The sequence below is a fragment of the Pseudomonas sp. B21-053 genome, assembly GCF_026016365.1.
Classification (GTDB): Bacteria; Pseudomonadota; Gammaproteobacteria; order Pseudomonadales; family Pseudomonadaceae; genus Aquipseudomonas; species Aquipseudomonas nunensis.
In genome coordinates this window covers 4,019,345-4,076,100 of record NZ_CP087205.1, presented here as the reverse complement: position 1 = coordinate 4,076,100, position 56,756 = coordinate 4,019,345, and the positions used below count along the sequence as shown (strand labels likewise).

Here is a 56,756-nt window from a genome sequence, read left to right as displayed (position 1 = left end):
GGGATGAGCTGACAGTACGCGAATATTTTTATAACGATAAATACTGATTTTGTATTTATTAATTCTTTTTGGTTCTTATAGGTACAGCGACAAGACTCAAGTGTTGGTGGGGCAACAGGGATTCGGCAGGCTGTGCTTCGGCGATACAAGGGGCTAAACCGGTGGCATGGACTAACTGATTGATAGTTAAGCATTTATTGACTGGCACGGAGGCTGCAATGGCTGTTTGCAGTCAGCCCCCGAAGAGATCGCCCCATGACCCAGACACTGCCCCAGGCCTTGTTGCTGCAAGCCGCCACCCGAGGTTCGGCGATTGCCCTGCGTTACAAACAGTTAGGGATCTGGCAGGTCCGGCGCTGGAGCGATGTAGCGCAGGACGTCAGTCGTCTCGCTGCGGGCTTGCAGCAACGCGGGTTCAGTCGCTGCGATGACTTGCTCATCATTAGCCAGGCCAGGGCCGAAGCCTTGTTGCTGGCACTGGCGGCGCAATGGCTGGGCGGCAGTGTCACGCTGTTGGACCCGGACCTCGATCACCGGCATCTATTGGCCACGCTGAATCCAGCGTTTGTCCTGGCCGAAACCCTCGATGCCGTGCAGCAGGTTCGCAGCGCCGATCACGCGCCTCGGGTTCTGATGTACCTCGACGGACGCGGCCTGAATGCCGCCACCGATACCGGGTTGAGCGCGTATGCCGAATTGACGGCAGGCATTACCGCCGAGCCCCCGGCCCCCGCCACGGAATCAGCGTCCATGGCGTTTGTTTTTCATCGCGTTAATGACAGTCAACCCCAGCGTTTAAGCCACGGCCAGTTGCTGGAGGGCGCGCGCAAATTGATCGCACGGGAAAACCTCAGCGCCAATGAAGAAGCGCTGGCCGCCCGAGTGTTCGCCGCCAGCGGACAGGCCCGTTATCTGCTGGCGCCCTGGCTGAGTGCCGGGTTCTGCCTGAACTTTCCCGAAGCCCTGGCCACCCGCGACACCGACCGCCGCGAACTCGGGCCGACGCTGGTGCTGGGCACCCGCGAATCCTATGCACGCCTCGAACACTGGGCCCGGGAACGTTTGCCGTTGCCGGGCACGCTCAGCCATCACCTGTATCGCTGGGCGATGGTCGCGGATTCGCATGGGTTGCGGCGCTGGCTCGGCCATTGGTTGATCCGCCGACCCTTGCTCGATGTGCTGGGCATGAGCCGTTTGCGCGTGCCGTTGCTGGTGGGGCCGGCCCTGACCGAGGACAGCGCGGCGTTCTTCGCGGCGTTGGGGATTCGCCCCGGCCACTGGCAAGAGCCTTCCACACCGCGTGAACCGGCCGAAGTCCCGGCCCACCTGATTCCTCACTCCGTCTGACGAGCCCCCATGCGCGCGACCACTGAATCCATTTTATTGCGGCTCGATGACATCTCCCTGTCGTTCAAGGGTGTCAAGGCCATTACTTCCATCAGCTTCGCGGTGAAGACCGGGGAAATCTGCGCCCTGATCGGTCCGAATGGCGCCGGCAAAAGTTCTTTGTTGAACGTGATCAACGGCGTCTACCAGGCCCAGAGCGGCAGCGTCAGCTATGCCGGCCAGACCCGACGCCGTATGCGTCCGCACCAGGCTGCCGAGGGCGGGATTGCCCGCACGTTCCAGAACATCGCGCTGTTCAAAGGCATGAGCGTGCTCGACAACGTGCTGACCGGGCGCAACCTCAAGCGCCGCAGCAGCTGGATCGAGCAAATGTTGCGCATTGGCCGCGCCCCTCGCGAAGACGACGAGCAACGCCGCCACGCCGAAAAAATTATCGAGTTCCTGCGCATCCATCCTTGGCGCCACGTGCTGGTGGGCAAGCTGTCTTACGGTTTGCAAAAACGCGTAGAGCTGGCCCGGGCGCTGGCCGCTGAACCGAAGTTGCTGCTGCTCGACGAGCCCATGGCCGGCATGAACGCGGAAGAGAAGGGCGAGATGAGCCAATTCATCCGCGACATCAACCGTGAGTTCGGCACCACCGTCGTGCTGATCGAACATGACATCAGCGTGGTCATGGGTCTTTCCGACCACGTGGTGGTGCTCGACTACGGCCGCAAAATCGGCGACGGCACCCCCGAACAAGTGCGCGCCAATCCAGAAGTGATCGCGGCCTACCTGGGTACCCGACGTTCCCGCGCGGAGGCTCGCTGAGCATGGAATTTTTCTTTGAAGTGCTGATCGGCGGTTTGCTGGCCGGTGTTATGTACGCCCTGGTGGCGATCGGGTTTGTGCTGATCTACAAGGCGTCCGGGGTTTTCAACTTTGCCCAGGGCGCGATGGTGCTGTTTGCCGCGCTGACTTTCGTCAGTCTGCTGGAGCGCGGTTTGCCATTCTTCTGGGCGTTTCTCGCCACGCTGGCGAGCATGGTGGTGCTGGCGTTGCTGATCGAAAAAATGGTGCTGCGGCCCTTAGTCAATCGCCCGCCGATCATCCTGTTCATGGCCACCCTCGGGCTGTCTTACATGATCGAAGGCCTGGCGCAATTCCTTTGGGGCGCGCAGGTACATGGCCTGGAATTGGGCATCCCCGATGAGCCGCTGGAAATTCGCGGGATGCTGCTTTCGCAGTTCGACCTGTTCGCCGCCGGCACCGCCGCGACGTTGGTGATCGCCTTGTCACTGCTGTTCAACAAAACCCGGGTTGGTTTGTCCTTGCGCGCAGTCGCCGATGATCCGCTCGCGTCCTTGGCAGTAGGCATTCGCCTGCCACGGATCTGGGCTTTGGTGTGGGCAGTGGCGGGTTTCGTGGGGCTGGTGGCGGGGCTGCTGTGGGGCGCGCGTCTGGGAGTGCAGTTCTCGTTGTCGCTGGTGGTGCTGAAGGCGTTGCCGGTGTTGATCATCGGCGGTTTCTCTTCGATTGGTGGCGCGATTGTCGGCGGCTTGATCATCGGCGCGGCGGAAAAAATCGCCGAGATCTACCTCGGCCCGATCATCGGCAGCGGCATCGAAAACTGGGTGCCTTACGTCCTCGCGTTGCTGTTCCTGCTGGTGCGGCCTGCCGGGTTATTCGGCGAGCGCGCGATCGAGCGAGTCTGACATTTTTTCAAGGAATGCCTCCATGCTTTATCAAGAAGCCGGTCAACTGAACAGCACCTATGCGGCCGAGCGGCGCACGTTTCGCTTGCGCCAGGATCGCCTCGGCTTGTGGCTGCTGTTGGCTTTTGCCTTCGTCGCCGTGCCTTGGCTGGGCAATGACTATTGGTTCAGCGCGATTCTGGTGCCGCTGCTGGTTTTGTCCCTGGCGGGGCTCGGTTTGAACCTGCTGACCGGCTATGCCGGACAACTCTCGCTGGGCTCGGCGGCGTTCATGGCGGTGGGGGCGTTTGCTGCCTACAACCTGCAACTGCGCGTGCCCGGTCTGCCGTTGCTGGTGAGCTTTGCCCTCGGTGGCGTGATCGCCGCGCTGGTGGCGGTGCTGTTCGGTTTGCCGAGCCTGCGAATCAAGGGCTTTTACCTGCTGGTGGCAACCCTGGCCGCGCAGTTTGTCGTGGAATGGGTGCTGACCCGCTTCAGTTGGTTCACCAACGACAACGCGTCCGGGGTTATCACCTCGCCGCCGCTGTTGATCGCCGGACTGGATTTCAGTTCGCCGCGAGGGCGTTACCTGCTGACCCTGGCGGTGGTGGTCGTGCTGTTCTGGCTCGGCAAAAACCTGGTGCGCAGTGAGTTGGGCCGCAACTGGATGGCGGTGCGCGACATGGACACCGCCGCTGCAGTAATCGGCATCCGCTTGTTCAAGGCCAAGCTGCTGGCGTTTGCCATCAGCGGTTTTTACCTCGGGGTTGCCGGGTCGCTGTGGGCCTTCGCGTACCTGGGCACGGTGGAACCCCACGGCTTCGACCTCAGCCGTTCATTCCAGGTGTTGTTCATCATCATTATCGGCGGCCTGGGCAGCGTGCTCGGCAACGTTCTCGGCGCCGCGTTCATCGTGCTGTTTCCGATTCTGCTGGCCAATGTCTGCGGGTTATTACCGGCGGGGCTGATCGATTCCGGCCAGTTGGAAAACATCCAGAAAATGCTGTTCGGCGCACTGATCATCGCCTTTCTGATCAAGGAACCCGAAGGCCTGGCCCGACTGTGGCAGCGCTTTCGGCAACGGGCCAGGGTCTGGCCGCTGCGGTACTGATTGCTTTCATCCCTGACAAAAACACCATCGATCTCCCACGAGGAATTGCCTTCATGACTCACCGCACAACGCTGCGCCGCCTGGCACTGGGCCTGGCTTTACTGACTGCCGGGCTGAGTGCCGGGGTCCAGGCTGCCAACGAACAGTATTTCCCGTTGCAGAGCTATCGGGTCGGGCCTTATGCCGCTGGCGGCACCGGTTTCTTCGGCGGGTTTATCGACTACCTGCAATACATCAACGCCAAGGGTGGGGTGAACGGGGTCAAGTTGACCTGGAGCGAATGCGAAACCGAGTACGTGGTGGAGAAGGGCGTCGAGTGCTATGAACGCCTCAAGGGTGGCTTGAACGGTGCACCGGCCGCCGCCACCAACCCGCTGTCGGTGGGTATTGCGTACGCGACCCTGGATCGTTCGACCGCCGACAAACTGCCGCTGATCACCATCAACCACGGGCGCACGGATTCCACCGACGGCAGCGTGTTCCCGTATGTGTTCCCGTTGCAGCTCAACCCGTATTCCGAAGTGTCGGCGATCATCAATTACATCGGCGAGCGTGAAGGCGGCGCGGACAAACTCAAAGGCAAGAAAATCGCCGTGCTCTACCACGGTTCGCCGTATGGCAAGGAAACCAACGGCGTGCTGGAAACCCTGGCGAAAAACGCCGGTTTCGAACTGACCCTGCTGGAAGTGCCGCACCCCGGCAACGAGCAGCAATCGCAATGGCTGAACATCCGTCGTCTCAAGCCGGACTGGGTGATCCTGCGCGGCTGGGGCGTGATGAATCCCGTGGCGTTGAAGTCGGCACAAAAAGTCGGTTACCCGGCGGATCACATCATCGGCAATATCTGGAGCAATTCGGAAGAAGACGTGGTGCCGGCAGGTGCGGCGGCCAAAGGTTTCATTGCGATTACCACGCACCCGTCGGGCACCGACTTCCCGGTGCTGCAAGGCATCAAGCAAAGCGTGGTGGACGCCGGCAAAGGCAACCTCGCCGATCCGAAACGCTTTGGCACCGTGTACTACAACCTCGGTGTGGTGAACGGCATTCTCAACGTCGAAGCCGTGCGCCTGGCCCAGGAAAAGTACGGCAATAAACCTCTGACCGGTGAGCAGGTGCGCTGGGGCTTCGAACACCTGAACCTTGACGATGCGCGCTTGCAGGCCTTGGGCGCGAAAGGGTTGGTGCAGCCGCTGAAGCTGTCTTGCGCCGATCATGAAGGCGGCGGTGCGGTGCGCTTCCAGCAATGGGACGGCCAGCGCTGGAACCTGATCAGTGATTGGGTCCAGGCCGACCGCGCCTTGTTGCGGCCGATCATCGAAGCCTCCGCCGCGCAATACGCGAAGGAAAAAGGCATCACCCCGCGCAATTGCAGCCAGGAGCAATAAAGTCCGATGAGCCAGAGCCCGATAGCCGACCCGCTGCTGAGCGTGGAGCAGGTTGAAGTTTTCTACGAGCAGTCGATTCTCGCCTTGCGCGGCGTCTCGTTGCAGGTCGGCAAAGGGCAGATGGTGGCGTTGCTCGGGGCCAATGGCGCCGGTAAAAGCACCACGCTCAAGGCGATTTCCAGCCTGGTGCGCGCCGAACGCGGCGAAGTGACCACGGGGCGGGTTGTCTATCAAGGGCAAGAGATCACCGAGGCCGATCCTGCCAGTTTGGTGCTGGCGGGTTTGGCGCAGGTGCTTGAAGGGCGGCACTGTTTTACGCACCTGAGCGTCGAGCAGAACCTGTTGATCGGCGGCTTTGCCGGGCGGCCTTCACGCAAGGTGCTGAGTCAGCGGCTGGAGCGCATCTACGGTTACTTCCCGAGGTTGCGGCTGTTGCGCAAACGCCTCACGGGCTACACCTCCGGCGGCGAGCAGCAAATGGTCGCCATCGGGCGTGCGCTGATGTCCGAGCCGCGCCTGTTGCTGCTGGATGAACCGTCCATGGGGTTGGCGCCCCAGGTGGTCGAGGAGATCTTCGATATTCTCGCCCGGCTTAATCGCGAGGAAGGTTTGAGCCTGCTGGTGGCCGAGCAGAACATCAACATCGCACTGGATTACGCCCAGTACGCGTTTGTGCTGGAAAACGGCCGGGTGGTGGACGAAGGTTCAGCGGCCGAACTGGCCGCGCGGGAGGACTTGCACACTTACTACCTGGGGGCTGTGGGGTAGCCTGGTACACCGCATCATCCACAACCGATTCTCTGTAGGAGCGAAGCTTGCTCGCGAAAGCGGTCGTTCATTCAACATTGACGTTGCCTGACACGCCGCCTTCGCGGGCAAGCCTCGCTCCTAGAGCGAAGGCGTCAGGTGTTGCTGATCGGTGTGCTGGGCTTTGCCCTTGATGCATTGGCCAGAGGACTGCATCGGCGTTGGGGTCACACGAATCTGGCCTAGATATCTATCGAGGCTGATGGGCAGTCTTGTATATGCGTTTATTGAATAACCAAAGCTTTAAATATTCCTTTTAGTGTTGTTACGGGCAGTGCACTTTGAGCGCCTGCGCATCCGTGCGGATTTTGCTTTCCCTTTCTTGCAATGACTTTGAGGTATTCATGGCAACTCCTTTCAAGCGTTCAGCGTTGACACTATTGGCAGCCTCCCTGGCGACGGCGAGCCTGTTGCTGAGTCCCGGCGTTCAGGCCGAAGGCAAGATCAGCATCGCCCAACAATTCGGCATTGGTTATCTGATTCTGGATGTGGTGCGCGATCAGCAACTCATCGAGAAACAGGGCAAGGCGCAAGGCCTCGATATCAAGGTCGACTGGAACAGCATCTCGGGTGCCACGGCGATGAACGAGTCGCTGCTTGCCGGCGCGCTGGACGTGGTGTCGGCCGGGGTGCCGCCGATGCTCACGATCTGGGACCGCACCAAGGGCAAGCAGAACGTCAAGGCCATCGCATCGCTGGGCTCGATGCCCAATTACTTGCTGACCAACAATCCGAACGTGAAGAGCCTCAAGGACTTCACTGAAAAGGACCGCATCGCCGTACCGGCGGCGGGTGTGGGTTTCCAGTCGCGCACGTTGCAGATCGAAACGGCGAAACAGTTTGGCCCAGAGCATTACAAGAAGTTTGACGATATCTCGATCAGCCTTGCCCACCCGGATGCAACAGCGGCGCTGATTGCGGGCGGCTCGGAAATCAACGCGCATTTTTCCAGCCCGCCGTTCCAGTATCAGGAACTGCAGAATCCCAACGTGCACAAGGTGCTGAGTTCCTACGACGTACTCGGCGGCCAGGCCACATTCAACGTGCTGTACACCACTGAAAAATTCCACGACGAAAACCCGAAGACCTACAAGGCCTTCTACGACGCGCTGGTTGAAGCCGAGAAAATCATCAAGGCCGACAAGCCCGCAGCGGCCCAGACCTACATTCGCGTAGAGCAATCGAAACTGGCCCTGCCGCTGGTTGAGAAAATCGTCGCCGACCCGGAAATCGATTTCACCGTCGTGCCACAGCGCACCTTCATCTATGCCGAGAAATTGCAGGAGTTGGGTGTGTTGAAAAACAAGGCCGCGAGCTGGAAGGATTATTTCTTTGAAGAAGCCCATGGCGGGGCGGGTAGTTGAAGCCGGGTTAGCGCTAACGTTGCCAGAAGCGGCGCGAAGGGGCCGGTACATCCGACACATCCTCTGTGCCTGGAGTACCGCTTTCGCGAGCAAGCCCGCTCCCACAGTTGATCGAGGGTGAATCAGATATTTGCGTACCACCACACTCCCCTGTGGGAGCGGGCTTGCTCGCGAAGGGGCCGGTGCATCTGACACATCCTCTGTGCCTGAAACACCGCTTTCGCGAGCAGGCTCGCTCCCACAGTTGAGCGGGGGTGGATCAGGTATTTGCGTACCACCGCAATCCCCTGTGGGAGCGAGCTTGCTCGCGATGAGGCCATTACAGCCAACATTGATGTTGACTGAACCACCGCCATCGCGAGCAAGCTAGCTCCCACAATTTGATCGTGGTGAGTCAGTGTCTGCTCTCAATCACAAAAAACTGGCACCTAGGGCTTCCAGATGTTGACGTCTTTGGCATCCACCGCTTTAGGCAGTAACCCCTCGGCAAAAAACGCATCGGCGATTTTCTGTTGTTCGCCCAACTGGTCAGCCTTCACCGGTTGTACCTGGTAACTGCGATGGGCATTCGCCGCCTCGACGGTTTCCACATCCAGATTGCCCCACAGCGGCCCGAGTACTTGTGCGGCATCTCGCGGGTTGTGTTTGATCCAGTCGCCGGCCTTGTGCAGTTGTTCGTAAACCAGTTTCAGGACTTCCGGGTGTTCCTTGGCGTAGGCATTGCTGGTCAGGTAATAGCGTTTGTAGCTGGCCAGCCCGGCGCCGTCTGCCAGGGTGCGGGTCGGCAGTTGGCGTTGCACGCCAGTGAGGAACGGTTCCCAGGTGACCCACGCATCGACCTTGTTGTTCTCGAAAGCTGCCCGGCCATCAGCCGGGGACAGGTACGCCGGCTCAATGTCGGAAAACTTCAAGCCAGCCTTGTTCAGAGCCGCGATCAGCAAGTAGTGGGAGCCCGCCGCTTTGGTCACCGCGATTTTCTTGCCTTTCAAATCTGTCAGTTGCTGCAACGGCGAATCCTTGCGCACCACAATCGCCTGGGCCGAAGGCGAGGGCGCTTCCTCGGCAAAGTAGGTCAATTTGGCCTGCGCGGCCTGGGCGAAAATCGGCACGGTATCGGCCACGTCGGCGCTGATATCGACGTTGCCGACGTTCAACGCTTCCAGCAGCGGCAAGCCACTGGAGAACTCATGCCAGGTCACGTCGATGTTGTTTTGCGCGAGGGTCTTTTCCAGGGTGCCCTGGGTTTTCAGCAGGGTGATCAGGGTCGATGACTTCTGGTAACCGATGCGTACCGTTTCCCGGGCTTGGGCCGGCAGTGCGAAGGACAAGGCCAGTGCGACAACCAGACCGGACAGGACAGCATTCTTGAGGGGTTTTGACATGGCGAACTCGACAGTTGGCAATGGAGAAGGTGGCGAACTGTCGTGAGCATAGGGTTCTAAGAATTATTCTTTAAATAATTTTTAGATATTAGCTTAGGGGTTTTGCATATGCGATTCAGGAATAAATAAATCGTTATTTATTCCTTTTGTAATCTGCCGAAGCAGTGCATTTTGAAGGCCTGCACCTCAGTGCGGTTTCGCCCCACATCAGACAGGAAGCCTCAACATGACCATTAAAGCGATCAACGTTCGTAACCAGTTCAAAGGTGTAATCAAAGAAATCCTGGAAGGCGAAGTGGTCTCGGAAATCGACGTGCAAACCGCCTCCGGCATCGTCACCTCGGTGATCACCACCCGTTCCGTGCGCGATCTGGAATTGAAAATCGGCAGCGAAGTGATTGCGTTCGTGAAGTCCACCGAAGTGTCGATTGCCAAGCTCTGAAACCGAGCGAAACATCCTCTCCATAATAGCTGCCGAGGTCGTTCGCTCGTAGCAGCTGTCGAGGCACGAGGCTGCGTTCGGCTGCGAAGCAGTCGTGAAATCAGGCTACGCGGAGTTTCAGGAAGACCGCATGCTCCGGTTTTACGACTGCTGCGCAGCCGAACGCAGCCTCGTGCCTCGGCAGCTGCTACGAGCGAACGCAGCCTCGCAGGCTCGACAGCTGCTACGAGCGAACGCAGAGCTGCTACGGGGGGATGGCTTAGCGAGAAATCAATCCACGCTCAATCGCGTAGTTGAGCAGCGCCGCCGGTTTGTCGATGTTGAGTTTGCGGCGAATGCTCAGGCGATGGGTTTCCACGGTGCGCACGCTGATGTCGAGCTCGCGGGCCATTTCCTTGTTGTTCATGCCCAACACCATTTTGCACAGCACCTCGCTTTCACGCGGGGTCAGTTCGTTGTCGGCAGGGCGCTCGGCCGCCAGTTTCTGGGCGATTTCCGCGCTGTAGAACGTGCCGCCACTGGCGATCGCTTCGATCGCGGCGATGATTTCGCGCGAAGGCGAGTTCTTCAGCACATAGCCGCTGGCCCCCGAGCGCACCGACTCGCTCACGTACTCGTTGTTGTCGTACATGCTCAGGATCAGAATCTTGATCTCCGGGTGTTCGCGGCGCAGTTGCCTAGTCAGTTCCAGGCCATTCATGTCCTTGAGGCCGATATCCACCAGCAGCAAATCCGGCTGTGTCTCGCGGACCATTTCAATCGCGCTCGCGCCACTGTCGGCTTCACCGACGATGGCCAGGAAATCCACCACCGTCAGTAACGCGCGGATGCCGTCACGCACCAGTGAATGATCGTCGACCAAAGCGACGCGGATCGGGAAGGGCAGGCTCATCAATGCAGCTCTCTTATTGTTGTGAGAGGATGATCGGCTTCAAGCGGCCGTCATGCTCATCGGGATAAGGACGTTCAGTTCACTTCGGCCCGGCGTTGAATGCAGGTCGAGTCGGCCACCAAAGTGCTCGACCCGTTCACGGATATTGCGCAGACCAATTCCGGCGTTCAGGCGATCGACGCGGTTGACGTTAAAGCCGACGCCGTTATCCACGACCACCAGTCGCAACGCCTCTTTGGACCCCTGTAACGTGATCGACACCGAGCTGGCCTGGGCGTGCCGTTCAATGTTGGTCAGGCCTTCCTGGGCGATGCGGAACACGGCCACGGCGGCGCCATCCACCAGATCACAGTCGAACAGATCGCTTTCGTAGTTCACCTGCAAGCCACTGCGCTGCTGGAATTCGGCGGCCAATTGGCCGATGGCGGCGGGCAGGCCGAGGGTGTCGAGCAGCGATGAACGCAAGTCATGGGAAATGCTCCGCACCTCGCCGATGGCACTGCCCAGACGCTCGGTGGCTTCGCGCAGAATACTCAGGCCATTGTCGCGTCCGGCCTCGATCAGATGGCTGGCCAGTTCGAACTGAAACTTGATCGACACCAACAATTGGCTGATGCCGTCATGCAGTTCCCGGGAAACCCGCGAGCGTTCCTCTTCCTGCAAGCTGACGATGCGCTGGTTGAGGCGCTGGAGTTTTTTGTCGGCCAGACGATGTTCACTGACGTTCAACGTCATGCCGCTGACGAACACCAGCAGCACCGCAATCAGTGCGACCGCGGTAATCGCCAGCATGGTGCCGTGGATGCCATTGGCGACTTCATCCCGGGCTTGTTGCGTGGCCTGCTCGACGTCTTCGAGATAGATGCCAGTGCCGAGCATCCAGCCCCAGCGGTCGAGCATCACTACGTAGGCGAGTTTGTCGGTGACCGCGCCGGTCGAGGGTTTTTTCCAGGCGTAGCGTTGGAAACCGGCGCCGGACTCCGCGCTTTTCAGCAAGGCTTGAATCACTGGCAGACCGTGCGGGTCGGTCATGTTCCACAGGTATTTGCCCACCAGGTCCGACTGCCGTGCATGCATCAGGCTGCGGCCCTGGCGGTCGTAGACGAAGAAGTAACCGTCGATGCCGAAGCTCAGTTTGCGCAACTCTTCGAGCACTCGCTGCTGCGCGACTTCGTCGCCCTTGCCGTCGGCATACAGCGGCTCGATCAGGCTCTTGGCCATTTCTACGTAGTTTTTCAGTTCCGCGCGTTTGCTGGCGAGGATGCTGTCCTCGATCAACTGCGCCTGCTGCTCGCCGAGCTGGCGATTCTGGAACATGACCAGGGCGCAAATCACTGCAATCGCCAGGATCAGCGGCAGGATGCCCAAGGCAACGATTTTGTGTTTGAGCTGCATATCTACTCCTGTCCAGACCGGGCGACGGTGCGGCAGGGCCGTTGGTGGGTGGCGTGGTTGGCGCATCATAGGCCAAAAAGATCTTCACTTCCCCAGCGTAAAGCGCCGTCGGACTAATGGATAAATCCGCTCTGCGTAGTACTACGTAGAAGGGCCTTACGTAGTACTGCGGATTTCACTGATGGCGACATGCGCGGATATTAGGCACGCTCGCATAACGGGCACCATTATAAAAATTATCGCCGCGGCCTATCGGACTGCCGGCAGGAGACACGCAATGACCCGTCTGGTTAAACACCTCGCCTGGTTTGTCGTGGCTGTCATTGGAGCGATTGCGCTGAGTGTCGTGGCCTTGCGCCGCGGCGAAGCGATCAACGCCCTCTGGATCGTCGTCGCCGCCACCGCCATCTATCTTGTTGCCTACCGCTACTACAGCCTGTTCATCGCCACCCGGGTGATGCAACTCGACCCCAATCGCGCCACTCCCGCAGTTCTCAACAACGATGGCCTGGACTACGTCCCGACCAACAAACACATCCTTTTCGGTCACCACTTCGCGGCGATTGCTGGCGCGGGGCCTTTGGTCGGGCCGGTATTGGCGGCGCAAATGGGCTATTTGCCCGGCACGCTGTGGCTGATCGCCGGTGTGGTGTTTGCTGGCGCGGTGCAGGACTTCATGGTGCTGTTCCTGTCCACACGCCGTAACGGCCGTTCCCTGGGCGATATGGTCCGTGAAGAAATGGGCCGCATCCCCGGCACCATCGCGCTGTTTGGCTGCTTCCTGATCATGATCATCATCCTCGCGGTGCTGGCGCTGATCGTGGTCAAGGCCTTGGCCGATAGCCCTTGGGGCATGTTCACCGTGATGGCGACGATCCCGATCGCGATGTTCATGGGCATCTACATGCGCTATATCCGCCCGGGTCGCATTGGCGAAATCTCGGTGATCGGCGTGGCGTTGCTGCTCGGTTCGATCTTCGTCGGCGGGCAGATTGCGGCTGATCCAGCCTGGGCCAAGGTCTTCAGCTTCACCGGTGTGCAAATCACCTGGATGCTGATCGGCTACGGTTTTGTCGCGGCGGTTTTGCCGGTGTGGCTGATCCTTGCGCCGCGTGACTACCTGTCGACCTTCCTGAAAATCGGCACCATCCTGGCGCTGGCCGTCGGGATCCTGGTGACCATGCCCGAGCTGAAAATGCCGGCGCTGACCCAATTTATCGACGGCACCGGGCCGGTGTGGAAGGGCGGTCTGTTCCCGTTCCTGTTCATCACCATCGCCTGTGGCGCGGTCTCCGGTTTCCACGCACTGATCGCTTCCGGCACCACGCCGAAACTGCTCGCCAGCGAAGGCCATGCCCGTTACATCGGTTACGGCGGCATGCTGATGGAATCCTTCGTCGCGATCATGGCGATGGTCGCTGCTTCGGTGATCGAGCCGGGCGTGTACTTCGCCATGAACAGCCCGGCGGCCGTGGTCGGTGGTGATGTGGTGGCTGTGGCACAAACCGTCAGCAGCTGGGGTTTTGCGATTACTCCAGAAGCGCTGCAAGCCGTCGCCCATGACATCGGTGAAACCACCGTGCTGGCTCGCGCCGGCGGTGCACCGACCCTGGCCGTTGGTATCGCGCAGATCCTGCACAGCGTGCTGCCGGGTGAAAACACCATGGCGTTCTGGTACCACTTTGCGATCCTGTTTGAAGCGCTGTTTATCCTGACCGCCGTGGACGCTGGCACCCGTGCTGGACGCTTCATGCTTCAGGATTTGCTCGGCTCCTTTGTCCCGGCGCTGAAACGCACCGAGTCCTGGACCGCCAACCTGATTGCCACCGCCGGTTGTGTGGCGATGTGGGGTTACTTGCTCTATCAAGGCGTGATCGATCCGCTCGGCGGGATCAACACGTTGTGGCCGCTGTTCGGCATCTCCAACCAGATGCTCGCCGGCATCGCGTTGATGCTTGCCACGGTTGTGCTGATCAAAATGAAACGCCAACGCTACATCTGGGTGACCTTGTTGCCAGCCGCGTGGTTGCTGATCTGCACCACGACTGCGGGCTTCATCAAGCTGTTCGACGCGAACCCGGCGATCGGCTTCCTGGCCCTGGCCAAGAAATACAGCGATGCCTTGGCCAACGGCCAGATCCTCGCGCCGGCCAAGGACATCAACCAGATGCAGCACGTGATCTACAACGCGTATACCAACGCAACGCTGACGGCGCTGTTCCTGTTCGTGGTGTTCAGCATCCTGTTCTATGCGCTCAAGGTCGGTATTTCCGCCTGGGGTACCAAAGAACGCACGGATAAAGAATCGCCATTCCAGGCTGTGCCGGACGTGTGATCGAGGATTGCCACGATGTTCAATGACCTGAGTCGCCTCGGTAAATACCTCGGTCAGGCCGCACGCCTGATGGTCGGCATGCCCGACTACGACAACTACGTCGAGCATATGCAAACCAAACACCCGGACAAACCGGTGATGGACTACGAGATGTTCTTCCGCGAACGCCAGGAAGCACGTTACGGGAGCAAGGCCGGGCCGAAGTGTTGTTAAGCCGATAGCCCGGTACATGCAATTCCCCCCTGTGGGAGCGGGCTTGCTCGCGAAGGCGTCGCGTCAGTCAGCATCTTTATCGACTGACACACCGCCTTCGCGAGCAAGCCCGCTCCCACATTTGATTGGGGTTGAACCTTGTATTTGTGAGCGACGCAAAACCCCTGTGGGAGCGAGCCTGCTCGCGAAGGCAATCTGTCAGTCGATATCTTTGTTGGCTGACACACCGCTTTCGCGAGCAAGCTCGCTCCCACAGTTGTTTTGTGGTGTTGGCTAGTGGCCCTGATTGCTTTTGATTAAATCGTAGGCCCTGCGCACCAGCGGGTTCACGGTGTTTGGCCGGATCCACAGGTGATACGTCACATCCGGCAATCGCGGTAACCCATCGTTTTCCCCCAGCACCCGCATGTCTGGCCCGAGCATTTCCATGCTTCTCGGGGTCACGCCCAACCCTGCGCGGGTCGCGGCTTTGATGCCGATCAGGTTCGACGCCAGGTACGCCTGGCGCCAAGGGATATTCGCGCGTTCCAGGGCTTCCAGCGCATAACGCCGATAAATACTCGGCTCATCCACCAGGATCAGCGGCAACGGTTCGCCGGGGTTGTGGATGTACTGCGCCGAGCAAATCCACCACACCGGCGAGGTGCGCAAGGCGAAGCCTTCGAGGTTGGGATCGGCGCGGGTGGAGATCACCATGTCGACCTTGCCCCGGTGCAGGTCATCCATCAGAAACGGACTGCGCCCGACATCGATCTCCAGGCGCAAACGCGGTGCCGAGCGCGCAATGTGGCTGAGCATCCGCGGCAGGATGGTGTCGGCGATGTCGTGGGGCGAGCCGATGCGCAGCACGCCGCTCAAGCTGCTTTCGCGAAGGGAATTCAGCGCATCGTCATTCAAGGAAAGCATCTGCCGCGCATGCCGCAGCAACTGCTGGCCGGCTTCGGTGAGCTGTTTTTGTCGTCCGCGCTTCTCGAACAGACTCACCCCGACCTGCTGCTCCAGGCGTTGCATATGCTGGGTGACGGACGATTGCGTGCGGTCTAGTTGCGCGCCGGCTTCGGCGAAGCTGTGGTGATCGACCACGGCGATAAAGGTGCGCAGTAATTCGAGATCGAGGGTCGACATGGCGGCTGCTTTTTATATCAAGGGTGCAAACCTAAACATTACATAATTTTATGTATTTGTTGATGGGTATTTTTCGCAAGGACCGTGAGTCCCAGTAAATACGGCGATATAAGCGTTTTGCTCAGAAATGAAATACTGCGAGTTATAACGATATTAGATATTTGTATTTCCGTTACCTGGGCGCTGTACCCAGGATGCCCACTCAATCAGGTCGGGGTACGCCGATCATCCATGAGGGGGAAATCCATGTTGCTCGAGCGCTCACCCGTAAAACGATTATTGCCTGTGATGCTGGGCGCCTTGATCTCCTTGTCCGGCATCACCGCCGCGCAAGCCGACGCCACTCTGGACAAGATCCAGGAACGCCACGTGTTGGTGGTCGGCGTGCTGCTGTCCGGCGGCCCGTTCGGCGGGATCGATCCCACTAGCCAGAAACCTCGCGGCTTGAACGTTGACCTCGCCAACGAGCTGGGCCGGCAACTCGGCGCCGAAGTGCAACTGGTTCCGGTACTGCCGGCCAACCGCGTGCAATTCCTGCAACAGGGCAAGGTCGATTTGCTGATCGCCAACATGGAATGGACCGCCGAGCGCGGCGAGATCCTCGGCTTTGTGCCGACACCGTTCTACCGCGTTGGCGGCACTGCTGCCGTGCTCAAGGACAGCAAGATCACTCGCTGGGAAGACCTGAAGAATCAACCGGTCTGCACCTCCCAGGGAAGCAGCTACGTCAAGCCGCTGACCGAGTTGGGCGCCGAGATCAAAGCGTTCAAGAGCTCGTCAGAATCCTTGCTGGCCCTGCGCGGCAACAACTGCGTCGCCGCCGTGCATGACGCCACGCTGATCAACCCACTGATCGCCGACACCGCCGAATGGCAGGGCTACCGCGCGATCTCCCCGGAACTCAACCCGGCGCCGTCGGTGATCTGGACCCGTCGTGGCGAGAGCGACACCCAGGCCAGACTCGACCCGATCATCAAGGAACTGCACCGCAGCGGCTGGTTGATCGAGGCCCAGACCCGCAACCACATTACCCCGGCATCCCCGGCGCTGGTCGAGTTGCAGAAACAGTTCCAGGCCAACGGTGCCTGAGTCCGGCTCCTCGTTTTCAACCGATCAACGCTCAAGGTAGCCGTGCATGAAGCCACTTTTTTCCGCCAGATCCCTGACCACCCTGTGCCTGGCCGGATGCGCCGCACTGGCCGCCAGCCTCGCTCAGGCCGACGCCACCCTGGACAAAATCCAGCAGCGTCACGCTATCAGCGTCGGGGTGATTCTCAGTGGCCCGCCGTTCGGCACCATCGACCCGAAGAGCGGCGAACACCTGGGCTACAACGTCGAACTGGCCAAGGGCATCGGCAAGGCTCTGGGGGTCGAGGCCAACACTGTTTCAGTGCTGGCGCCGAACCGCGTGCAGTTCCTGCAACAGGGCAAGGTCGACATCCTGATCGCCAACATGCAGTACACCGATGAGCGCGCCGAGATTCTCGACTATGTGCCCACACCTTATGAAGAAGTCGGCGGCGCCGCACTGATTCACAAAGGCGCGGGCATCACTCAGTGGGCCGACCTGAAGGGCAAACCGGTGTGCGTGTCTCAGGGCAGCAATTTCATCAAGCCGTTGCAGGAAACCTACGGCGCAGAAATCAAGGCGTTCCGCAGTCAATCTGAATCACTGTTGTCCCTGCGCGGCAATGGTTGCGTGGCAGCGGTACACGTCAGCCCGACCATGCATGCGTTGCTGAGCGATGCCGAGTGGGCCGGTTATGAAATCCCGCTGCCGGGGGATTTGATCCCGTCGAACTCGGTGATCTGGATTCGCAAAGGCGAACACGACACCCAAGCCAAACTGGATGCCATCGTCCGCGACTGGCACCGCAGCGGCTGGTTGATCGCGCTGGGCGAACGCACCGGTATGGCGCCATCCCAGGCTTTGCGTGACTTGCATGAACAGTATCGCAACGCCGCACCGCTGGCGGTTCAACCATGAGCCAAGGGTTGTTCGCGACATTGCAGCAACTGCTCGGCGCCAGCCATGTGCAAAGTGGCGAAGAGGCTGCGCCGTACCTGACGGACAAGCAGGGTCGCTACGTCGGGCAGGTGATCGCCGCCGTGCACCCGGCCAACACCGAAGAAGTCGCGGCGGTGGTCCGCGCCTGCGTGGCGAATGACACACCGATCGTGGTGCAGGGCGGCAACACCGGTTTGATGGGCGGCGCGACCCCGGACGCCAGTGGCCGCGCCGTGTTGCTGTTGCTCGATCGCCTGAACCGCGTACGCAATGTGGACACCGACAACGACACCCTGACCGTTGAGGCCGGCTGCATTCTGCAAACCGTGCAGGATGTGGCGCGCAACGCCGGACGCCTGTTTCCCCTGAGCCTCGGCGCTGAAGGCAGTTGCACGATTGGCGGCAACTTCGGCACCAACGCCGGCGGCACGGCGGTGCTGCGTTATGGCAATACCCGCGAGCTGACCCTAGGTCTGGAAGTGGTCACCGCCCAAGGCGAAATCTGGAATGGCCTGCGCGGTTTGCGCAAGGACAACACCGGCTACGACCTGCGCGACCTGTTTATCGGCAGCGAAGGCACGCTCGGCATTATCACCGCTGCGACCCTGAAACTGTTTCCGCTGCCCAAGGCCCAGGCCACCGCGTTGCTGGCCTTCGATTCGCTGGCCCAAGCGGTGACGTTCCTGTCCCACGCCCGCGCCGGTTTCGGCGCCAGCCTGACTGCGTTCGAATTGCTCAGCGCCGATTGCCTGGCGTTGTTGCGCGAACAGTTTCCCGAAGGTCCGCAACCGTTTCTCGGCGCGGTGCAACCGTGGTTTGCGCTGCTGGAACTCTCGGATAACCACAGCGAAAGCCATGCCCGCGAAGCCTTTGAAACGGTGCTGGGCGATGCCTTTGAACAGGAGCTGCTGGCCAACGCACTGATCGCCGAAAGCCTGGCCCAGAGCGAAGGTTTGTGGCTGCTGCGGGAAAACATGAGCGAGGCGCAGAAGCGTGCCGGGCGCAACATGAAGCACGACATCTCGGTGCCGATTTCCCAGGTCGTGGCGTTTGTCGCGCACACCGATGCGCTGCTGCAACAGCACTTTCCTGGCGTGCGGCATTTCACCTTCGGTCATTTGGGCGACGGCAACCTGCATTACAACGTCGCGCACCCGCTGGATTCGACGGTCGAGGCGCACATGGCCAACTACGCAGCGCTTAGCGAGTTGGTGCACGACAGCGCCCACGCCCATGGCGGTTCGATCAGTGCCGAACACGGCATCGGCCAGCGTAAGGTCGGTCTGCTGGGTCGCTACAAAAGCCCGGTGGAGCTGGACCTGATGCGTCGCATCAAGCACGCGCTGGACCCGAGAAACCTGCTCAATCCGGGCAAAGTCGTGGAGGTGGCCAAGCCATGAGTGTTCGCCTGTCCAAACGCGTGCAGCGGGTTTCGCTGTCGGCCAACGCCGCCGCCAAATCCCAGGCCACGGCATTGCGCGAGAGCGGTCGCGACATCCTCGACCTGACCACCGGCGAGCCGGATTTCGACACCCCGGAACACATCAAGCAAGCCGCGTATGCCGCCATTGCCGCTGGCGCCACCAAGTACACGCCGACGCCGGGAGTGAAAGCGTTAAGACTGGCCGTACAACGCAAGCTCCAACGCGAAAACCGACTGGAGTACCCGCTGGAATCCATCGTGATTGCCAACGGCGCGAAACAGATCATCTTCAACGCCTTCGCCGCCACCCTCGATGAGGGCGATGAAGTGCTGGTGCCGACGCCGTACTGGCCGTCGTTCCCGGACAGCGTGCGCATCAATGGCGGCGAGCCGGTGTTTATCGAGTGCGGGTTGGCACAAGGCTGCAAGCTGACGCCGCAGCAATTGGAGCAACTCATCGGCGAACGCACGCGATGGCTGATTCTCAACGGTCCAGGCAACCCGAGCGGCGCGGTGTACAGCGCCGACGAGTTGCAGGCATTGGCCGAGGTGCTGCGGCGCCATCCACACGTGCTGATCCTGCTGGATGAGCTTTACGAACATATTCGCTTTGACGGCCAGCCACCGCTGAGTCTTCTGAACGTCGCGCCGGATTTGCAACCGCGTTGCTTGCTGGTGGGCGGGGTGTCCAAGACCTACGCCATGACCGGTTGGCGCATCGGCTTCGGTGCCGGGCCGCAGGTGCTGACCAGCGCGATGGCGGTTGTGCAATCGCAATCGACGTCGGGGGCTTCCTCGGTCGGTCAGGCTGCGGCGCTGGCCGCTTTCGACGGCGGGCTGGATTTCCTGCCGGCGCAGGTCGCCGCCTACCACCAGCGCAGGGATCTGCTGGTAAAAGCATTGAGTGCAGTCGATGGTCTTGAGGTGCTTGAACCTCAGGGAGGCTTCTTCGTGTTCGTCCGCTGCGAAGGCTTGTTGGGACGTTATCGCCCGGGAGGCGCGCGCCTGGACAGTGACGCCGATGTCGTCGCGTATTTGCTGGAGGAGGGCGTCGCTGGCGTGGCGGGCAGCGCCTATGGCTTGTCGCCGTGGTTTCGCCTGTCCATCGCCACCGCGACTGACAGCGTCACAGAAGCCGGCCGCCGCATCGCTCACGCCTGCGGGCAATTGCGAGGCGCAGCATGAGTCATCTGTTGGAGCTGTTCGTCCACTGGACCGCCGGGTTTGGTCTCAATTACAACTTCCTGCTGGACGCCTATCAGCGCGGCACGTTGGAGCAAGGCGCGCTGACCACCGCGCTGCTGTGCCTGTTCACCATCGTCGGCAGTTTGCTGGCGGGTGTCGGGTTGGCGGCGATGTTGACCTCGGGCAAACCGTGGCTGGCTAAACCGGCGCGGGTGTTCATCGAAGTCACCCGCAACACGCCGACGCTGGTGCAGCTGTATTGCGCGTTCCTGGTGTTGAACATGCTGTTGACCCAAGCCGTCGGCGCGGCGAATCCACTGACGCCGTTTGCCTGGGTGGTGATCGTGATCTCGCTGCACAAGGGCGCGTTCCACGCCGAAGCCTTGCGCGCCGGGATCGAAGCAGTGCCAGCGGTGACCCTGGAAGCCGCCAGTTCCCTGGCCTTCAGCAGCCGCCAGTTGCTGTGGAATGTGCAACTGCCGCTGGCCCTGCGTTTTGCCTTGCCGTCGCTGATCAACAACCTGATCGACCTGGTGAAGATGACCGCCGTGGCCTCGGCGATTGCCGTGGGCGACATCACCTACGCGGCGATCATGATCTGGACCCAAAGCGATAACGTGCTGGAGCTGATGATCCTGATCCTGAGCTTTTTCGGCCTGCTGAGTTTTATCGTCAATTGTGTGGGGCGCCTGCTCGAAGCGCGCCTGAGGATGCCCGGCTATGGCCATTGAATCGTCCGTCAGCGCACCGCTGGCCTGGCCGCGCCGGCATGTCGGCAAGTTGCTGTTGTTGGCTGGCGCGGTGCTGTTTTTGCTGTATTTCGCGCCGCAAAGTCCGGTGTTCAAGGCGTTGCTGCAATGGTCGCCGGCATTAGCGGTCGGCTTTGGCCAGAACATTCTGATCAGCCTGGTGGCGATTGGTCTGGGCTCGGTGCTGGGATTGCTGGTGGGTGCGTTGGCCGTGTCGCCGCTGCGCCTGTTGCGCTTGCCGGCGCAGATCTGGGTGCAGATTTTCCGCAATGCGCCGTGGCTGGTGCTGATCTATTTCACCACCTACGTGTTCCCGTTCGAGATCAAGCTTGGTAGCACCTATGTCTCGTTCCCGGACTGGGTCAAGGTCACCATCGGCCTGGCCTTGCCGGCGAGTGCCAACGTCGCGGAAATCTTCCGGGGCGCCATCGCCTCGATCCCCAGCACCCAATGGGAAGCCGCGCGTTCCCTGGCGTTTACCCGGGGGCAGATTTTCCGTTCGATCATCCTTCCGCAGTGCTTCAAACGCATGTTGCCGCCGTGGATGAACCTCTACGCGGTAATCACCATGGGCACCGCACTGGCGTCACTGGTGGGCGTGCATGACGTGATCGACACCGCGCAGATCGCCAGCAACACCGTGAACATGACCGGTTTCACCGTAGTGATTTACCTGAGTTTGCTGGTGCTGTTCTTTGCCTATTGCTACCCGATTTCCCGACTGACCCAACGCCTGGAGCGACGTTATGCCTTCTATTGAAACCGTCGCCGAGCCCCTGGTCAGCCTGCGCGACCTGCACCTGTCGTTCGGCGCCAACCCGGTGCTCAAGGGCATCGACCTCGACGTGCATCGCGGCCAGGCCGTGTCGATCATCGGCCCGTCGGGCTCCGGCAAGTCGACGATCCTGCGCTGCATCACCGGCCTGTTGCAGCCCCAGCGCGGCAGCATCCGCGTCGGCAGCACCGAAGTGCATACGTTGGCCAAGGAAGCCCAGCGCATCGAACTGCGTAAACGCGTGGGTTTTGTGTTCCAGCAATACAACCTGTTCCCGCATTTGTCGGTGCTGGAAAACCTGGTGATCGCCCCGCGCAAAGTGTTGGGCCGCGGCCGCGCCGAGGCGGAAAAAGAGGCCCGGGCACTGCTGGCCAAAGTGCGCATGGAACACAAGGCTGATGCCTATCCGGGCCAGTTGTCCGGCGGCCAGCAGCAACGGGTGGCGATTGCCCGCGCACTGGCGATGCGCCCGGAACTGATTCTGTTCGATGAGGTGACCTCGGCCCTCGACCCGGAAACCGTTGGCGAGGTGCTGACGGTGATTCGCGAGCTGACCGAAGAGGGCATGACCTGCGTGCTGGTGACCCACGAAATGCGCTTCGCCGAGGAAATCAGCGACATCGTCTACTTCACCGAAAACGGCGTGATCGTCGAACACGGCAGCGCCGCACAAATCTTCCAGCACCCGAGCAGCGAGCGCACCCAGGAGTTCCTGCGCCATGCCTTGGGTGATCCGGGCCGTCGCCCGGCGAATTCCAATGATCCGTACCTGTTGACCAACCTGAGCCGCTACAGCCTGTCTGTGTAACGAGGAGCTAATTCATGAGTACTGATAACCGTGCCGTCGTCATCGAGGATTTCCTCAAGAAAATCCGTGTGATCAATCAACGTGGCGTCGACCGCGCCGCACTGGTGGAAATTGTTGCCTTGCTCGAAACCTTGGCCGAGCGCCGGGATCTGTTCAACTTCGACGCGTTCCCGGCGCCCGTGCCGGGGCAGGGCAGTACTGCGTTCCGCTACCGCCTCAACGACGATGGCGACACGCCGACGCTGTACCTGAACTCGTTGTTGCCGGGCAAAAGCACAATCGCGCACAACCACGAAACGTGGGCGATCATCAGCGCTGTCGAAGGCCAGGAAATCAACTACGTCTACGGGCGCAGTGATGAAGGTCGCGAGCCGGGGTTCACCACCCTGCACCTGGAAAAAGAAGTGATCGTGCAACCCGGCACGTCGATCTCGTTCCTGGGCGAAGACCTGCACGGGATTCGCGTCGAAGGCGAGCAGGCGACCCTGCATTTCCACCTCTACGGCTTGCCGCTGGAATCCCTCAACGGTCGCTACGGCGTCGAAGCCGACGGGCGGATTCTCAACTACAACGCCTCGCAAATGGCGCCGTCGATCAAGGCCTACGCATGATCGATTTGTACTACTGGCCGACCGGCAACGGCTTGAAGATCGGCATCCTGCTCGAAGAGCTCGGGCTGGAATACCGTGTTGTGCCGGTCAACATCCGTACCGGCGAACAGAAGCAACCGGCGTTCCAGCGCATCAGTGCCAACGGGCGGATTCCGGCGATTGTCGATCATGCGCCCGAGGCGCTGGACGCACCGCTGAGCCTGTTCGAGTCGGGTGCGATCCTCAATTACCTGGCCGACAAGGCCGGGCGTTTTCTGCCGCCAAGCGGGACGGCCGAGCGGCAAAAGGTTCAGGAATGGCTGTTCTGGCAGGTCGGGCATGTGACGCCGTACCTGAGCCAGTTGCAGCTGTTCAAGGAGAAGGCGCCGGAACCGATCCCATTCGCCCTCGACCTGCTGAATGCCGAGGCGACGCGCCTGTATCGGGTGCTGGAAACACGCCTGTCGGAAGTGCCATCTGTGGCGGGCGAGTACTCCATCGCCGACATGGCGATCTTCCCGTGGATTCAGCCGCTGCGCCAGGGCCAGGATTTGGCGGACTACCCGCACATCCACGCCTGGCGCGAACGCCTCAAGGCGCGGCCAGCGATCCAGCGCGCCTATGCCAAGGGTCGCGACATCGCCGCCAACGAGCGCTCCCTCGCGCTTCAATAATTTCTATTTTCAAGCGGGACTTCCATGAGCCAGACCGTAACCCCAGGGCAACTGCAACAGTGGCTGTTCGACGGGCAGGAAATTGCCCTGTTCGACGTGCGTGAGCATGGCCAATATGGCGAAGCCCATCTGTTTTTCGGCGTGAATTTGCCCTATAGCCGACTGGAGCTGGAGGCCCGGCGCCTGGCGCCGAATCCTCAGGTACGGCTGGTGATTTACGATCAGGACGGTGGCGACGTTGCGGCACGTGCCGCCCTGCGTTTAGAGGCGCTGGGCTATGGCCGCGTGCATATTCTGGAGGGTGGTGCCGAGGGTTGGCAGGCCGCCGGTTTCCAGCTATTTGCCGGTGTGCATGTGCCGTCCAAGGCGTTTGGCGAGTTGGTGGAGGAGGCGAGCCATACGCCGCATGTCACCGCCACGCAGTTGGCCGAATGGCAGGCGCGGGGCGAGCCATTGGTGGTGCTCGACGGTCGGCCGTTCGATGAATACCGCAAGATGACCATTCCCGGTTCGGTGTGCTGCCCGAATGGCGAGCTGGGCTATCGCGTGCATGATTTGGTGCCTGACGAGAGCACGCCAATCGTGGTCAATTGCGCCGGTCGGACCCGCAGCATCATCGGCGCGCAGACGCTGATCAACCTGGGCGTGAAGAATCCGGTTTATGCCTTGGAAAACGGCACGCAAGGTTGGTACCTGGAAGATTTTCAGCTGGAGCATGGCAGCACTCGGCGTTACGCCGATGAGGTGTCATCCGCTGCCTTACCGGGTCAACGCTTGGCCGCTGCGCAATTGGCGGACAAGGCCGGGGTGAAAACCGTCGGGGCCGCGCAGGTTGAGCAGTGGGCCAAGGAGAACGGGCGCAGCCTGTTCCTGTGCGACGTGCGCACCGCCGAAGAATTCGCCGCCGGCACGCTGCCGGGCGCGCAACACACGCCGGGCGGGCAGTTGATTCAATCCACCGACTTGTACGTTGGTGTGCGCAAGGCGCGGTTGGTGTTGATCGACAGCGATGGCGTGCGCGCACCGATTGTCGCCAGTTGGCTGCGGCAGTTAGGGCATGAGGCGTATGTGCTTGAGGGCGGTGTGGGCAGTGCTCTTGTGCTGCCGGCGCTTGAAGCCGTTGCGCCTGAAGCGTTGCCAACTATCACGACGCAAGCGCTGGCCGATGCGTTGAAGGATGACGCAGTCGCGTTGATCGATCTGCGCCCGAGCATGGTGTATCGCAAAGGTCATATCGCCGGGGCGCGTTGGTCGATCCGTTCGTTGCTGGCGGCCGAGGTGGCCGGTGAGCAACGGCCGTTGGTGTTGCTGGCCGACGATCCACGGTTGGCGGCGTTCGCGGCGCTGGAATTGCCTGAACATCAGCGCCAGCAAACCCGGTTCGCCGGGAATGTGGCGGGTCTTGAGCTGCAAGATACGCCCAACACGCCGCCCGATGCGCAATGCATCGATTTCCTGTTTTTCACCCACGACCGCCACTCCGGCAACAAGGACGCGGCGCGCCAGTACCTGGCCTGGGAAATCGGTTTGCTGGCGCAGATGAGCGAACAGGAAATCGCCAGCCTCAAGCCGCTGCGTGAGCAAACGCCTCGGGTGCGCACCCAACTGGTTCACTCCGCACGCACTGAAAAGGGCAATGGCGGTCGTGCCGTCAACGTCCCGGTCACACGCTTGAGCACGGTGCTGTTCGACAACCTCGCACAAATGCGCGATGCGCGTTCCCGTCGCGACCACGAGCGCGTTCTGAGCTACGGCGCACGCGGCAATCCGACGGCGTTCGCCCTCGAAGACCTGGTCACCGAGCTTGAGGGCGGCTATCGCACGCGCTTGTTCGGTACCGGCCTGGCAGCGGTGGCGCAGACGTTCCTCGCCTATCTACGGCCGGGCGATCATGTGCTGATCACCGATGCGGTGTACTCGCCGGTGCGCCGCTTGGCCCTGGAGTTTCTTCAGCCGTTTGGCATTGACGTCAGCTACTTCGCCCCCGACGGCAGCGATCTGTCCGCGAAGCTGCAAGCCAACACCAAAATGGTCTACACCGAAGTGCCCGGTTCGCTGCTGTACGAGCTCTGCGACCTGCCGGCCATCGCCGCCCTGTGCAAACCGCGCGGCATCTTGCTGGCGGTGGACAACACCTGGGGCTCGGGCTACCTGTATCGGCCGCTGACGTTGGGCGCGGACATCTCGATCATGGCGCTGACCAAATACCTGTGTGGCCACAGCGATGTGGTCATGGGCAGCGTCTGCACCCGGGAAGAGGTGTGGCAACCCTTGGCGGCGATGGGCGACACCTTCGGCAACGCGGTCAGTCCCGACGACGCTTATCTGGTGCTGCGCGGCGCCCGCACCCTGGCCACACGCCTCGAGGTGCATGAACGCCAGGCCCTGGAAATCGCCCACTGGCTCCAGGCTCAGCCTCAAGTGAAGCAAGTGTTCCATCCGGCGTTGCCCGATCACCTTGGCCACGCCCTGTGGCAGCGTGACTTCAAGGGCAGTAACGGCTTGCTCTCGTTCGAGCTGCGCGACGCGGACGAGGCTTATCTCGAGCGCTTCATCGATGCGCTGCAACTGTTCGGGCTGGGCGCCTCCTGGGGCGGCTACGAAAGCCTGGTCACCGTCGCCGAACTCAAGGAACGCGAGAGCGCCGAGAATCGCGCACTCAATCCGGTGTTGCGATTACACATCGGGCTGGAAGATGTCGAGGCGTTGATCGAGGATCTGCAACGGGGATTCGCTGCGGCAACGTGAGGCTTTGAATCCTCCCTGGCAGCGAATCGACGGTGAGCGGTCGTTACCAGAACTTGTCGCGCTTGACCGGACCGGCATTGCGCCGTTCCGGGCCGGCGAGGTTGCCGGTGTCCACCAGCCGGCGTTCTACCAGCACATTCTGCAATGCCTGGCGGGCCACCGGGTCCAGCTGATCTTCACGCTCCTTGAGCTCCAGCAGGATCGGGCTGGACCAGGTGCGATAGGTTTGCTCGGCGATACGAACGGGGGTCATCTATCTCTCCTTGATTAAGCGCCCGCGATGAAGCGGGAGCTGTTCGATGAGGTAGAAACGTTAGTTGAGGAAAGGCCTTGTTGCCAGTCGACTACCCAGGTGGCTCATGGTGGTAGAGTCTCGCGGTCAATCCTGACCGCAACCACGTTTGAATAATTGACACCGCCGAATTGAAATCGCACCGGACTCACCCTGTCATCCAGTGTGTCGAATTGCCATCATTCAGATACACTCCGCTCCGGCCGAATATCGGCCAGGCCAATGACGGCGATATGGAGTGGGTGTGATGGGTTTTCGGAAAGTGTGTGCCGGGATGGCAATGGGTTTTGTGATTGCAGTCTCGGGATGCGCGAGCATTGTTAGCGACAGTAAGCCCAAGGTTCACTTGTACAGTACGCCAACCAAGGCTAACTACGTGATCAGGGACAGTAAGGGTGGGGTGGTCAGTAAGGGCATGACGCCTGGCGCGGCGATTCTGGAAACAGGTCGGGGTTACTTCAAAAGCGAAAGTTATACCGTGACCTTCCAGAAAGAAGGGTATGCACAGACGACTGTGCCGTTGAAATCTTCGGTCAGTGGATGGTATTGGGGCAACCTGTTGTTCGGCGGTTTGATCGGTATGCTGATTGTTGATCCTTTGACCGGTGCCATGTACACGCTTCCGGAAGACGCAACGGGTAACCTGCCTGAGGTTCCTGAAGCCCAGGTTTCGGCTACTCCCGTGCAAAATCTCCAGTAACAGGTATCGACACACAGTACTCAGGCGAGCCGGTCCGTGGTGGGCTCGCTATCAAACCATGACGCAGGTGGCCGAGGGGTTTTCACTCGCTGAGAAGCGGACATATTGAACAAGGAGTCGAGCGCGTCATGAAAGTATTACCGATAGCTGTTTCAGCGCTAGTGCTGGCCGGGTGCTCAACCGATCTGATTCCGACGAGACTGGCAACTGAAGCGCCCCCGTCTCAACGGATCGAATTCCAACATAAGCCACAGGGCGAATACGCGATCCTGCAGGTTGTGCGCGATACGGGTCATACGGGAAGCTTTTGCTCGATGGGCATTTACATCAACGGACAAAAATCTGCGTTGCTGGACCCAGGGCAAAAGGTTTCTTTCTATCTACCGCCAGGCGCGCTGATCATCGTTGCCGGGTACTCCGGATCGGGGATGTGCGGGATGGGCGCTGCGCGTATCGAGCGAGATGCTTCCATCGTGCGTAATGCCACCAAAACCTATCGGGTGAGTACCAGCGGTGATGGAGTCATTGATGTCTCTCCCACGCTGCAATGAGGTTGCTACCCACTCGTCAGTAGCCATTGGCGAGCCTCACGCATGAGTTGTCAGGGATATAGGAATAGGGCTGTTCCCGAAGCGAAAAGCCACGTACCTTACCGCGCAAAATAATCAGACATTCAGGGATGATGTGCGTGGGGGCTTATCGACTGCTGCTGGCGATGCTGGTGGCGATTTCTCATATGGGCGTGGCGTTTGCGGGTTTCAATCCTGGCGTCATTGCGGTGGTTTCCTTCCTGCTCATCAGCGGCTTTGTGATGACCTCGTTGATCGAGAGGAACTACAACGCGCCGGAGCAATTTCAACGGTTTTACGCTGATCGGGTCTTGCGGCTTTATCCGCAGTTTCTGCTTTACTTCGTCAGCTCCTGCGCCGTGATCCATTTCCTGTTGCCCGGAACGCCCCAAGCGGCGGCGCTGACCGTCAACAACATCGTCACCAGCCTGCCGATTGTGCCGATGGGTTTTTACATGTTCGGCATTACCATTCCCGAGATCCTGCCGGCGGCCTGGTCGCTGGGGCTCGAAATGTGTTTCTACTTGCTGATTCCGTTCCTGATCGTCTACAAGGTCCGGGGCATCGCGTATGCGCTGTCCGTGGCGGTGTTCATGGTCGCAGCGCTGGGTTACATCAACACCGATGTCTACGGTTACCGACTACTGCCCGGCGTGCTGTTCATCTTCCTTTGCGGCAGCTACCTGTACCGCATGCGGGCCAGGGCAGGGATGATCGTTGCCGGCACCGCCATCGTCGCGGCCCTGATGTTCCTGGCGATTGTCACGGGACTCATTCCCCGGCGGCCCTTCAACGCGGAGGTCACTGCCGGTATTGCCTTGGGCGTTCCGGCTGTCTTTGTGCTGAGCAAGCTGAAGTACCATCGGGTGGATGAGTTGTTGGGGAACATCAGCTATGGCGTGTTCCTCAACCACTTTGTGGTGATGTATGTACTGCGAGCCTTTTGGCCCGTGGCTTACGATGCCCGGATGATCACGGCGGTCCTGCTGCTTTCATTCGTGTTCAGCGGCATTTCGTATTACTTCGTCGAACGACCCGCCCTGAAGCTTCGTCATGCGCTAAGGGCTGGGGGCAGATTTGGCGTGGGTCAAGGAACACTCGCCTAGCGACCTTTTCTACGAACGTCATGCTCGATTTGGCGAAGCCAGGCATTGCGCAGTGATTTGATAATTGCGTAGGGTTCGACATTACTTTTCGGGAATGGCGAAAGATGACGCTGGATAACCTTGCGCTGTTTTTGATGATCGTCGAGAAGGGTGGCCTGTCTGCCGCCGGCCGCGAGTTGGGACTGTCGCCGGCGTCGGTGTCCGAGCGTCTGGCAGTGCTGGAAAGTTACTACGGCGCGAGCCTGCTGACCCGTACCACCCGTTCGCTCAGCCTGACCGATGAGGGTCGCCTGTTGGCTGACGGTGCCCGCCGCCTGTTGGCCGAGGCCGATGAACTGGAGACCAGCATCCGTCTGGGCACGCAAAAAATCTCCGGGCTGATTCGCCTCAGTGCCCCGGTCGATCTCGGACAATCGCGGATTGTGCCGATCATTGACCGGTTTCTGGCGGAGCATCCCTCCGTGACCATCGACCTCAATCTCACCGATGGATTCGTCGACCTGGTCAGCCAGGGGATCGACTTCGCCGTGCGTTACGGGACCCTCTCCGACAGCACGTTGCGCGCCAAACCGATTGGCGAGAACCGCCGCGTCATCTGCGCCGCACCGCAATACCTTGAACGCAACGGTACGCCCCGACACCCGGACGACCTGGCCGGCCATGACTGCATCGTCATGCGCTTTGGCAGCAACATTAATCGGGTCTGGACGTTCCGGGTGGCGGACGAGGCTTATCGCGTGGTGGTCCGGGGTCGCCGAGTGGCGAATGACGGCGGACTGGTCCGGCAGTGGTGCCTGGACGGCCATGGCCTCTGCAACAAGTCCATCTGGGATGTGCAAGCCGACCTCGCCGCAGGCAGGCTGGTGGAAGTGCTGCCTGATTATTCGGCCGGTCAAACCGCGCTGCAGATTGTGTATCCGCCGGTGAGTGTCCTGCCGCGACGTGTTCGGGCGTTGATCGACACAATCGCTTCGGAGCTGGCGTTAGGTGATGGTTGATTTCGGAGTGACTGCGTTGACGCAAACCTTCAGGCCACATCGCCGGAGTGAAGCAAGAGGCATCGAGTGATGCCTCTTTTCATGTGCGGTACCGGGGTCAGGCGCAGGCCTGGCCGAGGTGATTGTCCACTGCGCCAACGATGAGGTGCACCGGGATGTGCTGTTGCGTCTCAACGGAGGTGACTTCGAAACTGCCTACGATTTGAAGGTGTCGCTCGCTCAGCCCGGTCGACTCTTCTTCCTTTGCCTTAGCCATTCTCGCGTGGTTCATTGCGATTTCATTGAGAGTTGACACGTTACTTCTCCGGGGGACTGACCAAGGTATTGATTGGGTGGCTGCCGCGTCAGAATTACGTCGTTCCGGGGCCGCTAAGACCGGCATTTGCAAAGCCCAAGCCAAGATTTGGTCGCTTGCCTGTGCAGGTTTTTGCAGGCGACGAACGGCTTGTCGCGCGGGTTTTTCAAGGCGCACCGACCGTCAGACGGCTTGAATTATTGGTGCGGGCCGGACTCCATGATTCGAGAGGCAATGGTTTCTCGATGGCGGTGTACTCCGCACTGAGGTTAGGCAATGACATCATTTGAAGACTTCAGGACCCAATCGCAGGCGCTTCTGACAGAGCTGGATGCCGCCACGATGGGAATGATGACGTTGGTAACAGCTAAATGTGTTTCCGGGCCGGAATGGGACGCGGCCACGCAACGGCATCACGATGCCTATGAACGCTGGAATGCTTTCCTGAATATCCCTGGCTAGGACCCGTAGCGCGGGCTGCGGGCTGTTTGCGGGCCACTCACGAAGACCGGCAGAATCTGTTGATCGAAAGAGCCAAAATGCTCGCCGACAAGATGATGCAAAACAGACAGTGAAAAGAGCCCAGCCACCGCGCTGGGCTTTTCATGACTGGCCAAAGGGAAACGGTTTAGTATTCCTTTCCCGCCCCTCGAGGAACATGGAAGTGAGAAACACCTACACAGCAGGGATTTACCTTTTACTCACGGTTTTGACGGCTCCCTGTGCTTATTCAAGCGCTGAAGACACGTCCGCCGAGAACGCCTCGTTGCTCTGCAAAATCCTCGACGGCAACGACGCCCTGACCCAGGCTTCCGAGTTCTCCGCCGAGCATCGCTCGGTCTACATCTCCGTAGACGCCTCTCCAGAAGAAGCCAAAAAGCTTTGCCCGGTGATCAGCGCCATTGTCGTGGATAACGAGATGGAGTTTGCCCAGGGCTGGACGGTGCAGATCAGCTCTCCGGGCAATGACTATAAAGTGGCGGCTGTCTGCCCGTTGTCACTTTAGATCAGCCCTTATTGGCAGCGTTTTTGACACCCTGGCCGCGTTCGACCATGGCGCGCCATTCCTGAACACTTGATCGCTCGAGCATTCTGGTATGCCAGGCACGCAGTGCTTCACACTCATCAGGAGTCGGCAGTTTCACCAGCGAGGCGAAAATCATGCCGCCGAGTACCGCGATGTCGGCCATCGAAAATTCGTTGCCCGCCACAAACGGCCGGTTCGCTAGGACGCCATTGAAATAGTGCATCCCGCGCACGGCCTTATCGCGCATCCGCTCACCCCATTCACGGTTCTGGTAAAGCTCGACGTCCGGCCCAAGACCGGGCGTGGCGTGATGGAAGTAGGTGCTGACTGCATCCAGGAATTCGATTTCCGCACGCTTGGTCATCATGTGGATGATGCCTTTTTCAGCGGGGGTTCTGCCGGTGAGCAGCGGGTTGCCATCCAGCACGTCAAGGTATTGGGTGATGGCGGTGCACTCGGCAATCAGCGTGCCGTCGTCGAGTTCCAGTACGGGCAGTGTCCCGGAGTAGTTGATCGCTAGAAACGCCGGCTTCTTGTGCTCGCCGGTCCATAGATTGATCGGTACGAATTCGATCCGCGACAGCAAGCCTTTCTCTGCCAGCGCAATACGCACACGCGCCGGGTAGGGGCCATCGAACCAGTCGTAGATTTTCATCATTGGGAAGCTGGACACGTCGGGATGTGGCTGTTGGAACGTCATGGTTGATTCACCTGCCTGTCAGTTGGTAGGTAAACATTGAGCGCTTGATTTGATCATGTCAACCCCCTGCCTACCAATTGGCAGGTAACGGGCTGTGCGAGTAGAATCGGGCCGTTATGACCCTGTGATTCAAAACCGAGGAGTGAACACGTGAGCGAAAATGCTCGGGAAGCCATATTGGAAGCGGCCAAAGGCGCTGCGCAAATCCACGGCTACAGTGGAATCAATTTCCGCAGCATTGCCGATGAGGTAGGGATCAAGAACGCCAGCATTTACTACCATTTCCCGAGTAAGGCCGACCTCGGCGCCGCCGTCGCCAAACGCTACTGGGAAGAAACCGTCAGGGTGCTGGAGGCCATACGCGCTGCCAATCCCGATCCGGCGCGCTGCCTGCAGGTCTATCCGAGCATCTTCCGAAGCTCACTTGAAGACGGAAACAGGCTGTGTCTGTCCAGCTTCATGGCGGCCGAATACCAGGACCTGCCCGAAGAGGTGAAGGGTGAAGTGCTGGCGTTTGCAGACATCAACGTGGCGTGGCTGACGACCGTACTTGCTGATCTCGGCCTGGGAAGCGATGACCTGTGCGAGCGGCGTGCACGCGCCATTTATACCGCCGTCGCCGGCGCTCAACTGATTGCCCGGACTCGCGTCGATATCGGGTTATTCGACGAGTTGATTCAGAGCTATCAAGAGGCGGGTCTTCTTCCGACCTGACCCGGCTGAATGTGTCAGTTCGAAGGGGCTCCAGGCGCTGACACCATTTGCTCCACCAATCCAGGCGTCATGTAGTGCGGTCCGTCGAACAGGTACAGCGGATAACCGTTATAAGCCGCTAATTGCGCTTTCAGTTCAGCGGCGGTCGCGGAGCGGAAGCCACCGCCGAAATTGGGGCGGAAGGCTTCGGCGATGATTCGCACACGGTCCTTACCCAGGCGCTGGCGCAAGGCGTCGGCGTAAGTTCTGGCGACCGGCGCAGTGCGCGCATACACGCCGACGCCGTCCTGGAAGAACACGCCGATGTCATTTGGCAGCCACTGTTTGAGCCATTCGGCGGTGGCGACGGGACCGATGTTGGCGCCGTCGTAGACGCTGATCCACAACGGTCGCGGCAGCTTGGCCAGCAGCGCCGGCAGTTCTTTGGCGCGGGTCCAGCTCGGGTCGACTTCGGCGGGGAAATACCAGCCGGTGACGTGCAGCGGCGTAGGCAATTTGGCGATGCGTTCCGAGACCGCCGCCAGTTGCTCGATGTTGTCCCGGGAACGGTTCTCGCTGAAATAACCCGCCAGCCCGAGGATCACGTCCTGCGCCCACGGCGCCTTGGCGATGCGCTTCCAATCGGGCAGCACCGGTACGGCAGGCAGGCCCGTGCCGGGAACGAAGGCCTGATCGTCGACGACGGTCCATTGCACCAGCAGCTCACGCGCGCCCAGTTTTTCCCAATGCCCGTTGATCCCGACCGTCTTGTTGTCCGGCTGCCAGACGATGCCGACAATCCCTGGGGTCAGGGCCTTGTTGTGGGTCACGTAGAGCATCCCCGTCCCGGCGCTGAGGGTGACGGCGAACAGCAAAGCCGCCGCCGTCGCGCGACTGACGGCATAACCGAAGACGTTCACGTCAGAGCCTTCTGGATGCGTTGATGCGCTGCGCCACAACGCTGCCAACCATCAATTCGAACCTTCATGCAAATCCTCAATAGGAGTAAGTCAGGCGCGCGAACACGCCTTCGGCACGCTCATCGCCCAGCACTTTCACGCGGTATTGCAGGGAAAAATCCACGTAGGAACGTGGCGCGTTATAGGCATCCTCGCGGAACCAGTAGCGAACGTTATTGCCGATCCCGATCCCGCCGGCCTTGCCCGAGGACGAGTCTGAGCGGCCATCGCTATCGGTGCCGCTGTTCATCTTCGAGTCATAGTCGAACGCGGCCACCACATGCGGGAAGCTGACCCAGCGCGAACCGGCGCCGCCGATGGCGTAGCTGCGACCGACCTGCCATTCGCTGTTGAAGTAGTTGCGCGAATCGTTGACGTAATGCCCGGCTTCGGCGAACAGCTGCGAGGTCCACCAACTGGAGGCATCCACGCGCAAATCGGTGCCGATGCTGGAACCGTAGCCCAGACGCAGCAGCCAGTCACCGTCGACGTCCGACGAACCCAGCGGGAAGGTGCGCTCGACGGCGGCCATCACGTTCACCGCAGTGAACGGTTTGACCCTTACACCCACGGCGCCTTGCAGCGCATCGAAACCGGTGTCCGAATCGCCGTTCTTGCTCCACAGCGTATCGGTGACGCGTCCATAGAGTTCGACAAAGCGTGCGTTGCGATAACCCAAGGGGCGCCAGGACAGTTCGGTGCTGTTTTGCAGGCTGTCGTTGCTGTTGCTGCCGCCGCTCGGGGCTGAGCTCAAGCCACTGCTCGAACTGTTGCCGCGATAACTGGTGGTGCTGGTCAAACCGATGGTGCGCGACACATCGGCCACGGCGCGGCGGGTGTCGAACAGCTGTTGCGGCGACATGTCGAGTTCGCCGCTGTTTTTCGCATCGATGACGCGCTTGAAGTAGCTGACAGCTTGCGCGTCGTCGTTGACCTGCATCGCGTTGTAAGCCGCATCCTGAGTGGCGGCTGGTGTCAGTTGGTTCCCAGCATCGGCCTTGCGGAACGAGGCGTAGGCGTCGTCATCGTTGCCGACCTGAACCGACAGATAAGCCTTTTGCAGGTCAGTCATCGACTCCAGTTCGCCGGTGTCCTGTGCTTGCTGCAACCGTTCGCGAGCGGTTCGGCGCTGGCCGATGGCGGCATACAGATTCGCCTCCTCGTAAGCGGGCAGGCTGCCGAGGGCCAAGGCTTGGGTGAAGTCCTTACGGGCACCGGTATCGTCGCCGGTTTGCTGGCGCAGGCGACCGCGTTGGCTCAGCAACTGGGCGTCATCGCCATTGGCCGTGAGACCGCTACTGGCCGCTGCAATCGCTTCGGGCAGGCGTTTCTGGTCGGTCAAGGTGCTGACCAGCAATCGGCAATAGGCCGGATTGTGCGGTGCCCGTTGGACGGCCTGGTTCGCCAAAAAAGACGCCTTCGCCGGGTCCTTGCGAGCCAGGGCAGCGTAGGCCTGGGTTGCCAGATCGGTACCGCCGTCGCGCTGGTTGCCGGGCCAGATATCGCAGACCAGGCCGAAGGCGCTTTCCTGACAGTTCAGGGCCGGGGCAGGGAAGCGCGCAGCCGTGTTCATGCCTTTGTTTTTCTGGCGCAACGCGATTCCGGCAGCAAGACGTCGACGGGCCACTTCGCCGCCTTCATCGGCTGCCAAAGGTTGCAGATGATCGAGCGCCTGCTGCGGTTCGCCATGGGCGAGCGCAGTGTCGGCGGCGAAGAAACGAATGTTGCGGGTTTGCGCTTGCGTCAGGCCCTTGATGGCCAGGGCGTGATTCAGGTCTGCCTGTGCCGCCTGGGTTTTGCCCTGGCGATCGAGGGCGTAGCTGCGCAGAATCCACTGTGCGATGTCCTGATCATCCTGTGCCAATGCGGCTGATGCGGCTTGCTCGGCGCCAGGGTAATCCTTGGCGGCGAGCAGGGCGCTGATCAGCAATTGTTGATTGGCGCCGATTTGCGGCGCCCAGTCCACGGCTTTCCTGGCTTGCTCGGTGGCCAGCGGCACATTGCCCGATTCCAGCGCGCGATAACCCTGAACCGCCAACGGTGCGGCCAATTGACGACGAATCCCTTCGCGGCGCATCAGCAGCGTATCGTTGCCGGGGAACACGGCCAGTGCCTGATTAGTGGCTTGATCCGCCGCCTGCAACTGCGGCTGACGCTGCAAGGCGTCGATCAGCAGCAAGCGATAATCCAGGCGTTTGGGCGCCTGGGCGATGGCTTTGCGTGCCGACACGGCGGCGCTGCGGAAGTCATCGCGGTCATAGGCCTTGAAGGCCTGGGCAGCCGCGCCGAAACCTGGCGCCTGAGGCGATGGCGAGTAACGTTTCGGATGGTCGCGCAACTCCTTGTCGCGCTGCGCCAATGCAATCAGCGTATTCAGGCGGGTGATGTCGGCGCGCTGACGCAATGCTTCGCGGGCCTTGGCGATGGCCAGGTCGTAGTCTTTGCGTTCGTAGGCGCTGTACGCCTCGTTGGCCGTCACGTAGGCCGGACCGGTCAACGGCAGCGGCAGGGTTTCGGCCAGCGTCAGCGCGGGCAGCAGGCCCAGCCCCGTGGCCAGAAGGGTCAGCAAGGGGCGATTCATGCAGGAAGCTCCGCAGGGTAGTGGCTGTGCTGACGTGCCACGGCCTGTTCAATGGTGGCGCGGGGCAACACGCCGCTGTCGACCAGATAGTCGCCGATGCGTCCGTGAATCTGAGGGCGATAACGCAGCATGGCGCGGCTGAACACCTCGCGATCCAGCAGGCCCATTTCGATCAACAGATCACCCAGCAACGGCGCGCGGGCGTCCGGCACGGATTGGCCATCACGCACGTTCAGTTGGCGCAGTTGCGCGACGATTTCGCTTTCCCGGGCAATCAATTGCACCGGTTCGCTACCCAGTTCATCGCTGACCTGTTGCAGACCTTCGTCCGGCAACGGGCTGGCCACCGCGACTTGCGCGCGGCCGTCGGCATTCAGGCCCAGCGGCACCACGCGCCAGCGCAGGGCGAATTCATCGTCCAGCGTCTGATTCGAATCCCGCGCCTTGGTGGCCACGTCGAAGACTCGCGGCAGGTCGTTCTGGAACGCGATGGCTTCCGCCAGTGTTTCGTCGTCCAGCCAGCCGTTGCTGAGCAAAATCCGCCCCAACGGCATGTGCCGGGTTTTCTGTTCGGCGAGGGCGCTTTGCAGGTCGGTCTCGTTGATCGCCTGCCAGGACAGCAACACGCTGCCGAGCTTGCGCGGTGCGGCGGCGACCAGGTCGGTGGACGGGAAGTCGTGCATGGTCTTGTCCCACACCAGTTTGCGGTTCATCACCTTGCCGACGATGAACATGCGCCAGGCCCGTGACGCGGCCATGAAGTTGACGAAGTTGCCCACCACCATGCGCGGGATCGACAGCAAACCATGCTGCCAGCCGTAGAGCACGGTGGTGAAATAACAGCGGTGAGCGATGCGCCAGGCCAGCGCGGCACCGTTGGCCAGCAGCAGGTACTTGATGAAGCCGTTGGTTTCGAACGGCGTCGGGAAACTCACGTCCCACAGGCCGCTGTGGCGCAGGATGATCAAGCCCAGCAACTGCGCCAGAATCACGTAGGCGATGATGCTGACGAACGCCGTGACCACGCCTTTGCGGTCACGGAACAGCAAATAACGATTGGCCAGCGAACCGTTCCAGCCCATTTGCTCCCAGCCTTGCAAGCCGATGCCCAGCGTCCAGCGGGCTTTCTGGCGGAACGCGGTGCGGAAGGTGTCGGGAAAGAATTCGCGCACGCACAACGGCATCCGCAAGGTCGATTCGTAAGGCTTGCGAAACCAGGATTTGCGCAACACCCGAAACTGCACCGGGAAGCGCACAAAGATCGCGTTCATGCCGACCTTGGCCAAACGCGCACCGACGTCGTAGTCCTCGGTGAGGCTGTCGGTGTTGAACGGCTGGTTCTGGGTTTCCCCGGCCAGCACGCGCAACGCACGATGGGAAAAGCACGTGCCGACTCCGGCCGACGGCACGGTATCGGTCATGCTTTCGCGCACCACCAGGTCCTTGCCATGCCATTCGGCGAACTCGTCCATGTAAGTGCCGGCGACCCACTCGTACCAGTTGCGCTCCAGCGAAACCACGGGCAACTGGATCATGTCCTTGCGCGGCAGCAAGTAGTTGAACAGGCGCAATTCCAGCGGGTGCAGCACGTCTTCGCTGTCGTGCAACACCACGCCGGCGAAGGTCATGCCGTGGGTTTGTTCGTGCAGGAAAATCGCCTGGATCACCCAGTTCAGGCAGTCGGCCTTGCAGGTCGGCCCGGCATGCGGGACTTCCACGCGGTGCAACTGCTTGTAGCGCCGGCGCATGCGCTCCACTTCATCGATGGTGCGCTGGTCGTTGATGTAGGTGCCGACGAAAACCACATAGTTCTGGTAATCCAGGGTCGACACCATGTTCTCGATCATCGGCGCGATGACGTCGTATTCCAGCCAGGCCGGGACCATGATCGCCAAGGGCTGTTCGTCCCGGGCCATCAATTGCTCGGCGGTCAGCGGCCGGTATTTGCGGCCCACGGTGAACTTGCGAAACAGGCGGCGAGACCAGTACCACAGGTCAATGAACAGATCGTCCAGGCTGGAGATCAGGATCAGCACGGCGACCACGATGGTCGCGATCTCCAGGAAGCTGTAGTAGTGGGCCAGCCAGTAGGGCCAATAAAGCGACGTCATCGAAGGGTTCCGTTACTGGCGATTGCGACGGGCGTTACGGCCGGCCAGCAACAGGATGAGAACCAACAGAATGCCGCCCGGAATCAGCCACAACAGCGAAGGCGTGCGCCAGGCGTCGAGGCCCTTGGGTTCTTCGTTTTCGATTAATTGGCTGCCACTTGGGTCTTGGGTGTTGAAGGTGGTCAGCGCACCGTCGTCACCGAGAATCGCCACATCGCCACGGCTCAGCAGAATCGGTTTAACGAAACGTGGCGCATCGGCGCCCAGGGTGCGATAGACCAGACCGTGCTGGCCACCGGCATCCACTGCTTGCAGCGAGGCCAGGTGGTTGAGCGGATGCACGTCGAGCAGCACCTGATCTTTGTGATTGATGCGCAAGCGACCTTGCTCATCGACCTGCACCGATTCCTTGCTGTCCTTGACCGGCAACTCGAAGGCGAGGAAGGCTTTGTCCGGGGTGACCGAGGCTTTCGGGTCGTTGCTGACTTTCAGCTGTGCCCGCAGCGGCGAGACACCGGCCGCGTCCGCGACCGAAATCACTTGGCCGAGGCTGCTCGCCGGGTGCTCGAGGTAGGCTTGCGGCACAAGTATTTGCGTGTCCATGGCAAAGCGTGCGGCCATGCCGGAAAAGTCGTCATCCAGCGCGGTTTTTTCCAGCACGATGTGGCTGGTCGGTAGTACAGAGACCGGGAACGCTTGCGGCGTTTCCAGGCAGCGATCACTCACCGGCTGGCGCTGGAACGACACGCGCAGCACGTTGGTCGCGCCCACGGCGTAACGCGGGATACGCGCTTCGATGCGTTGCTTCTCGCCGTTGGCCACCAGCTGTTGTGCGCCAATCAGGTAATCGTTGAGAAACAGCGAAGCCACCGGTGCAGTGTCCGAGGCACCGGGTGCGGCGGACACATCGATCACCGCTTTTACCGGCAGGCGACCGTCGTAGGCCACGCTGCCCAACGGGAACGAAGTGCTCCAGTCGGATTTCGCCAGCACGTCGATGGCGCCAGGGTTGCCGCCAAGACGCGACAAAGCCACGCGACCGTCGGCGCTCAATGGCAATTGCGCTTCGCTGACCGTCAAGTCGCGGCTGCGGGCCAGTTTGTTCCAGGCCGAGCTGAACAAAGCCAATGCCTTGCCGGTCGCTTGCGGCGCGATCATCAACACCGGGCGCGTGCCGAGCAGACTCAGGCGCACAGTGTCCGTACCGCCGACCGCCAGGCCGGCATTGATGTGCCGTTCGCGCCATTGCGTGAAAGCGCTGGCGGCGGTGGCATCGAGGCCTTGAGTCTGGCTCTGCAAGGCATCCAGGGATTCGTTAACCGCTTTGACCAGTTGCGGGTCGTTGATCGCCAGGTCGGCCTGGACGTTCGGGGTTTGGCCGAGCATCAGCAATGCGCCGATTTGTGCCGGGTTCGCCAACACCTGCGGGCCCTTGCCGTTCAGGCTGGCGAATGCAGGAATGGCCAGCAGCTCAGCGGGGATGCGCAGGTTGCTCAGGTCAACGCTGTCTTGCAACGCCGGGAACGGCAGGATGCGGCTGTGTTTGCCGATGCGCTCCAGCGCCACGCCGAGGCGCCACGCCGCGTCGTAGCTTTCAGCCGACAAGGTGCCCGGAGCGACCATGATCCCGGGCTTGCCTGGCAATGCAGTCCAGGCGGCGCCGACGTTCTGCAACTGGCTGGCGTCGTAACTGTAGGTGAGGCGGGTGTCCGGTTCGATACGCAAGACGTTGCCGATGGCGCGTTGGTCTTCACACAACACACGCGATACCACCGACGACCAGGCAATGCCCAGGCGCACCGAGCCACTGTCTCGGGCTTTCTTGTCCACGCCCAGGGTGGCGCTGGCGTCGCCCTGAGGTTCGCTGAGCCCTTCGGCGCGCACCGGATAACCGTCCAGCGACAGCAGCAAGGTGTTGCGACCGCCCTCGCCATTGAGGTAGCTGGCGTTGAAATTCAGCGTGGCGTCGGTCAGCGGCACACCGGCCGGCACTGGCAGATACAGTTCGCGTCGGGCATCGGTGGAACCGAGGATGATCGGTGCGTCGATCCCCAGATCGCTCAAGCGGATCTCACGTTCCTGCCGGGTATCGGCATTGAGTCGATTGATCGCCTGGGTGAGCGGGTTGTCCGCGGCCAAGGCAAAGGTCGGCATGAGCGCGAGCAGGCTCACGCCACAGGCAAGGGCGCTGAACGCACCCGTATGGATGGCAACGGAAGGCTTCATTCAGGTAGATCTCGAGCTGATAAGGGGAGATACGGTTCGGTTTATTGAGAGGTGAAAGCCGGGTGTCTTTTCTCGGTCACAGACACCGTCGACGGGTAATGCAGGAACTTGGGCAATGGCAGTCGCGCCACGAGGAACTCATCGACCGGACGCCCCATGAGCGCATCGACGATGCGTGCACTGGCCTGGCCGTCGCCATACGGATTGGCGGCCTGGGAACAACGGCGCCACAGCAGGTCGTCATCGAACAGCGCGTTGACCCCGGCGATGATCGAGTCCGGCGCAGTGCCGACCAGGCGCACAGTGCCCGCCGCGACCGCTTCCGGGCGTTCGGTGACATCGCGCATCACCAGCACCGGTTTGCCCAGGGACGGCGCTTCTTCCTGCACGCCACCGGAGTCGGTGAGGATCACGTGGGCCCGTTGCATCAGGCGCACGAACGCCAGGTAGTCCAGCGGCTTGATCAGGTGCACGTTGGGCAGACCGCCCAGTTGCTCGGTGACCGGGCCGATGACATTCGGGTTCAAGTGCACCGGATAGACGATCTGAATGTCCGCGCGCTGGGCCAAATGGCTCAGGGCCTTGCAGATATCAAGGAAGCCTTCGCCGAAGTTTTCCCGACGATGCCCGGTTACCAGCAGCACCTTGCGATCGGCTTGCAGGAACGAGAATTGGCGGTCCAGGCTGGCGCGCAGATCAGCGTCCTGCTCGATGCGCCGGGCAGTCATTTGCAGCGCGTCGATCACCGTGTTGCCGGTGACGAAGGTGCGACCCTGCAGGCGTTCATCGAGCAGGTTCTGCCGCGATTCATCGGTCGGCGCGAAGAGCATGTCCGCACCGAGGTCGATGCAGCGTCGGTTCATTTCTTCCGGCCACGGGCTGTAGATATCACCGGTGCGCAGCCCGGCTTCGACATGGCCGACCGGTATGCGCCGATGGAACGAGGCCATTGCCGCGACCATGGCCGAGGTGGTGTCGCCATGCACCAGCACACGGTCCGGGCAGGTCTGTTCCAGCACCGGATCAATCGCCGCGTAGAGCGCCGCCGTCAGCGAGTTGAGCGTCTGGTGCGGCGTCATCACATCAAGGGTGTAATCGGCCTGGAGGTCAAACAGATCCAGCACCTGCTTAAGCATGCTTTGATGTTGGCCAGTGATGCAGATCTGCGAATGAATACCAGGTTCTGCAGCAAGGGCTTTGACCAAAGGTGCCATCTTGATGGCTTCTGGGCGGGTACCGAAGATCGAAAGGATTTTAATCCTTGGATGATGACGAGCGATGAGAGGCCTTCCTCGCGCAGTTTTAGTGCGCAGCACAAGAGCAGACCCAAGTTGTTGTTTAACTTGAGCGAGCAGGTGGTATTGGATTTTAGTTAAAGCCGGGAGGGCATCAGCGTGATGGCTGATGTTCACTTCATGTGAGAGGGGTGTAGCGCCTGGAGCCCGGAAACGACCGGATTATTAGCATTGAAGATAGGAATGTTAAAGCGTTATATGCGCTTTTTTATTAAATAAATAAGATTGAAACTTTCATGTTTGAGGTCGGTCTTTTGTTGTTTTGTGTAATTCGTGGGAAATCATTTTTAGTTGTTATTGCACTTTTAAAGCATTGTTTTTAAAGGATTATTATTAATATGTTCCCGTTCGTCAGTACGTGTGAATTATTTGATTAGTCTGGTGGTCGCGATTTCTTAAGTTGGGTGAGGGGGTTGTCGCTCAGTCACTTAAATGGCGCCTGAATGTTGTCACTCTACTACAAAGAGCGGTCCGTAGTAGTAAGTTTGTTGCGATTGATCTGTTGTGCGTATTTGCAGTGTAGAAGAGTTTAGTTGTAATAGTTGAACTTTTCCAAAGTGCGCAATTTGCCGTTGGCAAAAAACTGAATTACCTGCAATGGAAACAGCACCTACCCATTTGGAGTATGGCGCCGCCAGGCAATCGGCTGAATGATCGGCATCACAACTATTCGAGAGGGATGCGTTCATGCCGATTTCAAAACCAGCCGTTTTGACCCCTGCCGAGCAGGCCAATCTGACCCGTGCGGACAAGGCGCATTACATGCACGGCTACCACGTGTTCGATGACCACGCGGAGCAGGGCGCGCTGAACATTGTGGCCGGTGAAGGCGCTTACATCTACGACGCCGACGGCAACCGATTTCTCGATGCAGTGGGCGGCATGTGGTGCACCAATATCGGCCTGGGTCGTGAAGAAATGGCTGACGCCATCGCCGACCAGGTGCGTCAATTGGCCTATTCGAATCCCTTCTCCGACATGGCGAATAGCGTCGCCATCCGCTTGTGCGAGAAACTCGCGAGCCTGGCGCCGGGGGATCTCGACCACGTGTTCCTGACCACCGGCGGTTCGACGGCGGTGGACACCAGCTATCGGCTGATTCAGTACTATCAAAACTGCCGCGGCAAGCCTGAGAAAAAGCACGTGATCGCCCGGCATGGCGCCTATCACGGCTCCACTTGCCTGACGATGTCGATTGGCAACAAGGCCGCGGACCGTGTCCCGGAGTTCGATTATGCCCACGATAAAATCCATCACGTTTCCAGCCCCAACCCTTACCGGGCGCCCGAGGGCATGGATGCAGCGCAACTGCTGGAATTCCTGGTCGGCGAGTTCGAGGACAAGATCCTGAGCATCGGTGCGGACAAGGTCGCCGCGTTCTATGCCGAGCCGATCATGGGCTCCGGCGGCGTGATCATTCCACCAGAAGGCTATTTGCGGCGGATGTGGGAGGTGTGCCAGAAGTACGACATTCTGTTTGTCGCGGATGAAGTGGTCACGTCCTTCGGGCGCCTGGGCAAGTTCTTTTCCTCCCTCGATGTGTTCGGTGTGCAGCCCGACATCATCACCACCGCCAAAGGCCTGACTTCTGCTTATCTGCCGCTGGGCGCCTGCATCTTTTCCCAACGCATCTGGGACGTGATCAGCGAGCCGGGCCAGGGACGCTGCTTTACCCACGGCTTTACCTACAGCGGCCATCCGGTGTGCTGCACGGCGGCGCTGAAGAACATCGAAATCATCGAGCGGGAAAACCTGCTGGCGCATGTCGATGACGTGGGCGCGTACTTTGAGCAGCGCCTGAAGACCCTGGAAGGCTTGCCGCTGGTGGGGGACGTGCGCTGCAAGAAATTGATGGCTTGCGTCGAATTCGTCGAAGACAAACGCACGAAAAAGCTGTTTCCAGAAGCGTTGAACATCGGCGAGAAAATCCATCTGCGCGCACAGTACAAAGGCTTGCTGGTGCGGCCGATCGTGCACCTCAATGTGATGTCGCCGCCGCTGACGATCAGCCATGCGCAGGTTGATGAGATCGTCGAGACGCTGCGCGAATGCATCCTCGAAGTCGCCGTGGAGCTGCAATGCAGCGGTGATTACGCCGGGCAATGAACCGGCGTTTCGCACCTTTGCGCGGGGAGGGGGCAATCGCTAGACTGGCCGGCATGAACTCATCGGCCCCCCCTCATTCGATCACCCTGGCACTGCATGCGCTGCACCAATGGCATGTGGAACTCGAGCGCGCGTTCCAGCATGGCGCCGAGCCCGATGCGTTGCGGCATCTGGTGGTGGCGCTGACGGCGCTGGCGCCGGTCGAGTCGGTGATGATCAGCCTGGAGCGCAAAGACTGTCCGCCCAGGTTGCTGTATCAGCACGGCATTCCCGAGCAGCACCTGGACGCGATCCTCAATCGCTACTTCTCGGTGGGCTATTTGCTCGATCCGTTCTGCCTGGCAGTGGACAGTGGCCTGGCCCAAGGCTTTTATTCGCTGGCGGAAATCGCTCCGGACGACTTTTTCGACAGCGATTACTACAAGACCTATTACCTGAACCTGGGCTGCACCGAAGACAGCTATTACATCGTCAACCTGGACGACCACAGCAAGATTTCCGTCAGTCTGTTCCAGGGCATGGGCGCCAGCAGCTTGAGCGCCGACCAACTAGATGTGCTGCGGGCCGTCGAGCCGATGGTGCGATTGTTCATCCGCCAGTGCGGCTACATTGACCAGCAGCGCGATTCAATCCTGGCGCCAGCGGCGTCGACGGCAGTCAATCAGCGCATCCAGGTGGCGATGGCGCAGTTCGGCTGTGACGTGTTGACCGAGCGCGAGCGCGAGAGTGCGCACATGGTCTTGCGCGGGCATTCGATCAAATCCGCCGCTCGGGAAATGGGCATCTCCCCCGAGACCGTGCGCATGCACCGCAAAAACCTGTATTTGAAGCTGGGCATCAACTCGCAGTCGGAGTTGTTTGCGCTGTTTATCGAGTGGTTGCAGAAAGCTTAGAGCGGCATCGCAACCCATCCTGTCGACCCAGAAAGTGCACCTACCCATTTGGAGTATGGTGCCGCCCCCGCAATGGCTAAATAGTAAAGGCGCACGCTTCCTTCAGAAGAAAAACACCAAAAGGTGAATAGAAATGCGAACTGCGCTAGCCATCCTTTCCAGTCTGTTGCTTTTCCCTGTGTGCTCGGTGACTCATGCGGCGGAGGCGGATGACACGCTGCGCATCTACAACTGGTCGGACTACATCGGCGAACACACCCTGGCGAATTTCCAGAAGGCCACCGGGATCAAAGTCATCTACGACACCTTTGATGGTTACGAAACGGTCCAGGCCAAACTGCTGACCGGCCACTCCGGTTATGACCTGGTCATGCTCAACGCTTCTCTGGTTCCGCCGTTGATCAAGGCGAATGTGTTCCAGCCGCTGGACAAGAAACAGTTGCCGAGCTGGAGCAACCTGAACCCGGAGATTGTGCAAAAGTTGCAGGCTTACGATCCGGGGCTGATCTATTCGGCGCCTTACACCTGGGGCAGTAACGGAGTGACGTACAACGTCGACATGATCAAGGAACGGATGCCGGATGCACCGATCGGTTCATTGGCGATGCTGTTCGATCCGAAAGTCGTTTCACGCTTCGCCGATTGCGGCGTGACAATGCTCGACGCCCCCACCGAAGTCCTTCCGCTGGTGCTGCAATACCTCGGCCGCGACCCGCAAAGTGCTTCCGCCGAAGACCTCAAAGCTGCGCAGGACGTGCTGTTGGCGGTCCGCCCGTACATCAAGAAGTTTGATTCGGTGAGTTACCTCAACAGTTTGCCCAACGGAGACACCTGCCTGGCGATGACCTGGTCGGGTGACGCCGCCACCGCCCAGGCGCGGGCGAAAGAAGCGGGGCTCAAGACCAACTTGTCCTACTTCGTGCCCAAGGAAGGTTCGCTGATCTGGTTCGATGACCTGTACATCCCGAAAGATTCGACCCATGCCGCGAATGCGCACAAGTTCATCGAGTTCCTGTTGCAGCCGCAGAACATGGCCGACGTCACTAACCTGATTCACTACGCCAACAGCAACGCGGCGGCGACCGCGTTAGTCGATGCGGATGTGCTGGCCACGGCGGCGATCTACCCGGATGACGCGACACGCCAGCGCCTGTTCACGCAAAAGACCCACGACGCCCAAGGCATGCGGGCCATGACCCGGGTGTGGAACAACGTGAAAACCGGCAAGTAAGACCGGCGCGCTCGATCGGCGAATGCGCGAGGGAGTTGTTCGAAGATGTAACAACTTCCACCCGTCGCCATCCCTGTTTCTAGAAAAACCAGAAATTAATCAATGAATTAAGTCCTGTAACGCATGTTACAGGGCCTTTTGGCACGGGATTGCCGCCTTACTGAACACTTGTTTAGTATCGGCAGCAATTCAACTCCCGCAACTCAAAAACAATAAGACGAGGGCCTTTCATGACTTCTCATTCGACACTGCTGAGCCGGGTAGAAAACGGCATCGCCTGGATCACGCTCAATCGCCCGGAACAACGCAACGCGTTGGACATTCCGACCCTCAAGGCCTTGATCAACCTGCTCGACGAGCACGATGCCAACCCTGACGTCCGGGTGCTGGTGTTGACGGGTTCCGGCAAAGGCTTTTGCGCGGGCGCCGATGTGGCCGAATGGGCCGATGCGGAAAGCCGCGGCATCCTCGAAACCTATGGCTGGACCGAAACCGCCCACACCTTGATGAACCGTCTGCACGGTTTCAGCAAACCGACCATCGCCGCCATCAACGGCATAGCGGTCGGTGCCGGGATGGATTTGACCCTGACCTGCGATTTTCGCCTGGCCGCCCAATCCGCGCGGTTCAAGGCCGGCTACACCAGCCTGGCCTATTCGCCAGATGCGGGCGCGAGTTGGCACTTGCCACGCCTGATCGGCGCCGAACAGGCCAAGCACCTGCTGTTCCTCGATGAAATCTGGAGTGCCGACCGCGCGTTGGCCACAGGGTTGGTCAGTGAAATCTGCGCCGACGAGCAGTTGCTGGACAGCGCCGCCGAGCTGGCCACGCGCCTGGCCAACGGCCCGACGTTCGCCTTCAAGCAGACCAAAGTGCTGATCCGCGACGGCGCCCAACGCAGCCTCGCCGAACAGCTTGAGGCCGAGCAGGCCGCCGGTTTGCTCTGCGGTCGCAGCCACGACGGCGCCGAAGCCCTCAAGGCTGCCGTGGAAAAACGCACCCCTCACTTTATCGGCCGCTAATCCAACAGCAGGGACGTACAGCCATGAATTTCCAACTGACTCAAGAGCAGGACATGCTGGTGGAAGCGGTGCGGCGGTTTGTCGAGAAAGAGCTGCTGCCCCACGAAGAAACCGTCGACCGCGCCGATGCGGTGCCGCCGGAATTGGCCGCGCAGATTCGCGCCAAGGCAATCGCCGCAGGTTTCTATGCCTTTAACATGCCGGAAGAGGTCGGCGGTGGAGGCCTCGATTACCTGTCCCAGGCGCTGGTCGAGCGTGAGCTGTCCAAGGTGTCGTGGGCGCTGCACGTGTTCGTCGCGCGCCCGTCGAAGATCCTCATGGCTTGCACCGGTGCGCAGGTCGAGGATTATCTGTTGCCCTGCGTGCGCGGCGAGAAGGTCGACTGTTTTGCCCTGACCGAACCGGGCGCCGGCTCCGACGCCAATGCGATCAAGACCCGCGCCGTGCGCGATGGCGATGACTTCGTGATCAACGGCAGCAAGCATTTCATCAGCCACGCCGGGCATGCCGATTTCGCGATTGTGTTCGCGGTCACCGATACCTATGAGCACAACGGTCGCCAGCGCAACGCCGTGACGTCGTTCCTGGTGGATCGCGATACGCCGGGGATGACCATCCGCCGTGGTCCGAAATGCGTGAGCAATCGCGGTTATCACACCAGCGAGATCTTCTTCGACGATTGCCGCGTGCCGGCCTCCAAAGTGCTGGGTGAAGTCGGCAAGGGTTGGGAGGTTGCCAACGCCTGGTTGACCGCTGGCCGGGTGATGGTGGCCGCCAACTGTGTCGGTCAGGCCCAGCGTGCGTTGGACGTGGCGCTGCAATGGGCAGCGGACCGTAAGCAGTTCGGACACGCCATCGGCACTTACCAGGGCATCTCGTTCAAGTTGGCGGACATGGCCACCGAAATCCGCGCCGCCGAACTGCTGGCGCTGCACGCAGCTTGGAAAATGGACGAGGGCACCATGACCGATGGCGAGGCCGGCATGGCCAAGCTGTTCGCCAGCGAAGTGCTGGGCCGCGCGGCCGATGAGGCGGTGCAGATTTTTGGCGGCATGGGCCTGATGGACGAGGGGCCGGTGGAGCGCATCTGGCGCAACGCGCGGATCGAGCGGATCTGGGAAGGCACGTCGGAGATCCAGCGCCACATCATTTCCCGCGAACTGCTGCGGCCGCTGCTGCGCTGATTGGTCGAGGAGAATCCCATGTCAATCAGAGACAATCTCAAGCGCATGCTGGCGCCGCGTCATTTGGCATTCGTTGGCGGGCGCAGCATGGCGCGGGCGTTCAAACGCTGCGCCGATGGTGGTTTCCAGGGCCAGATGTGGTTGGTCAATCCGCAGCACGAGAGCCTTGAGGGCATTCCGTGCGTGGCGTCGATTGCCGACTTGCCGTGCGGGCCGGACGCGGTGTTTATCGCCACCAATCGCGAATTGACGTTGAGCTGCGTCGCCGAACTGGCGCTCAAAGGCGCCGGCGGAGCGATCTGCTATGCCTCCGGTTTCGCTGAAACCGGCGAGGAAGGCCAGGCCCTGCAAGCGCAACTGCTGCAAGCTGCCGGCGACATGGCGCTGCTCGGGCCGAACTGCTACGGCTTGCTCGACTACCTGCACAGCGCCGCGTTGTGGCCGGTGGCCCACGGCGGCAAAGCGGTGGAGAAGGGCGTCGCGGTGCTGACCCAGAGCGGCAATTTCGCTTACAACCTGAGCATGAGCGATCGCTCGCTGCCGTTGGCCTACATGGCCTCGGTGGGCAATCAGGCGCAGTTGGGTGTGGCGGAATTGATGGACGTGCTGCTCGACGAGCCGCGTGTGACGGCCATCGGTCTGCACCTCGAAGGGCTGAAGAACGTCCCCGGTTTTGCCCGCGCCGCGCACAAGGCGCTGGAGAAAGGCATTCCGGTGATCGCCCTGAAAACCGGCGTGTCGCAGATCGGCGCCGAACTGGCGTTGAGTCACACCAGTTCGCTGGCCGGTTCGGATGCACTGTACGACAGCCTGTTCGAGCGTCTCGGGGTGATCCGGGTCAGCGGGCCGGTGAGTTTTGTCGAAACCCTCAAGGCGGCGGCCTGCGGTCGTCTGCCGGCCGGCCCAAGTCTGGCGGCGCTGGCCTGTTCCGGTGGCGACGCAGGATTTATCGCCGACTACGCCGAACGCAACGGCCTGACCCTGCCAAAATTTGACGACAGCCAACGCGCGGATCTGGCGCAGGTGTTGCCGAGCTACGCCAACCTGGTCAATCCGCTGGACTTCACCACGGCGATCTGGGGCGACCGCGACGCGCTGGAAAACATGCTCGAGAGCGTTTTGCGCACGCCGGCTGATGCGGCATTGCTGGTGCTGGATTACCCGGCCGAATCCACAGGTGAGCGCAAGGAATGCGATTTGCTGCTGGAGTTGTTTTGCGAGTTGCTGGAGCGGCATGGCAAAACCGGCGTGGTGACATCGGCGTTCCCCGAATTGCTCCCGGCCAGTGCCCGTGATCGGCTGCATGCCCGTGGCGTGGCGGCACTGCAAGGGATCGAAGATGGTCTGGCGGCGTGGGGGCGGATCGCCCAATACCAATTGCGGCGCCGGGTGTTGCTGGCCAAGGGTGAATCGGTGCTGGCGCCGATCTGTCCGGCTGCATTGATTGCTGAAGGGCAGTTGCTGGATGAGTGGCAATCCAAACAGGCGCTGCGTCCGTTTGGTTTGCCATTGCCCGAGGCGCGGCTGTGCCGTCCTGACCAAGCGCTGGAGGAGGCCGAACACCTTGGCTTTCCGTTGGTGCTCAAAGTGGTCAGCGCCGATCTGCCGCACAAAACCGAGGCCGGTGGAGTTGCTCTCAACCTGAAAGATCCGGCGGCGTTGCAATCAGCGCTGGAAAGCATGCGCGGCAATCTCGCAAAACACGCACCGGGGCTGGTGTTCGATCAGGTGCTGCTCGAACGCATGGCGTCGCCGCCCTTGGCTGAGTTGATCGTCGGGATCAAGCGCGAAACCGGCTTCGGCCTGGCGCTGGTGATCGGCGCGGGCGGCATTTTGGTCGAGCTGCTCAAGGACAGTCGCAGCCTGTTGCTGCCGACCACCGACCAAGCCATCCACGACGCGTTGCTGAGCCTGCGCTGTGCGCCGTTGCTCACCGGGTTTCGCGGCGGGCCAGCGGTGGATATGCCGGCGTTGGTCCGGGCGATTCGTGCCGTGGCGGATTACGCTGGCGAAAACGCCGAGCGCTTGCTGGAACTGGATGTGAACCCTTTATTGGTCAATGCCCAAGGCGCGGTGGCGGTGGATGCACTGATCCGCCTGGCCTGAACACTGACTGCATCATCGATTGCCATAAGGCTGCTCAAATGAACGTTTTGATTCTCCACGCCCATCCCGAACCGCAATCCTTTACCAACGCGTTGCGCGATCAGGCGGTACAGACTCTGCAAGCCCAAGGGCATGCGGTCCAGGTGTCCGACCTCTACGCCATGAACTGGAACCCGGTCGCCAGCGCCGAGGATTTCTCCGATCGGGACAACCCCGATTATCTGGTCTACGCCCTCGAACAACGCCTGGGCGTCAAGACCAAGAGCCTGGCCCCGGACATCCAGCAGGAGCTGGACAAGTTGCTGTGGGCCGACCTGCTGATCCTCAACTTTCCTATCTACTGGTTCTCGATGCCGGCGATCCTCAAGGGCTGGATCGACCGGGTGCTGGTGTCCGGCGTGTGCTACGGCGGCAAGCGTTTCTACGATCAGGGCGGGCTGGCGGGCAAGAAGGCGTTGGTCACCGTGACCCTCGGCGGGCGCGAGCACATGTTCGGCGAGGACGCGATTCACGGTCCGCTGGAGGACATGCTGCGCCCATTGCTGCGCGGCACGCTGGCGTATGTCGGCCTCGACGTGTTGCCGCCGTTTGTGGCGTGGCATGTGCCTTACATCAGCGCTGAAGCACGCGGACAGTTTCTGCTGGATTACCAGCGGCGCCTGGAGAATCTGCATCAGGATTCGCCGCTGGTGTTCCCGCGCCTGGCGCAGTTTGACGAGGCGCTGTATCCGATCCGTTGATGTCGAGAGGGCAGGAGCACCATGGCCGAGGAAGCGCGTTTTCTGCGAATGGACCCCAATTTGCGCAAGGCCAATCTGGTGGCCGCCACGCTGACGTGCCTGAAAAAGTACGGCTTTGTCGGCACCTCGATCCGCAAGATTTGCGCCGAGGCCGGGGTGTCGGTGGGGTTGATCAGTCATCACTACGCCGGCAAGGATGAACTGGTCGCCGATGCCTATCTGCACATCACCGGGCAGGTGATGCGGCTGTTGCGCGAGTCCGTGGCCGCTTCGGGCAACGGCGCGCGACGGCATCTGTCGGCGTTTTTCGAAGCGTCGTTTTCCTCGCGCATGCTCGACCCCGAACTGCTCGAAGCCTGGCTGGCGTTCTGGGGCGCGGTGAAAACCGCTGATGCGATCAATCGCGCCCACGATCATTCCTATGGCGAGTATCGAACCATCATGGGCGAAGCCTTGACCTTGTTGGCCCAGGAGGAGGGCTGGGACGGTTTCGACAGCGGTCTGGCATCCATCGGCTTGAGCGCGTTGCTGGATGGTTTATGGCTGGAATGCGGGCTCAATCCCAGCACGTTCACCCCGGCCCAGGGCGTGCTGATTTGTGAAGCGTGGGTCGATGGCCTGCAAATGGGCGGGTTTCGGCGTTTCATCGCGCACTGATATCGCCTTGTTGATCAACTGTTCAGCAGTCGCTACAGTGCAGGTCTTCGCGCTTCGCAAAATTCCAAAAATCGGCCGTTCGCGGCACGAACAGGAGCCAGGTCATGAAGGTGATGCCGTGCGTGCTGGTGGTGAGTGAAGATCCTTTGCTGCGGGAATCGTTACAGGCTTTTCTGGGCGGGCAAGGGTATGAGGTTCACTGCGCTGACAGCGCTGATCAGGCCGATACGTGCCTTGAGCGTTTCCCGGTGGGATTGGTGTTGCTGGACGCGCGTTTGCGGGGTAGCAACTCACTGAACCTGACTCGCCAATGGCGCGAGCGCTCGGAGGTCGGGATTATCCTGCTGGGTGGCGATGACGCTGAACGTCTCGCCGGCCTGGAATGCGGCGCCGATGATTATCTGACCCAAGCTTTGCCTTCACCCGAACTGCTTACCCGCGCCCGAAACCTGCTGCGGCGCGTGCAGCATGCTCAATTGCTCGTGCAACCCGACGCGCATCTCAAGCGTTTCGCCGACTGGACCCTGGACACCGACCGCCGCCGCCTCAAAGGCTGCGACGGTCGCGAAACCCTGCTCAGCCATGGCGAATTCCAGTTGCTCAATGTGTTCATGCGCAACAGCGGCCACACCTTGAGCCGCGACCAGTTGATGGACCAGTTACGCAACCGCGAATGGCTACCCAACGATCGCTCGATCGATGTGCTGGTGGGGCGCCTGCGCCGCAAGCTGCATGACGACCCGGCCGAACCGGAATTGATCATCACCATTCATGGTGCCGGCTATCTGTTTACCGCCGGCGCATCGCTGGCAGCCTGAGCATTCAGGAATGTTCGAAGATGTAACAACCGTCGGTTGGCAATCCGTGTCTTCTGTATAAATACCTTTAAAAACAATGAATTAAATTATGTTTGTGATGTTAGTTCGCAAGGCAGTAAAAGCTTGCCTCTCTGTTGAACGAGTGTTTAGTATCGACACCATCCTTCATTACTTCAGAACAATAAAACGAGGGCTGGCATGAGCTTCCAATCGACCCCGCAACCTGTTTCTTCGAGCCTCACCGGCGGCCAGGCATTGGTGCGTCTGCTGGCCAATTACGGCGTCGACACCGTGTTCGGCATTCCCGGTGTGCACACGTTGGAGCTGTATCGCGGACTGCCCGGCAGCGGCATTCGGCATGTGCTGACCCGGCATGAGCAGGGCGCCGGATTCATGGCTGACGGCTATGCCCGGGTCAGCGGCAAACCCGGCGTGTGCTTCATCATTACCGGCCCCGGCGTGACCAACGCGGCGACCGCTATTGGCCAGGCTTATGCGGACTCGATTCCGATGCTGGTGATCTCCAGCGTCAACCACACTTCAAGCCTCGGCAAAGGCTGGGGCAGCCTGCATGAAACCCAGGATCAACGAGCAATCACCGCGCCTATCACCGCGTTTTCGGCGGTGGCCCTGAGCACCGACGATTTGCCTGAACTGGTGGCCCGCGCTTTTGCCGTGTTCGAAAGCGAGCGGCCACGTCCGGTGCATATTTCGGTGCCGCTGGATGTACTGGCCGGGGCGATCAGTCGTGACTGGAGCGCCGACGTGGTGCGGCGTCCCGGACGCGGTCTGCCGGAGGCTGGCACGCTGGATGACGCGGCCCGGCGCCTGCAGCAGGCCAAGCGTCCGATGATCATTGCGGGCGGCGGTGCCTTGGCGGCGGGGGATGAGTTGCAGGTTTTGAGCGAACGTCTTGCCGCGCCGCTGTTCACCAGTGTCGCCGGTAAAGGTTTGCTGGCGCCGGATGCGCCGCTGAATGCCGGCTCCAGCCTGTGCGTGCAACCCGGTTGGGACCTGATCGCGCAAGCGGACGTGGTGCTGGCCGTCGGCACCGAAATGGCCGACACCGATTACTGGCGCGAGCGCCTGCCGCTAAACGGTGATGTGATCCGGGTCGATATCGATCCACGCAAGTTCAACGATTTCTATCCTTGTGCCGTCGCTTTGCATGGCGATGCCCGGCAAACCCTCGAGGCTTTGCTGGAGCGCTTGCCTGACGAAGCGAGTGATACTCGTGAGTCAGCAACGACGGTGGCCACTTTAAAAGCGGCTATCCGCAGCGGCCACGCTGAATTGCAGTCGATCCATCAACAGATCCTGGACCGCATTGCCGCCGCGATGCCCGCCGATACCGTCATCAGCACCGACATGACCCAACTGGCCTACACCGGCAACTACGCGTTCGCCAGCCAGGGCATCCGCAGTTGGCTGCATCCCACCGGCTACGGCACCCTCGGGTATGGCTTGCCAGCGGGCATCGGTGCGAAATTCGGCGCTCCGCAACGACCCGGCCTGGTGCTGGTGGGGGATGGCGGGTTTCTCTACACCGCGCAGGAACTGGCCACCGCCGTCGAGGAGCTGGACAGCCCGTTGGTGGTGCTGCTCTGGAACAACGACGCGCTGGGGCAGATTCGCGACGACATGCTCAGCCTGGACATCGAGCCGGTGGGTGTATTGCCGCGCAATCCGGATTTCCCGCTGCTGGCCAAAGCCTTCGGCTGCACGGTGCACGAACCGCAAAGCCTCGACGAACTGGAACGCGACCTGCGCCGCGGTTTTGCCCACGCCGGCGTGACCCTGATCGAGCTCAAGCACGCCTGCGCGTGCCGATAACGCCAGGAAAAATCCTACTGAAATAACGGCTCGACTGTCGTGAAAACGACCTGTTTACGCTGAACACGAACCACCATGAGTTTTCTGTTGAACGACTGTTCAGCGTCGGCTATGTTGGCTCCACCACCCCCGGTTGGTTGCGGGCTTGCGTTTCTTCCCTTCGAACGAGGCACTGGCATGCGGTTTTCACCCTTTGTTGAGCGGATTTCAGGCGATGGCGTCGCCGCCTGGGATATTCACAATGCAGCGTTCGAAGCCCGGCGCCGTGGCGAAGATGTGATCATCCTCAGCGTCGGCGACCCGGATTTCCCCACCCCGGATTTCATCACCGACGCCGCAATCCACGCCTTGCGTGAAGGCGACACCCACTACACCGAAATCGCCGGCCGCCAGGCCTTGCGCGAAGCCATCGCCACCCGCTACAGCGGCTTGTTCGGCCGTGAAGTGAACGCGTCCAACGTCATCATCGTCGCCGGGGCACAGAACGCGTTGTTCGCCACCTCGATGTGCCTGCTGAATGTCGGCGACGAAGTGATTGCCCTGGACCCGATGTACGTCACCTACGAGGCGACCCTCAAGGCCTCCGGCGCAACATTGGTCCGCGTGCCATGTTCGGCGGACGCGGGTTTCCGCCTCGATGCCGCCGTCCTCGCCAAAGCCATCACCCCCAAGACCCGGGCGATTTTCTTCTCCAACCCCAACAACCCTACCGGCGTGGTGCTCAGCCGCGAAGAACTGCAAGGCATCGCCGACCTGGTGATCGCCCATGATTTGTGGGTGGTGGTGGACGAGGTCTATGAAAGCCTGACCTTCGAACGCGAACACCTGAGCCTGGCGTCGTTGCCGGGCATGGCCGAGCGCTGCGTGGTGATCGGCAGCCTGTCGAAATCCCATGCGATGACCGGCTGGCGCACTGGCTGGATGATCGCTGATGAAGCGATGGTCGCCCATGCGGAAAACCTGGTGCTGAGCATGCTCTATGGCTTGCCGGGGTTCGTCATGGAGGCTGCGCTTAAAGCCGTGGAGTCCCATGAAGAAGTCACCCACGGCATGCGCGAAATCTATCGCCATCGACGGGATCTGGTCGTCGCTGGGCTATCGGATTGCCCAGGCATTTCCGTACTCAACCCCGACGCCGGCATGTTCGTTTTGGTGGACGTGCGCGGCACCGGGCTGACTTCGCTGGAGTTCGCCTGGCGCCTGTTGCGCGAGGCGCATGTCTCAGTGCTGGACGCCGCCGCATTCGGTGAGCCGGCGCAAGGCTTTGTACGCATCTCTTTCACCTTGGGCGAAGAACGACTGGCCCAGGCCTGTCAGCGCATTCGCGACTTTGTCCTGGTGCTCAATGGCGAAGCGCCACGACCCGTGACCGTCCACGTTACCAGCGCCGCAACGCCTGAGCCGGTCGCCGCCCGGACCATGATCGAAGTCGATGGCCTGCATAAACGCTTCGGCAATATCGAGGTGCTCAAAGGTGTCTCGCTGACCGCCCGCGAAGGCGATGTGATCTCCCTGATCGGCGCCAGCGGCTCGGGCAAAAGTACCTTGCTGCGCTGCATCAACATGCTCGAAGTGCCGGACCAGGGACGCATTCTGGTGGACGGCGAAAGCATCCATCTGAACTTCGATCGCCCCGGCGCGCCGCTGGTGTCGGACGCCAAGCAACTGGTGCGGATTCGTTCGAGCCTGGGCATGGTGTTCCAGAACTTCAACCTCTGGCCCCATCGCACGGTGCTGGAAAACCTCATCGAAGCGCCCACCCAGGTCCTGCGCGAAAGCCGTGCCGAAGCCACTGAACGGGCCGAAGCCTTGCTGGAACGCGTGGGGCTGGCGGCCAAGCGCAACGAGTACCCGGCGTTTCTCTCCGGGGGACAGCAGCAACGGGTGGCGATCGCCCGCGCCCTGGCCATGCGGCCAAAAGTCATGCTGTTCGATGAACCCACCTCGGCACTCGACCCGGAACTGGTCGGCGAAGTGCTGCGGGTGATCCGCTCCCTCGCGGAAGAAGGCCGGACCATGATCCTGGTGACCCATGAGATGGCTTTCGCCCGTGATGTGTCGTCCAAAGTCGCTTATTTGCACCAAGGGCTGATCGAAGAAACCGGTTCGCCGGATGAAGTGTTCGTACACCCACGCAGCGAACGTTGCCGGCAGTTCGTCAACGCTCATCAGACTCGCTAACG

At 60.7% G+C, this 56,756-nt stretch carries 50 protein-coding genes; 38 read left to right on the top strand and 12 right to left on the bottom strand.

The annotated features are described in order from the left end of the window. Window positions 1-255 precede the first annotated feature (255 nt). The 7 genes from LOY68_RS18100 to LOY68_RS18070 all read left to right on the top strand — a co-directional run bounded on the left by LOY68_RS18100 (window position 256) and on the right by LOY68_RS18070 (window position 7,687). Window positions 256-1,347, top strand: a complete 1,092-nt coding sequence (locus tag LOY68_RS18100; RefSeq protein ID WP_265038886.1) for an AMP-binding protein — start codon at window positions 256-258, stop codon at window positions 1,345-1,347. 9 nt (window positions 1,348-1,356) lie between these two features. Beyond that, complete coding sequence (locus LOY68_RS18095; RefSeq protein WP_163914543.1) at window positions 1,357-2,157, top strand: ABC transporter ATP-binding protein; 801 nt, start codon at window positions 1,357-1,359, stop codon at window positions 2,155-2,157. Between the two features lie 2 nt (window positions 2,158-2,159). Beyond that, window positions 2,160-3,041, top strand: coding sequence for a branched-chain amino acid ABC transporter permease (locus tag LOY68_RS18090; protein ID WP_265038883.1), 882 nt, complete (start codon window positions 2,160-2,162; stop codon window positions 3,039-3,041). A gap of 22 nt (window positions 3,042-3,063) precedes the next feature. Next, on the top strand, window positions 3,064-4,131 hold the full coding sequence (locus LOY68_RS18085; RefSeq protein WP_265038882.1) for a branched-chain amino acid ABC transporter permease: 1,068 nt from the start codon (window positions 3,064-3,066) through the stop codon (window positions 4,129-4,131). A gap of 53 nt (window positions 4,132-4,184) precedes the next feature. Beyond that, entirely contained in the window at window positions 4,185-5,516 is a 1,332-nt protein-coding gene (locus LOY68_RS18080; protein ID WP_163914550.1) for an ABC transporter substrate-binding protein, read from the top strand. Window positions 5,517-5,522: 6 nt separating this feature from the next. After that, complete coding sequence (locus LOY68_RS18075; protein WP_265038879.1) at window positions 5,523-6,284, top strand: ABC transporter ATP-binding protein; 762 nt, start codon at window positions 5,523-5,525, stop codon at window positions 6,282-6,284. Window positions 6,285-6,667: 383 nt separating this feature from the next. Continuing rightward, window positions 6,668-7,687, top strand: coding sequence for an ABC transporter substrate-binding protein (locus LOY68_RS18070; protein ID WP_265038877.1), 1,020 nt, complete (start codon window positions 6,668-6,670; stop codon window positions 7,685-7,687). A gap of 428 nt (window positions 7,688-8,115) precedes the next feature. On the opposite strand, the gene LOY68_RS18065 is transcribed toward LOY68_RS18070, so the two are convergent. Beyond that, complete coding sequence (locus LOY68_RS18065) at window positions 8,116-9,069, bottom strand: aliphatic sulfonate ABC transporter substrate-binding protein (RefSeq protein ID WP_265038876.1); 954 nt, start codon at window positions 9,067-9,069, stop codon at window positions 8,116-8,118. A gap of 226 nt (window positions 9,070-9,295) precedes the next feature. Here LOY68_RS18065 and LOY68_RS18060 point away from each other — a divergent pair, with 226 nt between their 5' ends. Further along, on the top strand, window positions 9,296-9,511 hold the full coding sequence (locus LOY68_RS18060) for a TOBE domain-containing protein (RefSeq protein WP_034150404.1): 216 nt from the start codon (window positions 9,296-9,298) through the stop codon (window positions 9,509-9,511). Between the two features lie 259 nt (window positions 9,512-9,770). Here the strand turns inward: LOY68_RS18060 and LOY68_RS18055 are convergent, their stop codons facing one another. Both LOY68_RS18055 and LOY68_RS18050 read right to left on the bottom strand, forming a co-directional pair. Continuing rightward, complete coding sequence (locus tag LOY68_RS18055) at window positions 9,771-10,403, bottom strand: response regulator (protein ID WP_054614475.1); 633 nt, start codon at window positions 10,401-10,403, stop codon at window positions 9,771-9,773. A 39-nt stretch (window positions 10,404-10,442) separates the two neighbouring features. Then, window positions 10,443-11,798, bottom strand: coding sequence for a cache domain-containing protein (locus tag LOY68_RS18050; protein WP_163914553.1), 1,356 nt, complete (start codon window positions 11,796-11,798; stop codon window positions 10,443-10,445). Between the two features lie 277 nt (window positions 11,799-12,075). Here LOY68_RS18050 and LOY68_RS18045 point away from each other — a divergent pair, with 277 nt between their 5' ends. Together LOY68_RS18045 and LOY68_RS18040 are read left to right on the top strand one after the other, a co-directional pair. Further along, window positions 12,076-14,133, top strand: coding sequence for a carbon starvation CstA family protein (locus LOY68_RS18045; protein WP_163914555.1), 2,058 nt, complete (start codon window positions 12,076-12,078; stop codon window positions 14,131-14,133). A gap of 15 nt (window positions 14,134-14,148) precedes the next feature. Then, entirely contained in the window at window positions 14,149-14,346 is a 198-nt protein-coding gene (locus tag LOY68_RS18040; RefSeq protein WP_054050768.1) for a YbdD/YjiX family protein, read from the top strand. A gap of 273 nt (window positions 14,347-14,619) precedes the next feature. On the opposite strand, the gene LOY68_RS18030 is transcribed toward LOY68_RS18040, so the two are convergent. Next, window positions 14,620-15,471, bottom strand: a complete 852-nt coding sequence (locus LOY68_RS18030; RefSeq protein WP_265038868.1) for a LysR substrate-binding domain-containing protein — start codon at window positions 15,469-15,471, stop codon at window positions 14,620-14,622. Between the two features lie 246 nt (window positions 15,472-15,717). Here LOY68_RS18030 and LOY68_RS18025 point away from each other — a divergent pair, with 246 nt between their 5' ends. The 10 genes from LOY68_RS18025 to metC are packed head-to-tail and all read left to right on the top strand — an operon-like array spanning window position 15,718 to window position 26,431. Next, the gene (locus tag LOY68_RS18025; protein WP_265038866.1) at window positions 15,718-16,560 is read left to right on the top strand and encodes a transporter substrate-binding domain-containing protein; all 843 of its coding nucleotides are present in this window, start codon (window positions 15,718-15,720) and stop codon (window positions 16,558-16,560) included. A gap of 46 nt (window positions 16,561-16,606) precedes the next feature. Then, on the top strand, window positions 16,607-17,458 hold the full coding sequence (locus LOY68_RS18020; protein ID WP_265038864.1) for a transporter substrate-binding domain-containing protein: 852 nt from the start codon (window positions 16,607-16,609) through the stop codon (window positions 17,456-17,458). Continuing rightward, window positions 17,455-18,879 carry an FAD-binding oxidoreductase gene (locus LOY68_RS18015; protein ID WP_265038862.1) on the top strand — a complete coding sequence of 475 codons (1,425 nt, stop codon included), beginning with the start codon at window positions 17,455-17,457 and terminating at the stop codon, window positions 18,877-18,879. The genes LOY68_RS18020 and LOY68_RS18015 overlap by 4 nt, the downstream gene beginning before the upstream one ends. Then, window positions 18,876-20,087: an aminotransferase class I/II-fold pyridoxal phosphate-dependent enzyme gene (locus LOY68_RS18010; RefSeq protein ID WP_265038861.1), complete on the top strand. Its 1,212-nt coding sequence runs from the start codon at window positions 18,876-18,878 to the stop codon at window positions 20,085-20,087. Before LOY68_RS18015 ends, LOY68_RS18010 begins: the two co-directional genes overlap by 4 nt. Further along, entirely contained in the window at window positions 20,084-20,818 is a 735-nt protein-coding gene (locus LOY68_RS18005) for an amino acid ABC transporter permease (protein ID WP_054614482.1), read from the top strand. The genes LOY68_RS18010 and LOY68_RS18005 overlap by 4 nt, the downstream gene beginning before the upstream one ends. Beyond that, window positions 20,808-21,596, top strand: a complete 789-nt coding sequence (locus tag LOY68_RS18000) for an amino acid ABC transporter permease (RefSeq protein WP_054050782.1) — start codon at window positions 20,808-20,810, stop codon at window positions 21,594-21,596. Before LOY68_RS18005 ends, LOY68_RS18000 begins: the two co-directional genes overlap by 11 nt. Continuing rightward, the gene (locus LOY68_RS17995; RefSeq protein ID WP_265038857.1) at window positions 21,583-22,419 is read left to right on the top strand and encodes an amino acid ABC transporter ATP-binding protein; all 837 of its coding nucleotides are present in this window, start codon (window positions 21,583-21,585) and stop codon (window positions 22,417-22,419) included. Before LOY68_RS18000 ends, LOY68_RS17995 begins: the two co-directional genes overlap by 14 nt. A 14-nt stretch (window positions 22,420-22,433) precedes the next feature. Further along, window positions 22,434-23,030, top strand: a complete 597-nt coding sequence (locus LOY68_RS17990) for a hypothetical protein (RefSeq protein WP_054614483.1) — start codon at window positions 22,434-22,436, stop codon at window positions 23,028-23,030. After that, a complete protein-coding gene (locus LOY68_RS17985) occupies window positions 23,027-23,683 on the top strand; it encodes a glutathione S-transferase N-terminal domain-containing protein (RefSeq protein ID WP_265038854.1) in 657 nt (218 codons plus the stop codon). Before LOY68_RS17990 ends, LOY68_RS17985 begins: the two co-directional genes overlap by 4 nt. A gap of 24 nt (window positions 23,684-23,707) precedes the next feature. Then, entirely contained in the window at window positions 23,708-26,431 is a 2,724-nt protein-coding gene (gene metC / locus LOY68_RS17980; RefSeq protein WP_265038853.1) for a cystathionine beta-lyase, read from the top strand. Between the two features lie 43 nt (window positions 26,432-26,474). Here metC and LOY68_RS17975 read toward each other — a convergent pair whose 3' ends face one another. After that, window positions 26,475-26,684 (bottom strand): hypothetical protein, encoded by a 210-nt coding sequence (locus LOY68_RS17975; protein ID WP_163914573.1) that lies wholly within the window; start codon window positions 26,682-26,684, stop codon window positions 26,475-26,477. 286 nt (window positions 26,685-26,970) lie between these two features. Here LOY68_RS17975 and LOY68_RS17970 point away from each other — a divergent pair, with 286 nt between their 5' ends. The 4 genes from LOY68_RS17970 to LOY68_RS17955 all read left to right on the top strand — a co-directional run bounded on the left by LOY68_RS17970 (window position 26,971) and on the right by LOY68_RS17955 (window position 30,096). Continuing rightward, window positions 26,971-27,423, top strand: coding sequence for a hypothetical protein (locus LOY68_RS17970; protein WP_163914575.1), 453 nt, complete (start codon window positions 26,971-26,973; stop codon window positions 27,421-27,423). 128 nt (window positions 27,424-27,551) lie between these two features. Beyond that, on the top strand, window positions 27,552-27,974 hold the full coding sequence (locus LOY68_RS17965; protein ID WP_265038851.1) for a hypothetical protein: 423 nt from the start codon (window positions 27,552-27,554) through the stop codon (window positions 27,972-27,974). A gap of 137 nt (window positions 27,975-28,111) precedes the next feature. Then, window positions 28,112-29,098 carry an acyltransferase family protein gene (locus tag LOY68_RS17960; protein ID WP_265038849.1) on the top strand — a complete coding sequence of 329 codons (987 nt, stop codon included), beginning with the start codon at window positions 28,112-28,114 and terminating at the stop codon, window positions 29,096-29,098. A 104-nt stretch (window positions 29,099-29,202) separates the two neighbouring features. Next, the gene (locus LOY68_RS17955; protein ID WP_265038848.1) at window positions 29,203-30,096 is read left to right on the top strand and encodes a LysR family transcriptional regulator; all 894 of its coding nucleotides are present in this window, start codon (window positions 29,203-29,205) and stop codon (window positions 30,094-30,096) included. A 97-nt stretch (window positions 30,097-30,193) separates the two neighbouring features. Here LOY68_RS17955 and LOY68_RS17950 read toward each other — a convergent pair whose 3' ends face one another. Continuing rightward, window positions 30,194-30,391 (bottom strand): hypothetical protein, encoded by a 198-nt coding sequence (locus LOY68_RS17950; protein WP_163914587.1) that lies wholly within the window; start codon window positions 30,389-30,391, stop codon window positions 30,194-30,196. Between the two features lie 276 nt (window positions 30,392-30,667). Between LOY68_RS17950 and LOY68_RS17945 the strand changes: the two genes are divergently transcribed. Next, complete coding sequence (locus LOY68_RS17945; protein ID WP_054050801.1) at window positions 30,668-30,853, top strand: hypothetical protein; 186 nt, start codon at window positions 30,668-30,670, stop codon at window positions 30,851-30,853. A gap of 196 nt (window positions 30,854-31,049) precedes the next feature. Further along, on the top strand, window positions 31,050-31,397 hold the full coding sequence (locus LOY68_RS17940; RefSeq protein ID WP_265038845.1) for a hypothetical protein: 348 nt from the start codon (window positions 31,050-31,052) through the stop codon (window positions 31,395-31,397). A gap of 1 nt (window position 31,398) precedes the next feature. Here LOY68_RS17940 and LOY68_RS17935 read toward each other — a convergent pair whose 3' ends face one another. Beyond that, window positions 31,399-32,118: a glutathione S-transferase gene (locus LOY68_RS17935; RefSeq protein ID WP_265038843.1), complete on the bottom strand. Its 720-nt coding sequence runs from the start codon at window positions 32,116-32,118 to the stop codon at window positions 31,399-31,401. 150 nt (window positions 32,119-32,268) lie between these two features. Here LOY68_RS17935 and LOY68_RS17930 point away from each other — a divergent pair, with 150 nt between their 5' ends. Next, window positions 32,269-32,832 carry a TetR/AcrR family transcriptional regulator gene (locus LOY68_RS17930; protein WP_265038841.1) on the top strand — a complete coding sequence of 188 codons (564 nt, stop codon included), beginning with the start codon at window positions 32,269-32,271 and terminating at the stop codon, window positions 32,830-32,832. Between the two features lie 14 nt (window positions 32,833-32,846). Here the strand turns inward: LOY68_RS17930 and LOY68_RS17925 are convergent, their stop codons facing one another. The 5 genes from LOY68_RS17925 to wecB all read right to left on the bottom strand — a co-directional run bounded on the left by LOY68_RS17925 (window position 32,847) and on the right by wecB (window position 41,968). Beyond that, complete coding sequence (locus LOY68_RS17925) at window positions 32,847-33,650, bottom strand: hypothetical protein (RefSeq protein WP_265045805.1); 804 nt, start codon at window positions 33,648-33,650, stop codon at window positions 32,847-32,849. A 157-nt stretch (window positions 33,651-33,807) separates the two neighbouring features. Beyond that, a complete protein-coding gene (locus tag LOY68_RS17920) occupies window positions 33,808-36,351 on the bottom strand; it encodes a bacteriophage N4 adsorption protein A (RefSeq protein ID WP_265038839.1) in 2,544 nt (847 codons plus the stop codon). Next, complete coding sequence (locus LOY68_RS17915) at window positions 36,348-38,462, bottom strand: glycosyl transferase family protein (protein ID WP_265038837.1); 2,115 nt, start codon at window positions 38,460-38,462, stop codon at window positions 36,348-36,350. Before LOY68_RS17915 ends, LOY68_RS17920 begins: the two co-directional genes overlap by 4 nt. Before the next feature lie 12 nt (window positions 38,463-38,474). Beyond that, window positions 38,475-40,688, bottom strand: coding sequence for a hypothetical protein (locus LOY68_RS17910; RefSeq protein ID WP_265038835.1), 2,214 nt, complete (start codon window positions 40,686-40,688; stop codon window positions 38,475-38,477). Window positions 40,689-40,729: 41 nt separating this feature from the next. Further along, window positions 40,730-41,968 (bottom strand): non-hydrolyzing UDP-N-acetylglucosamine 2-epimerase, encoded by a 1,239-nt coding sequence (wecB, locus tag LOY68_RS17905; protein ID WP_265045804.1) that lies wholly within the window; start codon window positions 41,966-41,968, stop codon window positions 40,730-40,732. A 702-nt stretch (window positions 41,969-42,670) separates the two neighbouring features. On the opposite strand from wecB, the gene LOY68_RS17900 reads away from it, so the two are divergent. From LOY68_RS17900 to LOY68_RS32115, 11 genes are all read left to right on the top strand, one after another. Next, window positions 42,671-44,089, top strand: coding sequence for an aminotransferase (locus LOY68_RS17900; RefSeq protein ID WP_265038834.1), 1,419 nt, complete (start codon window positions 42,671-42,673; stop codon window positions 44,087-44,089). 53 nt (window positions 44,090-44,142) lie between these two features. Beyond that, window positions 44,143-44,982: a helix-turn-helix transcriptional regulator gene (locus LOY68_RS17895; RefSeq protein ID WP_265038832.1), complete on the top strand. Its 840-nt coding sequence runs from the start codon at window positions 44,143-44,145 to the stop codon at window positions 44,980-44,982. A 133-nt stretch (window positions 44,983-45,115) separates the two neighbouring features. Then, on the top strand, window positions 45,116-46,213 hold the full coding sequence (locus LOY68_RS17890) for a polyamine ABC transporter substrate-binding protein (RefSeq protein ID WP_265038831.1): 1,098 nt from the start codon (window positions 45,116-45,118) through the stop codon (window positions 46,211-46,213). A gap of 230 nt (window positions 46,214-46,443) precedes the next feature. Then, window positions 46,444-47,235: an enoyl-CoA hydratase/isomerase family protein gene (locus tag LOY68_RS17885; RefSeq protein WP_265038829.1), complete on the top strand. Its 792-nt coding sequence runs from the start codon at window positions 46,444-46,446 to the stop codon at window positions 47,233-47,235. Window positions 47,236-47,258: 23 nt separating this feature from the next. Then, window positions 47,259-48,419, top strand: a complete 1,161-nt coding sequence (locus LOY68_RS17880) for an acyl-CoA dehydrogenase family protein (protein WP_265038828.1) — start codon at window positions 47,259-47,261, stop codon at window positions 48,417-48,419. Between the two features lie 18 nt (window positions 48,420-48,437). Then, a complete protein-coding gene (locus LOY68_RS17875; RefSeq protein ID WP_265038826.1) occupies window positions 48,438-50,525 on the top strand; it encodes an acetate--CoA ligase family protein in 2,088 nt (695 codons plus the stop codon). Between the two features lie 38 nt (window positions 50,526-50,563). Further along, window positions 50,564-51,265 carry an NAD(P)H-dependent oxidoreductase gene (locus LOY68_RS17870; RefSeq protein ID WP_054050830.1) on the top strand — a complete coding sequence of 234 codons (702 nt, stop codon included), beginning with the start codon at window positions 50,564-50,566 and terminating at the stop codon, window positions 51,263-51,265. Between the two features lie 21 nt (window positions 51,266-51,286). Further along, a complete protein-coding gene (locus tag LOY68_RS17865; protein WP_265038824.1) occupies window positions 51,287-51,922 on the top strand; it encodes a TetR family transcriptional regulator C-terminal domain-containing protein in 636 nt (211 codons plus the stop codon). A 110-nt stretch (window positions 51,923-52,032) separates the two neighbouring features. Then, the gene (locus tag LOY68_RS17860) at window positions 52,033-52,740 is read left to right on the top strand and encodes a response regulator transcription factor (protein ID WP_320110100.1); all 708 of its coding nucleotides are present in this window, start codon (window positions 52,033-52,035) and stop codon (window positions 52,738-52,740) included. A gap of 198 nt (window positions 52,741-52,938) precedes the next feature. Then, entirely contained in the window at window positions 52,939-54,573 is a 1,635-nt protein-coding gene (locus tag LOY68_RS17855; protein ID WP_265038820.1) for a 5-guanidino-2-oxopentanoate decarboxylase, read from the top strand. A 177-nt stretch (window positions 54,574-54,750) separates the two neighbouring features. Continuing rightward, a complete protein-coding gene (locus LOY68_RS32115; RefSeq protein WP_320110078.1) occupies window positions 54,751-56,754 on the top strand; it encodes an aminotransferase class I/II-fold pyridoxal phosphate-dependent enzyme in 2,004 nt (667 codons plus the stop codon). Window positions 56,755-56,756: the final 2 nt, after the last annotated feature.

What these genes read in the sequence shown, in the direction of transcription:
- LOY68_RS18025 (WP_265038866.1), top strand. Translation starts at nt 15,718, where the DNA reads ATGTTGCTCGAGCGCTCACCCGTAAAACGATTATTGCCTGTGATGCTG.
- LOY68_RS18100 (WP_265038886.1), top strand. Translation starts at nt 256, where the DNA reads ATGACCCAGACACTGCCCCAGGCCTTGTTGCTGCAAGCCGCCACCCGA.
- LOY68_RS17935 (WP_265038843.1), bottom strand. Translation starts at nt 32,118, where the DNA reads ATGACGTTCCAACAGCCACATCCCGACGTGTCCAGCTTCCCAATGATG.
- LOY68_RS18010 (WP_265038861.1), top strand. Translation starts at nt 18,876, where the DNA reads ATGAGTGTTCGCCTGTCCAAACGCGTGCAGCGGGTTTCGCTGTCGGCC.
- LOY68_RS17920 (WP_265038839.1), bottom strand. Translation starts at nt 36,351, where the DNA reads ATGAATCGCCCCTTGCTGACCCTTCTGGCCACGGGGCTGGGCCTGCTG.
- LOY68_RS17915 (WP_265038837.1), bottom strand. Translation starts at nt 38,462, where the DNA reads ATGACGTCGCTTTATTGGCCCTACTGGCTGGCCCACTACTACAGCTTC.
- LOY68_RS17885 (WP_265038829.1), top strand. Translation starts at nt 46,444, where the DNA reads ATGACTTCTCATTCGACACTGCTGAGCCGGGTAGAAAACGGCATCGCC.
- LOY68_RS18095 (WP_163914543.1), top strand. Translation starts at nt 1,357, where the DNA reads ATGCGCGCGACCACTGAATCCATTTTATTGCGGCTCGATGACATCTCC.
- LOY68_RS18015 (WP_265038862.1), top strand. Translation starts at nt 17,455, where the DNA reads ATGAGCCAAGGGTTGTTCGCGACATTGCAGCAACTGCTCGGCGCCAGC.
- LOY68_RS17900 (WP_265038834.1), top strand. Translation starts at nt 42,671, where the DNA reads ATGCCGATTTCAAAACCAGCCGTTTTGACCCCTGCCGAGCAGGCCAAT.
- LOY68_RS17925 (WP_265045805.1), bottom strand. Translation starts at nt 33,650, where the DNA reads ATGCTCTACGTGACCCACAACAAGGCCCTGACCCCAGGGATTGTCGGC.
- LOY68_RS17955 (WP_265038848.1), top strand. Translation starts at nt 29,203, where the DNA reads ATGACGCTGGATAACCTTGCGCTGTTTTTGATGATCGTCGAGAAGGGT.
- LOY68_RS18030 (WP_265038868.1), bottom strand. Translation starts at nt 15,471, where the DNA reads ATGTCGACCCTCGATCTCGAATTACTGCGCACCTTTATCGCCGTGGTC.
- LOY68_RS17975 (WP_163914573.1), bottom strand. Translation starts at nt 26,684, where the DNA reads ATGACCCCCGTTCGTATCGCCGAGCAAACCTATCGCACCTGGTCCAGC.
- LOY68_RS18060 (WP_034150404.1), top strand. Translation starts at nt 9,296, where the DNA reads ATGACCATTAAAGCGATCAACGTTCGTAACCAGTTCAAAGGTGTAATC.
- LOY68_RS18005 (WP_054614482.1), top strand. Translation starts at nt 20,084, where the DNA reads ATGAGTCATCTGTTGGAGCTGTTCGTCCACTGGACCGCCGGGTTTGGT.
- LOY68_RS17870 (WP_054050830.1), top strand. Translation starts at nt 50,564, where the DNA reads ATGAACGTTTTGATTCTCCACGCCCATCCCGAACCGCAATCCTTTACC.
- LOY68_RS32115 (WP_320110078.1), top strand. Translation starts at nt 54,751, where the DNA reads ATGCGGTTTTCACCCTTTGTTGAGCGGATTTCAGGCGATGGCGTCGCC.
- LOY68_RS17985 (WP_265038854.1), top strand. Translation starts at nt 23,027, where the DNA reads ATGATCGATTTGTACTACTGGCCGACCGGCAACGGCTTGAAGATCGGC.
- LOY68_RS18050 (WP_163914553.1), bottom strand. Translation starts at nt 11,798, where the DNA reads ATGCAGCTCAAACACAAAATCGTTGCCTTGGGCATCCTGCCGCTGATC.
- LOY68_RS17895 (WP_265038832.1), top strand. Translation starts at nt 44,143, where the DNA reads ATGAACTCATCGGCCCCCCCTCATTCGATCACCCTGGCACTGCATGCG.
- LOY68_RS18045 (WP_163914555.1), top strand. Translation starts at nt 12,076, where the DNA reads ATGACCCGTCTGGTTAAACACCTCGCCTGGTTTGTCGTGGCTGTCATT.
- LOY68_RS17970 (WP_163914575.1), top strand. Translation starts at nt 26,971, where the DNA reads ATGGGTTTTCGGAAAGTGTGTGCCGGGATGGCAATGGGTTTTGTGATT.
- LOY68_RS17855 (WP_265038820.1), top strand. Translation starts at nt 52,939, where the DNA reads ATGAGCTTCCAATCGACCCCGCAACCTGTTTCTTCGAGCCTCACCGGC.
- LOY68_RS17880 (WP_265038828.1), top strand. Translation starts at nt 47,259, where the DNA reads ATGAATTTCCAACTGACTCAAGAGCAGGACATGCTGGTGGAAGCGGTG.
- LOY68_RS17940 (WP_265038845.1), top strand. Translation starts at nt 31,050, where the DNA reads ATGGAAGTGAGAAACACCTACACAGCAGGGATTTACCTTTTACTCACG.
- LOY68_RS17945 (WP_054050801.1), top strand. Translation starts at nt 30,668, where the DNA reads ATGACATCATTTGAAGACTTCAGGACCCAATCGCAGGCGCTTCTGACA.
- LOY68_RS18090 (WP_265038883.1), top strand. Translation starts at nt 2,160, where the DNA reads ATGGAATTTTTCTTTGAAGTGCTGATCGGCGGTTTGCTGGCCGGTGTT.
- LOY68_RS18020 (WP_265038864.1), top strand. Translation starts at nt 16,607, where the DNA reads ATGAAGCCACTTTTTTCCGCCAGATCCCTGACCACCCTGTGCCTGGCC.
- LOY68_RS18085 (WP_265038882.1), top strand. Translation starts at nt 3,064, where the DNA reads ATGCTTTATCAAGAAGCCGGTCAACTGAACAGCACCTATGCGGCCGAG.
- LOY68_RS18065 (WP_265038876.1), bottom strand. Translation starts at nt 9,069, where the DNA reads ATGTCAAAACCCCTCAAGAATGCTGTCCTGTCCGGTCTGGTTGTCGCA.
- LOY68_RS17875 (WP_265038826.1), top strand. Translation starts at nt 48,438, where the DNA reads ATGTCAATCAGAGACAATCTCAAGCGCATGCTGGCGCCGCGTCATTTG.
- LOY68_RS17865 (WP_265038824.1), top strand. Translation starts at nt 51,287, where the DNA reads ATGGCCGAGGAAGCGCGTTTTCTGCGAATGGACCCCAATTTGCGCAAG.
- LOY68_RS18070 (WP_265038877.1), top strand. Translation starts at nt 6,668, where the DNA reads ATGGCAACTCCTTTCAAGCGTTCAGCGTTGACACTATTGGCAGCCTCC.
- LOY68_RS17890 (WP_265038831.1), top strand. Translation starts at nt 45,116, where the DNA reads ATGCGAACTGCGCTAGCCATCCTTTCCAGTCTGTTGCTTTTCCCTGTG.
- LOY68_RS17965 (WP_265038851.1), top strand. Translation starts at nt 27,552, where the DNA reads ATGAAAGTATTACCGATAGCTGTTTCAGCGCTAGTGCTGGCCGGGTGC.
- LOY68_RS18080 (WP_163914550.1), top strand. Translation starts at nt 4,185, where the DNA reads ATGACTCACCGCACAACGCTGCGCCGCCTGGCACTGGGCCTGGCTTTA.
- metC (WP_265038853.1), top strand. Translation starts at nt 23,708, where the DNA reads ATGAGCCAGACCGTAACCCCAGGGCAACTGCAACAGTGGCTGTTCGAC.
- LOY68_RS17990 (WP_054614483.1), top strand. Translation starts at nt 22,434, where the DNA reads ATGAGTACTGATAACCGTGCCGTCGTCATCGAGGATTTCCTCAAGAAA.
- LOY68_RS17995 (WP_265038857.1), top strand. Translation starts at nt 21,583, where the DNA reads ATGCCTTCTATTGAAACCGTCGCCGAGCCCCTGGTCAGCCTGCGCGAC.
- LOY68_RS18040 (WP_054050768.1), top strand. Translation starts at nt 14,149, where the DNA reads ATGTTCAATGACCTGAGTCGCCTCGGTAAATACCTCGGTCAGGCCGCA.
- LOY68_RS18075 (WP_265038879.1), top strand. Translation starts at nt 5,523, where the DNA reads ATGAGCCAGAGCCCGATAGCCGACCCGCTGCTGAGCGTGGAGCAGGTT.
- LOY68_RS18000 (WP_054050782.1), top strand. Translation starts at nt 20,808, where the DNA reads ATGGCCATTGAATCGTCCGTCAGCGCACCGCTGGCCTGGCCGCGCCGG.
- LOY68_RS18055 (WP_054614475.1), bottom strand. Translation starts at nt 10,403, where the DNA reads ATGAGCCTGCCCTTCCCGATCCGCGTCGCTTTGGTCGACGATCATTCA.
- LOY68_RS17910 (WP_265038835.1), bottom strand. Translation starts at nt 40,688, where the DNA reads ATGAAGCCTTCCGTTGCCATCCATACGGGTGCGTTCAGCGCCCTTGCC.